The organism is Streptomyces sp. NPDC002870 (genome assembly GCF_042888505.1).
Taxonomy (GTDB): Bacteria; Actinomycetota; Actinomycetes; order Streptomycetales; family Streptomycetaceae; genus Streptomyces.
The window spans coordinates 1-57,671 of sequence record NZ_JBIAPW010000043.1; the positions used below are offsets into that span (position 1 = coordinate 1).

At 69.3% G+C, this 57,671-nt stretch carries 49 protein-coding genes and 1 pseudogene (1 of these 50 running past the window's edge); 30 read left to right on the forward strand and 20 right to left on the reverse strand.

Features of this window, described 5'->3' with window-relative positions:
• Positions 1 to 349: 349 nt before the first annotated feature.
• From ACFYWY_RS33905 to ACFYWY_RS33950, 10 genes and pseudogenes are all read left to right on the forward strand, one after another.
• Positions 350 to 679 carry a TcmI family type II polyketide cyclase gene (locus tag ACFYWY_RS33905; protein ID WP_389193943.1) on the forward strand — a complete coding sequence of 110 codons (330 nt, stop codon included), beginning with the start codon at positions 350 to 352 and terminating at the stop codon, positions 677 to 679.
• Positions 676 to 1,947 carry a beta-ketoacyl-[acyl-carrier-protein] synthase family protein gene (locus ACFYWY_RS33910; protein WP_389193946.1) on the forward strand — a complete coding sequence of 424 codons (1,272 nt, stop codon included), beginning with the start codon at positions 676 to 678 and terminating at the stop codon, positions 1,945 to 1,947. Before ACFYWY_RS33905 ends, ACFYWY_RS33910 begins: the two co-directional genes overlap by 4 nt.
• Entirely contained in the window at positions 1,944 to 3,173 is a 1,230-nt protein-coding gene (locus ACFYWY_RS33915) for a ketosynthase chain-length factor (protein WP_389193949.1), read from the forward strand. The genes ACFYWY_RS33910 and ACFYWY_RS33915 overlap by 4 nt, the downstream gene beginning before the upstream one ends.
• Before the next feature lie 122 nt (positions 3,174 to 3,295).
• Entirely contained in the window at positions 3,296 to 3,562 is a 267-nt protein-coding gene (locus ACFYWY_RS33920; protein ID WP_389193951.1) for an acyl carrier protein, read from the forward strand.
• A gap of 88 nt (positions 3,563 to 3,650) precedes the next feature.
• On the forward strand, positions 3,651 to 4,436 hold the full coding sequence (gene fabG, locus ACFYWY_RS33925) for a 3-oxoacyl-ACP reductase FabG (RefSeq protein WP_389193954.1): 786 nt from the start codon (positions 3,651 to 3,653) through the stop codon (positions 4,434 to 4,436).
• Positions 4,437 to 4,518: 82 nt separating this feature from the next.
• The gene (locus tag ACFYWY_RS33930; protein WP_389193957.1) at positions 4,519 to 5,472 is read left to right on the forward strand and encodes an aromatase/cyclase; all 954 of its coding nucleotides are present in this window, start codon (positions 4,519 to 4,521) and stop codon (positions 5,470 to 5,472) included.
• A gap of 2 nt (positions 5,473 to 5,474) precedes the next feature.
• Positions 5,475 to 6,962: an FAD-dependent monooxygenase gene (locus ACFYWY_RS33935; protein WP_389193959.1), complete on the forward strand. Its 1,488-nt coding sequence runs from the start codon at positions 5,475 to 5,477 to the stop codon at positions 6,960 to 6,962.
• 124 nt (positions 6,963 to 7,086) lie between these two features.
• Positions 7,087 to 8,583, forward strand: coding sequence for an FAD-dependent monooxygenase (locus ACFYWY_RS33940; RefSeq protein ID WP_389193962.1), 1,497 nt, complete (start codon positions 7,087 to 7,089; stop codon positions 8,581 to 8,583).
• 35 nt (positions 8,584 to 8,618) lie between these two features.
• A pseudogene (locus ACFYWY_RS33945) lies at positions 8,619 to 9,042 on the forward strand (methionine adenosyltransferase domain-containing protein); the annotation flags it as partial.
• A gap of 85 nt (positions 9,043 to 9,127) precedes the next feature.
• Positions 9,128 to 10,099, forward strand: a complete 972-nt coding sequence (locus ACFYWY_RS33950) for a carbohydrate kinase family protein (RefSeq protein WP_389194129.1) — start codon at positions 9,128 to 9,130, stop codon at positions 10,097 to 10,099.
• A gap of 89 nt (positions 10,100 to 10,188) precedes the next feature.
• Here the strand turns inward: ACFYWY_RS33950 and ACFYWY_RS33955 are convergent, their stop codons facing one another.
• Together ACFYWY_RS33955 and ACFYWY_RS33960 are read right to left on the reverse strand one after the other, a co-directional pair.
• Positions 10,189 to 10,791 carry an NADPH-dependent FMN reductase gene (locus ACFYWY_RS33955; protein WP_389193965.1) on the reverse strand — a complete coding sequence of 201 codons (603 nt, stop codon included), beginning with the start codon at positions 10,789 to 10,791 and terminating at the stop codon, positions 10,189 to 10,191.
• Between the two features lie 113 nt (positions 10,792 to 10,904).
• Positions 10,905 to 11,204 (reverse strand): hypothetical protein, encoded by a 300-nt coding sequence (locus ACFYWY_RS33960; protein WP_389193967.1) that lies wholly within the window; start codon positions 11,202 to 11,204, stop codon positions 10,905 to 10,907.
• Positions 11,205 to 11,317: 113 nt separating this feature from the next.
• Here ACFYWY_RS33960 and ACFYWY_RS33965 point away from each other — a divergent pair, with 113 nt between their 5' ends.
• The 16 genes from ACFYWY_RS33965 to ACFYWY_RS34040 all read left to right on the forward strand — a co-directional run bounded on the left by ACFYWY_RS33965 (position 11,318) and on the right by ACFYWY_RS34040 (position 27,788).
• A complete protein-coding gene (locus tag ACFYWY_RS33965; RefSeq protein ID WP_389193970.1) occupies positions 11,318 to 11,932 on the forward strand; it encodes a TetR/AcrR family transcriptional regulator in 615 nt (204 codons plus the stop codon).
• 285 nt (positions 11,933 to 12,217) lie between these two features.
• Positions 12,218 to 13,012, forward strand: a complete 795-nt coding sequence (locus tag ACFYWY_RS33970) for a maleylpyruvate isomerase N-terminal domain-containing protein (RefSeq protein WP_389193973.1) — start codon at positions 12,218 to 12,220, stop codon at positions 13,010 to 13,012.
• Between the two features lie 478 nt (positions 13,013 to 13,490).
• Entirely contained in the window at positions 13,491 to 14,561 is a 1,071-nt protein-coding gene (locus ACFYWY_RS33975; RefSeq protein ID WP_389193976.1) for a cytochrome P450, read from the forward strand.
• Between the two features lie 34 nt (positions 14,562 to 14,595).
• Positions 14,596 to 14,793: a ferredoxin gene (locus tag ACFYWY_RS33980; RefSeq protein WP_389193979.1), complete on the forward strand. Its 198-nt coding sequence runs from the start codon at positions 14,596 to 14,598 to the stop codon at positions 14,791 to 14,793.
• 4 nt (positions 14,794 to 14,797) lie between these two features.
• Positions 14,798 to 16,987, forward strand: coding sequence for an aminotransferase class III-fold pyridoxal phosphate-dependent enzyme (locus tag ACFYWY_RS33985; RefSeq protein WP_389193982.1), 2,190 nt, complete (start codon positions 14,798 to 14,800; stop codon positions 16,985 to 16,987).
• A 50-nt stretch (positions 16,988 to 17,037) separates the two neighbouring features.
• Positions 17,038 to 18,060 carry a methyltransferase gene (locus ACFYWY_RS33990; RefSeq protein WP_389193985.1) on the forward strand — a complete coding sequence of 341 codons (1,023 nt, stop codon included), beginning with the start codon at positions 17,038 to 17,040 and terminating at the stop codon, positions 18,058 to 18,060.
• A gap of 63 nt (positions 18,061 to 18,123) precedes the next feature.
• Complete coding sequence (locus tag ACFYWY_RS33995) at positions 18,124 to 18,801, forward strand: antibiotic biosynthesis monooxygenase family protein (RefSeq protein WP_389193988.1); 678 nt, start codon at positions 18,124 to 18,126, stop codon at positions 18,799 to 18,801.
• Between the two features lie 80 nt (positions 18,802 to 18,881).
• Positions 18,882 to 19,307, forward strand: a complete 426-nt coding sequence (locus tag ACFYWY_RS34000) for an ester cyclase (RefSeq protein WP_389193991.1) — start codon at positions 18,882 to 18,884, stop codon at positions 19,305 to 19,307.
• Between the two features lie 86 nt (positions 19,308 to 19,393).
• Positions 19,394 to 20,626: an NAD(P)/FAD-dependent oxidoreductase gene (locus ACFYWY_RS34005; protein WP_389193994.1), complete on the forward strand. Its 1,233-nt coding sequence runs from the start codon at positions 19,394 to 19,396 to the stop codon at positions 20,624 to 20,626.
• A gap of 153 nt (positions 20,627 to 20,779) precedes the next feature.
• On the forward strand, positions 20,780 to 22,279 hold the full coding sequence (locus tag ACFYWY_RS34010; RefSeq protein WP_389194131.1) for an MFS transporter: 1,500 nt from the start codon (positions 20,780 to 20,782) through the stop codon (positions 22,277 to 22,279).
• 60 nt (positions 22,280 to 22,339) lie between these two features.
• Entirely contained in the window at positions 22,340 to 22,837 is a 498-nt protein-coding gene (locus ACFYWY_RS34015; protein ID WP_389193996.1) for a nuclear transport factor 2 family protein, read from the forward strand.
• Between the two features lie 38 nt (positions 22,838 to 22,875).
• The gene (locus ACFYWY_RS34020; protein WP_389193999.1) at positions 22,876 to 23,793 is read left to right on the forward strand and encodes an alpha/beta hydrolase; all 918 of its coding nucleotides are present in this window, start codon (positions 22,876 to 22,878) and stop codon (positions 23,791 to 23,793) included.
• 2 nt (positions 23,794 to 23,795) lie between these two features.
• On the forward strand, positions 23,796 to 25,073 hold the full coding sequence (locus ACFYWY_RS34025; protein ID WP_389194134.1) for an MFS transporter: 1,278 nt from the start codon (positions 23,796 to 23,798) through the stop codon (positions 25,071 to 25,073).
• Between the two features lie 32 nt (positions 25,074 to 25,105).
• On the forward strand, positions 25,106 to 25,996 hold the full coding sequence (locus ACFYWY_RS34030; RefSeq protein ID WP_389194002.1) for a 4'-phosphopantetheinyl transferase family protein: 891 nt from the start codon (positions 25,106 to 25,108) through the stop codon (positions 25,994 to 25,996).
• Complete coding sequence (locus tag ACFYWY_RS34035) at positions 25,993 to 27,564, forward strand: acyl-CoA carboxylase subunit beta (protein ID WP_389194005.1); 1,572 nt, start codon at positions 25,993 to 25,995, stop codon at positions 27,562 to 27,564. The genes ACFYWY_RS34030 and ACFYWY_RS34035 overlap by 4 nt, the downstream gene beginning before the upstream one ends.
• Before the next feature lie 14 nt (positions 27,565 to 27,578).
• Positions 27,579 to 27,788 (forward strand): acyl-CoA carboxylase subunit epsilon, encoded by a 210-nt coding sequence (locus ACFYWY_RS34040; protein WP_389194008.1) that lies wholly within the window; start codon positions 27,579 to 27,581, stop codon positions 27,786 to 27,788.
• 95 nt (positions 27,789 to 27,883) lie between these two features.
• Here ACFYWY_RS34040 and ACFYWY_RS34045 read toward each other — a convergent pair whose 3' ends face one another.
• The 5 genes from ACFYWY_RS34045 to ACFYWY_RS34065 form a co-directional block, all read right to left on the reverse strand.
• Positions 27,884 to 29,425, reverse strand: a complete 1,542-nt coding sequence (locus ACFYWY_RS34045) for a SpoIIE family protein phosphatase (protein ID WP_389194011.1) — start codon at positions 29,423 to 29,425, stop codon at positions 27,884 to 27,886.
• Between the two features lie 124 nt (positions 29,426 to 29,549).
• Entirely contained in the window at positions 29,550 to 31,097 is a 1,548-nt protein-coding gene (locus tag ACFYWY_RS34050; protein ID WP_389194014.1) for an MFS transporter, read from the reverse strand.
• 109 nt (positions 31,098 to 31,206) lie between these two features.
• Positions 31,207 to 32,052, reverse strand: a complete 846-nt coding sequence (locus tag ACFYWY_RS34055; protein WP_389194017.1) for an alpha/beta fold hydrolase — start codon at positions 32,050 to 32,052, stop codon at positions 31,207 to 31,209.
• A gap of 42 nt (positions 32,053 to 32,094) precedes the next feature.
• Positions 32,095 to 32,493, reverse strand: coding sequence for a RidA family protein (locus tag ACFYWY_RS34060; RefSeq protein WP_389194020.1), 399 nt, complete (start codon positions 32,491 to 32,493; stop codon positions 32,095 to 32,097).
• The gene (locus ACFYWY_RS34065) at positions 32,490 to 33,803 is read right to left on the reverse strand and encodes an acyl-CoA dehydrogenase family protein (protein WP_389194023.1); all 1,314 of its coding nucleotides are present in this window, start codon (positions 33,801 to 33,803) and stop codon (positions 32,490 to 32,492) included. Before ACFYWY_RS34065 ends, ACFYWY_RS34060 begins: the two co-directional genes overlap by 4 nt.
• Positions 33,804 to 33,902: 99 nt before the next feature.
• Between ACFYWY_RS34065 and ACFYWY_RS34070 the strand changes: the two genes are divergently transcribed.
• Complete coding sequence (locus ACFYWY_RS34070; RefSeq protein ID WP_389194026.1) at positions 33,903 to 35,519, forward strand: AMP-binding protein; 1,617 nt, start codon at positions 33,903 to 33,905, stop codon at positions 35,517 to 35,519.
• 4 nt (positions 35,520 to 35,523) lie between these two features.
• The gene (locus ACFYWY_RS34075) at positions 35,524 to 36,339 is read left to right on the forward strand and encodes a PaaX family transcriptional regulator C-terminal domain-containing protein (protein ID WP_389194029.1); all 816 of its coding nucleotides are present in this window, start codon (positions 35,524 to 35,526) and stop codon (positions 36,337 to 36,339) included.
• Here the strand turns inward: ACFYWY_RS34075 and ACFYWY_RS34080 are convergent.
• A complete protein-coding gene (locus tag ACFYWY_RS34080; RefSeq protein WP_389194032.1) occupies positions 36,326 to 38,920 on the reverse strand; it encodes a bifunctional salicylyl-CoA 5-hydroxylase/oxidoreductase in 2,595 nt (864 codons plus the stop codon). The two genes, ACFYWY_RS34075 and ACFYWY_RS34080, sit on opposite strands and share 14 nt — an antisense overlap.
• Positions 38,921 to 38,922: 2 nt before the next feature.
• Entirely contained in the window at positions 38,923 to 39,750 is an 828-nt protein-coding gene (locus tag ACFYWY_RS34085; RefSeq protein ID WP_389194034.1) for an enoyl-CoA hydratase family protein, read from the reverse strand.
• A gap of 222 nt (positions 39,751 to 39,972) precedes the next feature.
• On the opposite strand from ACFYWY_RS34085, the gene ACFYWY_RS34090 reads away from it, so the two are divergent.
• A complete protein-coding gene (locus tag ACFYWY_RS34090; protein WP_389194037.1) occupies positions 39,973 to 40,416 on the forward strand; it encodes an ATP-binding protein in 444 nt (147 codons plus the stop codon).
• A 9-nt stretch (positions 40,417 to 40,425) separates the two neighbouring features.
• On the opposite strand, the gene argF is transcribed toward ACFYWY_RS34090, so the two are convergent.
• The 11 genes from argF to ACFYWY_RS34145 all read right to left on the reverse strand — a co-directional run bounded on the left by argF (position 40,426) and on the right by ACFYWY_RS34145 (position 57,000).
• Entirely contained in the window at positions 40,426 to 41,424 is a 999-nt protein-coding gene (argF, locus tag ACFYWY_RS34095; protein WP_389194040.1) for an ornithine carbamoyltransferase, read from the reverse strand.
• Positions 41,425 to 41,527: 103 nt separating this feature from the next.
• Entirely contained in the window at positions 41,528 to 42,760 is a 1,233-nt protein-coding gene (locus ACFYWY_RS34100; protein ID WP_389194043.1) for an arginine deiminase, read from the reverse strand.
• A gap of 67 nt (positions 42,761 to 42,827) precedes the next feature.
• A complete protein-coding gene (locus tag ACFYWY_RS34105) occupies positions 42,828 to 45,434 on the reverse strand; it encodes a polynucleotide kinase-phosphatase (protein ID WP_389194046.1) in 2,607 nt (868 codons plus the stop codon).
• The gene (locus tag ACFYWY_RS34110) at positions 45,431 to 46,924 is read right to left on the reverse strand and encodes a 3' terminal RNA ribose 2'-O-methyltransferase Hen1 (protein ID WP_389194049.1); all 1,494 of its coding nucleotides are present in this window, start codon (positions 46,922 to 46,924) and stop codon (positions 45,431 to 45,433) included. The genes ACFYWY_RS34105 and ACFYWY_RS34110 overlap by 4 nt, the downstream gene beginning before the upstream one ends.
• 158 nt (positions 46,925 to 47,082) lie before the next feature.
• On the reverse strand, positions 47,083 to 48,501 hold the full coding sequence (locus tag ACFYWY_RS34115) for a hypothetical protein (RefSeq protein WP_389194052.1): 1,419 nt from the start codon (positions 48,499 to 48,501) through the stop codon (positions 47,083 to 47,085).
• Positions 48,502 to 48,660: 159 nt separating this feature from the next.
• The gene (locus ACFYWY_RS34120) at positions 48,661 to 49,629 is read right to left on the reverse strand and encodes a hypothetical protein (protein WP_389194055.1); all 969 of its coding nucleotides are present in this window, start codon (positions 49,627 to 49,629) and stop codon (positions 48,661 to 48,663) included.
• 252 nt (positions 49,630 to 49,881) lie between these two features.
• Positions 49,882 to 50,712 carry a hypothetical protein gene (locus tag ACFYWY_RS34125; RefSeq protein ID WP_389194058.1) on the reverse strand — a complete coding sequence of 277 codons (831 nt, stop codon included), beginning with the start codon at positions 50,710 to 50,712 and terminating at the stop codon, positions 49,882 to 49,884.
• Between the two features lie 42 nt (positions 50,713 to 50,754).
• The gene (gene fxsT, locus ACFYWY_RS34130) at positions 50,755 to 54,687 is read right to left on the reverse strand and encodes an FxSxx-COOH system tetratricopeptide repeat protein (RefSeq protein ID WP_389194061.1); all 3,933 of its coding nucleotides are present in this window, start codon (positions 54,685 to 54,687) and stop codon (positions 50,755 to 50,757) included.
• Positions 54,688 to 54,710: 23 nt separating this feature from the next.
• The gene (locus ACFYWY_RS34135; RefSeq protein WP_389194064.1) at positions 54,711 to 55,439 is read right to left on the reverse strand and encodes a hypothetical protein; all 729 of its coding nucleotides are present in this window, start codon (positions 55,437 to 55,439) and stop codon (positions 54,711 to 54,713) included.
• Between the two features lie 66 nt (positions 55,440 to 55,505).
• Positions 55,506 to 56,744, reverse strand: a complete 1,239-nt coding sequence (locus ACFYWY_RS34140; protein WP_389194067.1) for an FxsB family cyclophane-forming radical SAM/SPASM peptide maturase — start codon at positions 56,742 to 56,744, stop codon at positions 55,506 to 55,508.
• 70 nt (positions 56,745 to 56,814) lie between these two features.
• A complete protein-coding gene (locus ACFYWY_RS34145) occupies positions 56,815 to 57,000 on the reverse strand; it encodes a hypothetical protein (RefSeq protein ID WP_389194070.1) in 186 nt (61 codons plus the stop codon).
• Positions 57,001 to 57,425: 425 nt separating this feature from the next.
• Between ACFYWY_RS34145 and ACFYWY_RS34150 the strand changes: the two genes are divergently transcribed.
• Positions 57,426 to 57,671, forward strand: partial view of a TIR domain-containing protein gene (locus tag ACFYWY_RS34150; protein WP_389194073.1) — the start only. 882 nt of this gene lie beyond the right edge of the window; only the first 246 of its 1,128 coding nucleotides appear in the window; it begins with the start codon at positions 57,426 to 57,428; its stop codon lies off the right edge, out of view.

Genomic DNA, 57,671 nt, shown 5'->3' on the forward strand with positions numbered 1-57,671 from the left:
TCAACGCGCACCGCTCCGGCACCATCAAGGGCCTGTCGGCCGAGGTCGGCGCGTCCATCTCGTCCGGCGCGATGATCTGCGAGATCAAGGACTGAGACTTCTTCCCGCGAAGCCCTTTTCTCACCGAGTGCGCACAGGCGCGGTCGGTTTATTCGGCCTGCACATGTGACTTCTGACCTGCACTCTTCCCTTGCACTTTCGGACGAAATCTGTCTGCAATCCTGCCTGTAATGCACCTCGCAGAGGTCTGACAGGTTCTGACAAAGCCCTGACCTAATGCGTATCGAAAAAAATGGCCGGAGCGAAGAGTCTAGTTGTCGGATTACCGGTCGTGGAGGAGTTGGATCCCATGCACAGCACGTTGATTGTGGCTCGAATGGACCGCGGTGCGAGCCTCGATGTCGCCAAACTGTTCGGTGACTTCGACGCCACTGAGATGCCTCATCTCATGGGGACGCGCCGCCGTCAGCTGTTTTTGTACCGGGGCCTGTATTTCCATCTTCAGGACTTCGAATCGGACAATGGCAGTGAGCGGATAGAGACGGCGAAAACCGACCCGCGTTTCGTCAGTATCAGCGACGACCTCAAGCCGTTCATCGAGGCGTACGACCCCAAGACGTGGCGCTCGCCGGCGGACGCGATGGCCACGCGCTTCTACAACTGGGAGGCGTCCGAGTGACCGGCCGACGCGTTGTCATCACCGGCATCGAGGTCCTGGCTCCCGGTGGGGTCGGCACCAAGGAATTCTGGAGCCTGCTGAGTGACGGAAGGACCGCCACGCGCGGCATCACCTTCTTCGATCCCTCACCCTTCCGTTCCCGGGTGGCCGCGGAGATCGACTTCTACCCCGAGATACATGGCCTGAGCCCACAGGAGGTCAGGCGGATGGACCGGGCCGCGCAGTTCGCCGTGGTCGCGGCGCGTGGGGCGGTCGCCAACAGCGGTATCGAGCTCGATGCGCTCGACCCGTACCGCCTCGGCGTCACCATCGGCAGTGCGGTGGGGGCCACGATGGGGCTCGACGAGGAGTACCGGACCGTCAGTGACGGCGGTCAGCTGACTCTGGTCGACCACACCTACGCTGTTCCGCACCTGTACGACTTCCTGGTGCCCAGCTCGTTCGCGGCCGAAGTGGCCTGGGCCGTGGGTGCCGAGGGACCGAGCACCGTGGTCTCCACAGGCTGCACCTCGGGCATCGACTCCGTGGGCCATGCCGTCGAGCTGATCCGCGAAGGTTCCGCCGACGTCATGATCGCAGGCTCCACCGACGCCCCGATCTCGCCGATCACGATGGCGTGCTTCGACGCAATCAAGGCGACCACGCCCCGCTACGACGAGCCGGAGCGCGCCTCACGGCCGTTCGACGCCACCCGCAACGGCTTCGTGCTCGGCGAGGGCTCCGCCGTCTTCGTACTGGAGGAACTGGTGAGCGCGCGGCGTCGCGGTGCGCACATCTACGCGGAGATCGCGGGCTATGCCACGCGCAGCAACGCCTACCACATGACCGGGCTGCGGCCGGACGGCCGCGAAATGGCGGAGGCGATCCGGGTCGCGCTCGACGAAGCGCGGATGAACCCCGAGGAGATTGACTACATCAACGCCCACGGCTCCGGCACCAAGCAGAACGACCGGCACGAGACGGCGGCGTTCAAGCGGAGTCTGGGACAGCACGCCTATCGCACGCCTGTGAGCTCCATCAAGTCCATGGTCGGGCACTCACTGGGGGCGATCGGCTCCATCGAGATCGCGGCCTCCGCACTTGCCATGGAACACAACGCGGTCCCTCCCACGGCCAATTTGCACAACCAGGACCCGGAGTGCGATCTCGACTATGTGCCACTGACCGCCCGCGACCAGCTCACCGATGCGGTCCTCTCGGTCGGCAGCGGCTTCGGTGGATTCCAGAGCGCGATGGTGCTGGCCCGGCCCGAGAGGATCGTGGCATGACCATGTCCGTGGTAGTGACGGGCCTGGGTATCGTCGCGCCCAACGGCCTCGGCACGGAGGAATACTGGGCGGCGACCCGCAGCGGCAAGGGCGGCATCGGCCGGATCACCCGCTTCGATCCGGCGCAGTACCCCGCCAAACTGGCCGGGCAGGTCACCGGCTTCGTGGCAGAGAGCCATCTGCCGAGCCGGCTGCTGCCGCAGACCGACCGGATGACCAGGCTCGCGCTGGTCGCCGCGGACTGGGCGCTCGCCGAGGCGGGCGTGACGCCCAAAGAGCTGCCCGAGTTCGACATGGGCGTCATCACCGCGAGTTCCTCCGGCGGATTCGAGTTCGGTCAGGGCGAGCTGGAGAAGCTGTGGAGCCAGGGCAGCCAGTTCGTCAGCGCCTATCAGTCGTTCGCCTGGTTCTACGCGGTCAACAGCGGCCAGATCTCCATCCGCAACGGCATGAAGGGGCCCAGCGGCGTGGTCGTCAGTGACCAGGCCGGCGGCCTGGACGCGGTGGCGCAGGCCCGCAGGCAGATACGCAAGGGGACACGGCTTATCGTCTCCGGCGCGGTCGACGCCTCCATATGTCCCTGGGGCTGGGTCGCTCAGCTGGCCGGCAAGCGGCTGAGCACCAGCGACGAAGTGACTCGCGCCTACCTGCCGTTCGACTCCGAGGCACGTGGGCACGTACCCGGCGAGGGCGGCGCGATTCTGATCCTGGAGGACGCATCGGCCGCGCGCAGCCGTGGTGCCAAGGTCTACGGCGAGATCTCCGGCTACGGAGCGACCTTCGACCCCAAGCCGGGCAGCGCACGTGAGCCCGGACTGCGCAAGGCGATCGAGCTGGCCCTGGCAGACGCGGATGCCGCTCCCGGCGATGTCGACGTGGTCTTCGCCGACGCCGCGGCCATCCCGGCGCTCGACCGTATCGAGGCCGAAGCCATCACCGCGGTTTTCGGGCCGAAGGGGGTACCGGTCACCGCGCCCAAGACGATGACCGGCCGGCTGTACTCGGGTGCCGCCCCGCTCGATCTCGCGGCCGCGTTCCTCGCCATGGAGGAGGGCCTCATTCCGCCCACCGTGCATGTGCAGCAGGCATCCGAGTACGACATCGACCTGGTGACGGCCCAGCCGCGTACCACCGAGGTGCGTACCGCGCTGGTCCTGGCCCGCGGCCACGGTGGCTTCAACTCCGCCATGGTCGTGCGGGCCAAGGACCCGGTCGCGTCCGGTTGATCCGGCCGGACAGGACCTGGGCGCGCCGCCCCGGATCAGAGCCCGCGGGCCGGGACCGCACATGCCCTGACCCGCCGGGCACACCACTCTCTGTACTTCATACCGATCATGAAGGAGCCCACGTGGCCAGCGACAGCTTCACCCTCGACAACCTCAAGCGGATCCTCCTCGAAGGCGCCGGCGCCGCCGACGGCGTGGACCTGGACGGCGACATCTACGACAAGGAGTTCGAGGAGCTCGGCTACGAGTCGCTCGCTCTGCTGGAGACCGGCAGCCGGATCGAGCGTGAGTACGGCATCACCCTCGACGACTCGGTCCTGACCGACGCGGTCACACCGCGCGCCCTCATCGACGCCGTCAACCAGCATCTGACCGTTTCTGCCGCCTGAGCACGCGCGTTGCGCCACCCGGCGGCAACCGCCACTCGCTCCAGGTCGCGCACATCAACAGGCCCCTACATCACCAGGAGAAGGAAGCATGCCGCAGCAGGACAAGCGGGTCGCCCTCGTCACCGGCGCCACCAGTGGAATCGGCCTCGCCATAGCCAGGCTTCTGGCCACTCAGGGCCATCAGGTGTTCATCGGCGCGCGCAACTCCGAGAACGTGGCCTCGATCGTCAAGCAGCTGCGTGAGGGGGGCCTCGACGTCGACGGCACCGCCGTCGACGTCCGCTCCAACGAAGCCGTGGCCACCTTCGTGCAGGGAGCCGTCGATCGTTTCGGTTCCGTCGACATCCTCGTCAACAACGCCGGCCGCAGCGGTGGCGGCGTCACCGCCGACATCGACGACGAGCTGTGGCACGACGTCATCGACACCAACCTCCACAGCGTCTTCCGGCTGACCCGGGAGGTCCTGAACACGGGCGGCCTGCGCAGCAAGAGCTGGGGCCGCATCATCAACATCGCCTCCACGGCGGGGAAGCAGGGTGTGGTGCTCGGCGCCCCCTACTCGGCGTCCAAGCACGGCGTGATCGGCTTCACCAAGGCGCTCGGCAATGAGCTCGCGCCGACCGGGATCACCGTCAACGCGGTCTGCCCGGGCTACGTCGAGACCCCCATGGCGCAGCGGGTGCGCGCCGGCTACGCGTCGGCGTACGACACCACCGAGGAGGCGATCCTCGACAAGTTCCAGGCGAAGATCCCGCTCGGCCGCTACTCGACGCCGGAGGAGGTCGCCGGGCTTGCCGGCTATCTCGCGTCGGACACCGCCGCCTCCATCACTGCGCAGGCCCTGAACGTCTGCGGCGGCCTGGGGAATTTCTGAGCCTGCCGGATCCGCGGCCGCTCACCGAGTACGACATACCGAGCCACACATACCGAGCGTGTACTGGAGCAGGAGGAAGAGCATGGCGCAGAACGGTTTGCGCGAGGTGGAGCACGAGATCACGGTCTCGGCCCCCGCCGGCGCCGTCTACCGGCTGATCGCCGACGTGGAGAACTGGCCGCGGATCTTTCCGCCCACCATTTACGTCGACCATGTCGAGTTGGGTGAGAACGAGGAGCGGATACGGATCTGGGCCACCGCCAACGGCGAGGCCAAGAACTGGACCTCACGCCGCGTCCTCGATCCGCAGGCCCTGCGGATCGACTTCCGCCAGGAGGTCTCGACCCCGCCCGTCGCCTCGATGGGCGGAACCTGGGTGATCGAACCGCTCTCGGACACCGAGTCGAGGATCCGGCTGCTGCACGACTACCGGGCCGTCGACGACGACCCCGAGGGCCTGGCGTGGATCGACGAGGCCGTCGACCGCAATTCACGCTCCGAGCTGGCGGCACTGAAGACGAATGTGGAGTTCGCGCACGCGTCCGAGGAGTTGACCTTCTCCTTCGAGGACACGGTGCGGATCGAGGGTTCGGCCAAGGACGTCTACGACTTTATAAACGAGGCGCACCTGTGGCGGGAGCGGTTGCCGCACGTGGCCAGCGTCCGGCTCGAAGAGGACACCCCGGGCCTGCAGACCCTGGAGATGGACACCCGCGCCAAAGACGGCTCGACGCACACGACGAAGTCGTACCGCGTGACCTTTCCGCATCACAAGATCGCCTACAAGCAGGTCACACTGCCGGCGCTGATGACGATGCACACCGGGTACTGGACCTTCGAGGAGACCGGGGACGCCGAGAACTCGGTCGCGGCCACCTCCCAGCACACCGTCGTCATCAACACCGGAAACATTGCGAGGATCCTCGGCGCCGAGGCGACCCTGGCCGACGCCAAGGAGTACGTCCAGACCGCGCTGAGCACCAACAGCCGCGCCACCTTGGGCCACTCCAAGAGCTACGCCGAGAACAAGCGCTGACCATGGCCGCGGACAGCCTGGACACCCAGGTCGTGGTCGTCGGCGCGGGGCCCGTCGGGCTGATGCTCGCGGGCGAACTGCGGCTCGGTGGCGTGAAGGTGGTCGTACTGGAGCGGCGTGGCGCCCCGACAACGGAGTCGAGGGCATCGACGCTGCACGCCCGCACCATGGAGATCCTCGACGGCCGGGGGCTGCTCGCGGCCCTCGGCACTCCGCCGAACGAGCCCCGCGGGCACTTCGGCGGCATCCCCCTCGATCTCACCCTGCCCAGCCCCTATCCAGGGCAGTGGAAGGTGCCGCAGACGCGCACCGAGGAACTGCTGGAGGGCTGGACCCGCTCACTTGGGACCGACCTGCGGCGCGATCATGAGCTGCGCGGGGTGACCATGGCCGGGGACCAGGTCCTGACCCAGGCGGCCGGCCCGGCGGGACCGGTGCGCATCCGCAGCCGGTACGTGGTGGGATGCGACGGCCAGGACAGCGCCCTGCGCCGGCTGACTGAAGCACGCTTTCCCGGCCAGGACGCACAGCGGGAACTGCTGCGGGCCGATGTCGCGGGCATCGACATCCCCGGCCGGCGCTTCGAGCGCCTCGAGCGGGGACTGGCCATCGCCGCCCGGCGCGGCGATGGAGTCACGCGGGTGATGGTGCACGCATTCGGCAGCGCGGCCCGGCCCCGCACCGCGGAGCCCGAGTTCGCCGAGGTCGCCGACGTCTGGAAGCGTGTCACCGGCGAGGACATCAGCCACGGCACACCGCTGTGGGTGAACGCGTTCGGCGATGCCAACCGCCAGCTCGCGCACTACCGAGTGGGGCGGGTGCTGTTCGCCGGGGACGCCGCGCACCAGCAGATGCCCATCGGCGGCCAGGCGCTGAACCTCGGGCTGCAGGACGCGGTCAACCTCGGCTGGAAGCTAGCGGCCGAGGTGGCGGGCACAGCCCCGGCGAGCCTGCTCGACAGCTACCACAGCGAACGGCACGAAGTGGGAAACAGGGTGCTCGCCAACATCAGCACCCAGGCGACACTGCTGCTCGGCGGAGCGGAAGTGGAGCCGGTACGCGGAGTGCTCGCGGAGCTCATCGCCCGTAGCCAGGTCCGCGAACACCTGGCCGGGATGATTTCCGGGCTCGACATCCGGTACGACGTCGGCGGCGGCAGCCACCCCCTACTGGGCGTCCGGCTGCCGCACGCGAACCTGGCAGTCGGCCAACGGCAGTGCACCACGACGTCGCTCTTGCGCGCCGGCCGCGGGGTGCTGCTCGGTCTCATCGGCTCCGCCGGCGGTGCCCGGCTGCGCACCATTGCCGGGCCGTGGCCGGGGCGGGTCGACACGGTGGTCGCGGAGCCCGTCCTTGGGGGGCCTTTGCACGGGGTCGACGCCATTCTCGTACGCCCGGACGGGCATATCGTGTGCGCCGGTTCCGGGGAGGGGGAGCTCCGGGACGCGCTGCGCCGCTGGTTCGGCGCACCCTCCACACAGACGCCGTAGGAGTGCGACCCAGGATCCGCGAAGAGCTGGGCTATGAGTCCCCCGCGGTGCCGGGGCCGCACAGGGCACCCGGGCAGCCGCTCGAACTGGACAGAACTCACGTCGGAACAGAATGAGGACAGTCATGGAGACGGATATGTTCGACGCGGACGTCATCATCGTGGGCGCCGGCCCGACTGGGCTGATGCTCGCCGGTGAGCTGCGCCTCGGTGGGGCGCAGGTGATCGTGACAGAGCGCCTTGCCCAGCCCACCGGGCAGTCGCGCGGCCTCGGCTTCACCGCACGGGCCATGGAGGTGTTCGACCAGCGGGGCCTCGTGCCGGCGTTCGGCGGTCTCGAGACCAGTCCGATGGGCCACTTCGGCGGCATCCAGTTCGACTACACGGTCCTGAAGGGGGCCCACTTCGGGGCCCGCGGCATACCGCAGTCCCAGACGGAGGCCGTGCTCGAACGGTGGGCGCTCTCGCTCGGCGCCGAGATCCGGCGCGGGTGGGAGTTCCTGGAGGCCGGCCACGACCAGGAGAGCGTGACGATCACCGTCGATACGCCGGAGGGCGTACGGCAGTTGAGGGCGCCGTACCTCGTCGGCTGCGACGGAGGCCACAGCCCGGTACGCAAGGCCGCCGGCTTCGACTTCCCCGGCACGGACGCGACGCGTGGGATGTACCTCGCCGACGTCGTCGGCTGCGACCTGAAGCCGAGGTTCCTCGGGGAGCAGCTACCCGGGGGCATGGTGATGGCCGCCCCGCTGGCCGAGGGAGTTGACCGCGTCATCGTGTGCGAGCACGGCACCCCGCCGCCCGGCCGCAGCGAGACACCGAGCTTCAGTGAGGTCGCCGACGCCTGGCAGCGGCTGACCGGTGAGGACATCCACGGCGGCAGCGCGGACTGGGTCAGCTCGTTCACCGACGCTACCCGTCAGGTCACCGAGTACCGCCGGGGCCGGGTCCTGCTCGCCGGCGACGCAGCTCACATCCACCTGCCGGCTGGCGGGCAGGGCCTGAGCACCGGCGTGCAGGACGCGGTCAACCTGGGCTGGAAGCTGGCCGCCGTGGTGCAGGGCTGGGCGCCGGCCAGCCTCCTGGACACCTACCACACCGAGCGCCACCCGGTGGGTGCGCGGCTGCTGATGAACACCCGGGCTCAGGGCATGGTGTTCCTCGGCGGCCCCGAGGCGGACCCGCTGCGCGCGCTGTTCGCCGAACTCATCGCCTACGACGACGTCAAGCGGCATCTCGCGGGCGCCGTGAGCCACATCGACATCCGCTACGAGGTCGGTGACGGCAGCCATGCGCTGCTCGGCCGGCGGATCGGTCACCACGTACTGCGCGGCGTGGCCGCTGCGACCAGCACGACGGAGCTGCTGCACGCCGCGCAGGGAGTGCTGCTCGACCTGGCCGATGACGCCGCCCTGCGGGACGCGGCGGCGGGCTGGAAGGACCGGGTGGCGACGGTGACCGCCACGCCGGAGTCCGACGCCGCCTTCGCCGGGGCGGGCGCCGTCCTCGTACGGCCCGACGGCCATGTTGTGTGGACTTCGCTGGGCACCGAGCAGCTGCCGGACACGCTGCGCCGGTGGTTCGGTACGCCCGCGAACATCGGTACGCCCGTGAAGAGCTGACGACCACGTGGCCGCAGGTGCTGGCCGAGCCGGCCGAGGACGGCATCAAGCTGGAGACCGAGGGCTACCGCCCGCTGGTCAACCCGACTGGGCAGTTCGAGATCGGCGGTCCGATGGGCGACGCGGGCCTGACCGGCCGCGAGATCATCATCGATACGTACGGCGGGATGGCCCGCCACGGCAGCGGCTCGCTTTCTCCGGCAAGGACCCGTCCAAGGTCGAAGGCTCGGCGGCGTACGCGATGCGCTGGGTCGCGAAGAACGTCGTCGCGGCCGGTCTCGCCTCGCGCTGCGAGGTCCAAGTCGCGTACGCGATCGGCTGCCCGAGCCGACGGGCCTGTTCATCGAGACCTTCGGCACCGCCGTGGTGCCGACCACAGCCATCGAGAAGGCCGTCACCGAGGTCTTCGACCTGCGCCCGGCCGCGATCATTCGCGACCTCGATCTGCTGCGCCCGATCTCGCCCGTCATTCCCGCCGCATCCGAAGGAGAACGCCGACGTGCCGAGCATCGTGGTGACCGGCTCCATCGCCACGGACCATCTCATGGTCTTTCCTGGGAAGTTCACCGACCAGCTGATCGCCGACCGGCTCGACCGGGTCTCCCTGTCGTTCCTGGTCGACACCCTGCACGTCAGGCGCGGGGGCGTGGCCGCAAACATTGCCTTCGGCCTGGCCGCGCTCGGGCTCACCCCCGTCCTCGCCGGTGCGGCCGGCAAGGACTTCGCCGATTACGGCGTCTGGCTGCGCGGGCACGGCGTCGACACGGACTCGGTGCGGATCAGTGAGAGCCGGCACACCGCCCGTTTCGTGTGCACGACCGACGCCGAGCAGAACCAGATCGCCACGTTCTACGCCGGGGCGATGGCCGAGGCCAGGGAGATCTCACTGGCCCCGGTGGCCGAACGATGCGGCACGCCGGGGCTGGTCGTCGTGGCGCACAATGATCCCGAGGCAATGCTGCGCCACACCGACGAGTGCCGCCGCGGCGGCATCCCGTTCGCGGCCGACCCCTCGCAGCAGCTCGCGCGGCTCAGCCGGGAGGAGACCCGCCGGCTCGTGGACGGTGCCCAGTACCTGTTCACCAACGAGTACGAGGCTGCCCTGCTCCAGGAGCGCGGTGGGTGGGCGCAGGACGAGGTGCTGCGCCACACCGCCACCTGGATCACCACCCGGGGGTCCGCCGGCGTGGAGATCGCACAGGCGGGGCGGGAGCCGCTGCACATCAGCGCCGTGCCCGTCGACACGGCGGTCGACCCCACCGGCGTCGGTGACGCCTTCCGGGCCGGATTCCTCGCCGGTACGTCATGGCACTGGCCCTTCTCCCGGGCCGCCCGCCTCGGTTGCGCGCTGGCCACGGTGGTCCTGGAGTCCGTCGGCACACAGGAGTACGCGATCACCGCCGATGCTCTGCTGCAGCACATCGGCAGGGCATACGGCCCGGCTGCGGCCGACGAGATCGCCCCGGGGATCAGGGCCGCGGTACGGGCCCGGGACATCGCGGGCGCCGTGGCCTGAGCCGACCCCGGCCCCCGGGGGCGAGGGGCGTGGCCCGTGGCACCCAGGGGAGACGCCTGGTGGTGGGTGTCACGGGCCACGCGTCGGGGCTACGCCCCCTGAGCCGCCTCGGACGGAACCTTCGCTGCCGAGACCCGCGCCTGGGCAAGCACCGCGTCGAGCATCGCAAGGACGTCCTTTGCCTTGAACTCCCTCGGCGCGAAGTCCGCGAAGTTCTGGAAGTCCTCGGGCAGGGTGAGCTCAACGGCGGGCTGTACGCCGGTGACCTTCAGGTCGTCGAGGATCACGCGCAGGTGCCCCACCGCGCGCACACCGCCCTCCATGCCGTAACCGACGAACCCGGCGGCTTTGTCATGCCACTCGGCGCAGAGGTAGTCGATCGCGTTCTTGAGCACGCCCGGGATCGAGGCGTTGTACTCCGGGGTCACGAAGACAAGGGCACCGAACGAGCCGATCTTCTCCGCCCACGCGAGCGTGTGCGGCTTGGAGTACTCGCCGGTCAGGGCCGGCATGGGCTCATCAAGGTGGGGCAGGTCGTAGTCGGCAATGTCCACGATCTCGAAGGTCGCTCCCTCGCGCTCCGCGGCGATGCCGTGGACCCATCCGGCCACGCTGTCGGCTTTGCGGCCCGGACGGGTGGCGCCGACGATGATCGCGACCTTGAGCGGGGTCTGGTCGGTCGATGAAGTCATGGTGATCCTGTCTCTCCGGAGTTGATGCTTCTTGCGGGCACATGCTTGTTACGGGACCAAGAACACGGAGCAGAGAGAGCCCGGCGCGAGAGCCTGCGGGCCCCGCCGACTCGTCATTCGGCGGTGTACTCGCCGACGCTGTGGAGCACAGTGACGGCTGGAGTCTCCTCGCACATCGCATCGAGGGCTGCCCGGTAGCGCTGGAAGGCCTGAAGGCCGCCAAGCATGGCCGGGCCTTCGTCCATCTCCACGAACGACACGAAGGTGACCTTGTCGTCGAGTTGGTAGGTGTCGTACCGCAGGCCCTTCGGCCTCACCGATCCCAGCTCCTCGTAGACGGTCTGGAGCATCTCCAGATTCCGCTCCACCTCACCGGGGTTGAGCTTCCACCGGATCATCACCTGCACGGCCACGCTTCATCCCTCCTCAACCAGCCAGGGCGCTGTCACCGAGGCACAGCCGCCCCCGTTTCATAAAACACTGTGCCTTTTGAAAAACATGGTGTCAAGTGAACTAGGATGGGGCCATGGCTATCCGGAAGTACGAGCAGCGCTTGCGCGCAGAGACGGCACAGGCAACCCGGCGTCGCATCCTCGATGCGGTCCATGAGCAGCTGCGTCAGGCGCCGACGAAGCCGGTCAGCATCGACCGCATCGCCCAGACGGCGCGGGTGGCGCGCCCCACCGTCTACCTGGTCTTCGGCTCCCGCGCAGGCTTGTTCGACGCGGTCGGCGCCGACCTCCTGCAGCGCGGCGGATTCGAGTCCATGATCGAGGTGGCGGACCATCCCGACGCCCGCGAGGGGCTGCGCGGCTGCCTCCGGGGGGTGGTCGAGATGTACGCCGCCCACCGGGACGTACTGCGTGTGCTGTTCTCGATGGCGCTACTGGACGCCGCCGCTGTCGGCGGGGCGATCCAAAGGCTCGAACAGGGCAGGGCAGCCGGAATGGCCCACCTCGCGCAGCGCCTGGCAGAGCAGGGGGCGCTGCGCCCGGACACCACCGCCGACCAAGCCAGCGACATTCTCTGGCTGATAACGAGCTTCGACAGCTTCGACTTGCTGTACACCGGCCGGAGCGCGTCGATCGACCAGGTCGCCGGGACACTGGTGGCGACCGCCGAGCGCAGTTTGTGCACCTGAGGCTCCCCGGAATTCAGTCGAACGCGAATCGGCGGGTCGATGAACGACCGGCGACAAATCCTGCGTGACGTCGGCCATTCACCTGCAAACCGGCAGCCCGCCCCGGGAATGGGATAGGCGCCGCAAGGAAGTCTCTTCGCCGGAACACTGGATTTCAATGGCCATTCGGTCAGGTCATTGTCAAGTTCCGTCAGAGCACTGTGACAGCGCACCGCGTCCGTCTTGCCCAACCGCAAGGGCAGGTGACAACGTGCGACCGCATGACCCACCGATGGAGGTAAACAGATGGCCACCCGAGCCGATGGACCGATCGCGGCGCTTCGCGCCGGCCATGAGGAGCTCACGTCCTTCGCGGCGCAGTTATCCCCCCACGAGCTGGAGCGTCTCTCCGCTGCCGACGAGTGGACGGTCGCGCAGGTACTGAGTCACCTGGGAAGCAGCGCGGAGATCGGTCTTGCCACGCTGGACGCGGCACTGGCCGGCTTCGCGGCGCCGGGGGCCGGGTTCAACGAGCAGGTGTGGGACCGCTGGAACCACATGACCGCCCAGGAACAGGCCGAGTCCTTCTCGAGGGCAAACGAGGCACTGGTCAGTCGCTACGAGGGACTCGACGAGGCCACGCGGAACGAACTCACCATCGATCTGGGGTTCTTGCCCGATCCGCTCGACGTCGCCGCCTCGGCGGCGCTGCGGCTCGGTGAGTTCACGTATCACACCTGGGACGTCCAGGTGGTGTTCGATCCCTCCGCGGCGCTGGCTCCCGGAGCCGTGGAGTACCTCTTCCGGCCACTGAGCATACTCATCGGCTTCCTGGGCAACACGGAAGTACTCAACGGCAAGCGGGCCTCCCTCGCCGTGCTCACCGATCGCCACGAGCTTTCCCTCGGGCTCCAGTTGGAGGACGCCGTCGCGCTCACCGACGCTCCGGCAAACCATGACGGCGTACTGCAGATCCCGGCCGAGGCCATGCTCCGCCTGACGGTCGGCCGACTCTCCCCGGAGCACACCCCGGCCGGCACCCGGCTGAGCAGCGACATCGTCTCGCTCGATGAGCTGAGGAAGGTCTTCCCGGGTTTCTGACACCGCGGGGCCCCACGATTACCTCCAGCCGGGCAGGCCCCAGCAGGTCTGCCCGGCCGCACGACGCCGGACAAACGGGTTCCGAGCACGCCGTTCCGGATTCCGTCCGCCCGTCCCGCCGCTGAATTGACGCCGGCACCACATAAGTTTGCGAAGACCTGTAAGAGAACTTCTTGACCATCTCGTCCACAGCGACCAAGAATGGCAGGGCATTTCCAGTCCATTGCCGCCACTGAAGCTTCATAAGCCCTAGCACAGATGGCCCAGATGCAATTCGCACATCTCCTTGTGCTCGGGCAGCCGGGAATAACTCCGCATCTCATGCGTGCCGTGGAAGCCCCATCAAAGAAGACGAGAAAGGCTGCCTGACGTGACGGTGACGACCCCCGCGACCGAAATAGACCTGTATACCGATGAGTCCGTGCTGGCACCGTACGAGAACTATCGGAAGTTGCGGAGCACAGGACCAGCTGTCTGGATGGAGAGGTACGGAGCGTGGGCGGTTCCGCGCTACCGCGAGGTGTACGAAGCCCTGCACGACCACGATTCGTTCTCCTCCGCGTCGGGCGTCGGGCTGAGTGAGGAACTCAACCGCGTCATGGCCGGCGGCACGATCGCCAGCGACCCGCCCGAGCACGACCGGATCCGTCGGGTGCTCGGTCGCCAGCTGACACCGAAGGCGCTGCGCCACCACCAGGAGTACGTCCGGGAGCGGGCCGCCGCACTCGTGGACGAACTCGTCGAGCGCCGTCGGTTCGACTCCGTCACCGACTTCGCGCAGGCGTTTCCCGTGTCGATGGTTCCCGATCTGCTCGGCTGGCCGGAGACGGAACGGGCGAACCTCCTGGAATGGGCCGCGGCCGGCTTCAATGCTCTCGGCCCCATGAACGAGCGGACACTGGCCGGGATGCCGGTGCTGAAGGGACTGTGGGAGTTCCTGGGGCAGCTGGCGTCCTCGCGCGATCTGCGCCCGGACAGCTGGGGAGCCAACCTGGTGGCGGCCGTCGACGCCGGAGAGGTACCGAAGGAACTGCTGCCGACTCTGCTCGGCGACTTCCTCGTGCCGTCACTGGACACCACGGTGAGCGCTCTGTCCTCCGCCATCTGGCTGCTCGGTACGCATCCCGAGCAGTGGAAGCAGATCCGCGAGGACCACTCGCTCATTCCCAACGCCTTCAATGAGATCGTCCGCATCGAGACGCCCGCACGAGGCTTCTGCCGCCTGGTGACCAGGGATCGCGAACTCGACGGTCTGATGCTCCCGGCCGGTTCACGGGTGTTTCTGCTCTACGCGTCCGCGAACCGGGACGAACGTCACTGGGAGGACCCGGACGCCTTCGACATCCGCCGCCCCAACGTCGCAGCCCATCTGGCCTTCGGCCATGGACTGCACGGTTGCGTGGGCCAGGGGCTGGCACGCATGGAAGCGCACGCCCTGCTCGAGGAACTCGCGAAGCGAGTGGAACGGATCGAGGTCGGCGAGCCGACGTGGAAACGCCACAACACCATTCGCGGCCTGGAAGCCCTGCCGACCACGCTGCACGTCTGACGACCTTCCCTACGACACTGAGAGGGGGCCCACGATGAGGGTGACCATTGACCGGGAGCGGTGCGAGGGACACGGGGTGTGCGAGGCAGTCGCCCCCGCTCTCTTCCAGCTCGACGACCAAGGCGATCTGGTCATGCTGCTCGAGGACCACGATATTCCGGCGGAACAGCACGACCCCGCGGTCCAGTCGGTTCTCACATGTCCCGTGGCCGCTTTGCGGATGGAGAACTGAGCTGATGGAGAGTACGACTCGGTCCGTGTTCCGGCCGGTCTCGCCGCGCACTCTGGAGCTGATCACCGCGCACAACCAGGACCAGCGGTGCAACTTCCTCATGGCAAGCAACTACGTGAACCCGGCGGCGGCCGGTCTCGGCTACCTGCTGAGCAACCTCGTTCCCGTCGGTCCGCAGGGACCGCGTGTCAGCTATCTCCTGAGCTCCGGCCTCGAGGCCCTGTCGGGCGCGATCAAGCTGGCCCGGCACTCGGCTGTCCGAGAGGGCCGCGACGAGGGCGGCTGGGTCCTGCTCATCGACGAGCTCGGCACGTACCAGGAGTTCATGGACCCCGTGGAGTCGGGCACCGAAGAGGCGCTGATCCCCCACGTGGTCACCGCGGCGTCGGCCGAAGACGCGGTGGAACGCCACGGCGCCGTTGCCTGGGAGGCAGTGGTCGTCATCCGTGAGGACCACACCGACCTGCGGAACGAGGCGCTGCTCAGCCTCGTGCGGGAGTGCCGCCTGCGGGGCAGCCTGGTGGTGCTGTGCAACACCGAACTGGAACTGTCGGCCGCCGGTATGTTCGCCAACCCCATCGACGCCGATGTGATGGTCTTCGGTGAGAGCCTGGCGGAACGCCAGGTACCGCTCGGCTTACTGACCATGTCCCCCGCCGCCCACAAGGTGTGGCACAACCGGGTGGACTGCTTCGCCCACACCTCGACCTACGGCGGCAACGTCATCTGCGCCTCCCTGGTGCGCGACGCGCTGGAGCGGGCGGGCCACGTCACCGAGGCGCATCGCAAGGTGCTGCGCGCCATCGACTCCGACCCGAAGACGGCACTCGAGTACTGGGGCCGGCACATCAACCCCGACATCGCCGGGATGGCACAGGTCTTCAACCTCAACGTCGATGTCGTACGCGCTGCCGGCGGAAGGTTCACCACCCGGCGTGGCCGCGAAGTCATCGACTGTGCCGGCGGGTTCGGCAGCAACCTGCGCGGCCACAACCCGCCCGATCTGGTGCCCGGCGTCTTACGCGAACACGACCCCGGCCACGACTACTTCGCCGACCTCGAACGCAAGCTCGCCGGGCTCACCGATCTGCCGCATGCCTTCCCCTCGGTGAGCGGCGCGGTCGCCAACCACATGGCCGTGACCCTTGCGGCGCTCGCCACACCGAAGCGGCGGACCGTCGTCACCTTCTCGGGCAACTACGGCGGCAAGACGCTGTTCTCGCTCAACCTGAGCAAGCAGGGTCCGCAGAAGACCGAGTCCGACGTGGACGCGTTCCGTCCCTACTACACCAACCTGGCCTATATCGACCCCTTCGCTCCGGACGCGGTGGACAAGCTCCTCGCGCTGCTGCGCACCAAGGATGTCGCCCTCGTCTGGTTCGAGCTGGTGCAGGGGGCGGCGTGCCGGCCGCTGCCGGAGGAACTGGTCCGGGCGATCGACCGGCACCGCGACGAGTACGGCTACCTGGTCGGCGTGGACGAGGTACTGACCGGCGGCTGGCGCACCGGTGAGCACTACCTCGCCCACAAGGACGTGATGCGCCGTGCCGATATCGTCACGCTCGGCAAGACCATCAGCGACATGACGATGCCGGCTGCCGTGGTCATGGTGTCCGAGGAAGTCCGTGCCAGGGCCGAGAAAACAGCACCGACGCATGTGGCCAGGCTGCGCACCGAGTTCCGGCACAACCTCGGGGCGCACATCTCGGTCCACGCCCTCGAAGCCGTGGATGACGCCACGACGCGTGCGGAACAGCTCGCGGCCTACGCCGAACTCCGGCAGTCCCTCGACCGCCTCTGCCGCACCTCGAAGGTCCTGGGTGGCGTGTCCGGGTCGAGGGCCCATCTGAAGCTCACGATGGGACACAGGCTGTTGTCGTTCCCGCACGGGTCCACTCCGGGCACCTTGCTGACCCTTGCCCTCTCGGACCTGATACATCAGCGCTGCCAGGTCTACATGCCACTGCTGGCCATCAGACATCGTGTCGCGGCCGACCGCGAGGACCTGCGCGAGCTGGCCGCCCGCCTTGAAGCGGGGACCAAGGGCATCACGCCGGTGATGATCTACCGCTACGCGATCGGGCGCATTCTCAGCGCCAAGTTGCCGCTCCTGAGCCGACTTCTCATCGGCGGGGCGGACCGCCCGCGAGTGAGCACCGAGGGCAGCCCCACCCCGCAGCCGGTCCACTCCTGAACGCATCCCCCGCGTTCCATTGGCCACCACACACGAAGGAAGTGCCGACCATGCCTGCTCAGACCAGCGACGTGCCGCCCCAATTCCGGATACTCGAGCTCGCCACCGCCAGTTGGATGTCCGCGGCCGTGAGCGCTGCGGCCGATCTGGGTGTCGCCGACCATCTCGCTTCCGGCCCGCGCCCCGTGGCCGACCTCGCCGAGGCGGTTGGCGCCGACGCACCGACGCTTTACCGCCTGCTGCGCGCCTGCGCCGACTTTGGTCTCTTCCGCGAATCGGCCGGTCAGGTCTTCGAATCGACCGAACTGGGCGACGCGCTGCGCAGCGACTCGCCGAACTCGATGCGCAACTTCGCCCGCTGGGTCGGTACGCCGGCCGACCGCTGGACCTGGTCGGGCCTGGCGGACACGATGCGGACCGGGGAGCCCGCCTTCGCAAAGGTGCACGGCATGGAGATCTGGGACCACTTCAACAACAACCCGAAAACGGCCACGGTGTTCGACGATGCCATGACCGAGCTGTCGCGCCAGGTGATCGCTCAGGCCGTCGATGCCTACGACTTCACCCCCTTCGGAAAGGTCGTCGACGTGGGCGGCGGCCACGGGACTCTCCTCTCGGAGATCCTGAAAGCCGTCCCGGGCACCCGGGGGGTGCTCTTCGACCGTCCCGAGGTCATCGGCGGCGCGGGCAGCGTCTTCGAGACAGCCGGAGTGAGCGACCGTGTGCAGCTGGAGAGTGGGGACTTCTTCGCCTCCGTGCCGGCCGGCGCCGACGCCTATGTACTGTCGAACATCATTCACGACTGGGACGACGCACCGTCGGTACAGATCCTGGCGAACTGCCGGCGCGCGATGGCACCGAGCGGCCGGGTGCTCCTGATCGAGGCAACGCTCCCCGACGGCACCGAGCCCGCGCCACTCGTCAAGCTCATCGACCTGGACATGCTGGTCCTCAGCGGTGGCCACCAGCGCTCCGCGGCACAGTTCGACGCGCTCTTCCAGCAGGCCGGGCTCAAGCTCTCCCGGGTCGTCAGCGGGGGCCTGTGCAGCGTCGTGGAAGCCGTCAGCGCCTAGTACGTATCCGGCAAACACTGGCCGCGGCCGACCGCGTCGGCAGCAGTGAAAACAAGGAGACCCATGCCACTCATCAAGGCCCACGACGGGTACCTGACGGTGTTCAACATGTTCGAGACGGACAGCGAGGAGCACCAGCAACGCCTTCTGGAGGAAATGCAGAAGATCATCGACACCGGCAACTTCACCGGCTGGGTGTCGTCGACGCTGCACGGCGGCCAGGACAAGCTGGGCACCGCCAACTACATCCAGTGGCGCAGCCTCCACGACCTCGAGAACCGGTACGCGGGTCAGAAGTACAAGAACGAAACGGTGCCACTGTTCAAGGAGATCTCGACCTCCGTCAACCTACTCAAGACCGAGGTGGTCTTCTCCCAGCACCATCCGGACCTGGACAAGATCGAGATCTCACCGGAACGCGATGACTGGACGGTCATCATCATCATGGACGTCGAGCCGGAGAACCAGCAGGAGCTGGTGGATCTCCTCGGCCGGCCGGACGACTGGCTGGTGACGGTGCCCGGCTACCGCTCGCACAGCATCTGCCGCGGGACCGACGGGACGTTCATCATCCTCTACGCCCAGTGGGCGAACAAGGAAGCCTACGACGCGTTCCACCACATGCCCGAGTCGGAGCGGCCGGCCGACGTACAGGAGATCCGGGCCGCGGTGGACAGGCTGGTGACGGCCCGGCGGGCGAACACCTACCGCGTCGTGCACAGCCGCGCCGCCAAGAACTAGAAGACCGCCAAGAACCAGAAGAACTCGAAGAACTCGAGGAACACGGACGGCCGAGCGGCCGGGAAACAAGGGGAGAGCGCATGTCGCGCGAGGGCAATCTCGCTGTTCTGAGGCGAGCAGTGGAACTCATCAACTCCGGTGACGTAGGCAACGGCGTGCGCACACTGTTCGCCGAGACGGCCGTCGACCACGACCTCGCTCCTGGCCAGGGCCCCGGCCGGGAGGGGCTCCTGGAATTCTTCGGCGCGCTGGCCGCAGGGTTCCCCGATCTGCGCCTTGTACCGCGGCACCTTTCCGCGGATGAGGAGCACGTGTCCATGGCGTTCACCGTGTCGGGCACCCACCGTGGCAAGTTCAACGGTGTCGCTCCTACCGGACGCCGATTCGAGGTCAGCGGGGTAGAGATCTTCCGGTTCGCCGATGGGCAGGCTGTCGAACGCTGGGGGCTGATCGACGACTTCGGCATTCTGACCCAGCTGGACCTGCTCCCGCTCACGCACCACTGAGCCCACCACGTCCCGGGGGTTCACCGGTACGAGCCGTACACCGCCCCGGTGGGCGGTCGTCCGCAGCAACGGGAAGGACTACACCAGTGCACAGCCGCACCGATCACGACGGCCGCCTCGTGGTCGTCGGGGCCTCTGTCGCGGGCCTGCGTGCCGTCGAGGCGGTGCGACAGGCCGGATTCGACGGCACCGTCACCCTCATCGGCGCCGAGCCGCATCTGCCCTACAACCGGCCACCGCTGTCGAAGGAGTTCCTGCGCGCGGACGTCGACGCGAAGGCACCGTACTTCCACAGTGAGGACTCATTGCGCTCCGGCCTGGGCGTGGACCTGCGCCTCGGCATGCCGGCGACCGCGTTGTGCGTGAACTCCCGGACCATCACGGTCGGCGAAGAGGAGATCCCCTATACGGCGACGGTGCTCGCCACCGGAGCGAGTGCGCGTACTCTGCCGGGCTCCTCACAACTGCGCGGGGTGCATACGCTGCGGACCCTCGACGACGCGCGGGACATCCGTGCCGCGCTCGTTCCCGGCGTCCGGCTCGTAGTGGTCGGTGCCGGCTTCGTCGGCGCGGAAGTCGCATTCACCGCGAGGGCCATGGGGGCCGACGTCACCGTCCTCGAGGTCGCGCAGACGCCTCTGGTGCGCGCGGTCGGCGAGGAGATGGGCGCAGCGCTCGGCGGACTGCTCAGCCGCTCCGGTATCACCCTGCGCTGCGGAACCGCCGTTGAGACGATCGAGGGCATCGGCCGGGTCGAATCGGTCCGCCTCGCCGACGGCAGCATCCTGCCCGCCGACCTCGTCGTCGTAGGGATCGGAGCGGCCCCGGCCACCGGCTGGCTCACGGCATCGGGCCTGGAGCTCGACGACGGTGTGGTCTGCGACCGCTATCTGCGTACCGGCGCACCCGGCGTGTACGCGGCAGGAGACCTGGCCCGCTGGTTCAATCCCGTCCTCGACCGTACGGTCCGCCTGGAGCACTGGACGACGGCGGCCGAGCAGGGTGCGCTGGCCGCGCGCAACGCTGTCGATCCCGCGGCGGCCAAGCAGTGCTCGACCGTTCCGTACTTCTGGTCGGACTGGGGGGAGCACCGGATTCAGTTCGTCGGGCTGCCGCACGCCGACGAGGTCTCGGTCGTCGTAGGAGATGCCGACTCCGAGGGCTTCCTCGCCCTCTACCGGCGTGACGAGCGAGTGATCGGCGCGCTCGGCCTGAACCAGCGCCGCGCCATCATGCGGCTGCGTACCGCGATCGCCGGGCGGGCCACCTGGGCCGAGGCCTGTGCCGACGTGAGGGAACCCGTCCGCGCCCGGCGCTGACCTGCCCGCCGCACCCGGTCCTCGTGGACCGCAGACGTCCTCGGGGGACTACCTGATCCGAGGGATCCGCAAGGCCGAAGGAGACACCAAGTGCCCACGCATCAGTCAGCCGACAGGCCTCTCGCCGGGCGGCGGGAATGGGCCGGTCTTGCGATGCTCACCCTCCCCGCCATGCTCGTGTCGATGGACCTGACGGTGCTGCACCTGGCGGTCCCCGCGATCAGCATGGACCTGGGGCCGAGCAGCTCCCAACTGCTGTGGATCGTCGATATCTACGGATTCGTGATCGCGGGATTCCTCATCACGATGGGAACGCTCGGCGACCGGATCGGCCGTCGCCGGTTGCTGCTGATCGGTGCGGCCGGGTTCGGTGCCGCGTCGGTACTCGCCGCATTCTCCGTCAGCGCGGAGATGCTCATCGCGGCCCGTGCCCTGCTGGGTGTATCCGGGGCCACGCTCGCGCCGTCGACCGTCGCACTGATCCGCAACATGTTCCACGACCCGCGGCAGCGGACGAGAGCCATCTCCATCTGGTTCATGAGCTTCATGACCGGCTCGGCGATCGGCCCGCTCGTCGGTGGCGTGCTGCTCGAGTTCTTCTGGTGGGGCGCGGCGTTCCTGATCGGCGTACCGGTGATGTTGCTCCTGCTCCTGGTGGGGCCGTCGGTGCTGCCCGAGTACCGTGACACGGCCCCCAGCCGGCTTGACCTGCCGAGCACCATGATCGCGCTGGCGGCGGTGTTCAGCGGGATGTACGGCCTCAAGAAGGCGGCGGAGAGCGGCCTGTCGACGTGGTCCGTCCTGGCGATGGCCGTCGGTGTGCTCGGTTGCGTGCTCTTCGTACGGCGCCAGCGCACGGCTGCGAACCCCCTGATCGACATCAGTCTGTTCCGTCGGCGAACCGTCGGCATCTCGCTCCTCGCGCTCACCATCGGCGCCATCGCCATCGGCGGAGTGGGGTACCTGACATCGCAGTATCTCCAACTCGTCCTCGACCTGACGCCGTTCGAGGCCGGCCTGTGGACGGTGCCACCGCTCCTGGCCGGGATTGTGACGACAATGGTCGCCCCGGCACTCATGAAACGGGTGCGTCAGGCCTCGGTGATCGCGGGCGGAATGGTGCTGGCCGCGCTCGGCCTTGCCGTGCTGGCCCTGCTCGAGGACAGCGGCGAGGAGCTCGTGATCGTGATCGGCGCCCTCGTGTTCCTCTTCGGCGGCCTGATGCCCGTGCTGGCGTTGGGCGTCGACATCGTGGTCGGGGCCGCACCGCCCGAACGGACGGGCGCGGCGTCCGCGATCTCCGAGACCACACAGGAACTCGGCATCGCCCTCGGAATCGCGCTCCTCGGCAGCTGCGCGACCTTCGTGTACCGGCGCGGAATGGACGATGTGCTCCTGCACTCCGGCGAGCGGCCCGAGGTGGTGGAAGCCGCCCGGTCCACGCTCGGCGGCGCCAAGGGAGTGGCCGGTGAACTGCCCGCCGATGTCCTGGCGGCAGCCGGGCAGGCGTTCGCGGATGGGGTGCGGGTAGCGGCGGCGCTGAGCTCAGTGATGCTGGTGATCGGTGCCGCGGTGGCTGCGGTCGCGCTGCGCCGGACGCCGGCGGAGCCCGCGGCCGAGGAGAACCGGGTGGAAAGCCCAGCCAAGCACTGACCGAAGAGACGGATGCCGCTCGTTCACTGAGCCCGCGATGCGCGGGAGTTGGAGCAGATCATGCCTTTTCCCGAGACGCAGCCCGCGACATCGCCCCCGGACGAACTCGTCCAGCGTATGGAGATCGGCGCACTCCTCGACCGGTATCTCATCGGCCTCGATGAGAAGGAAATCGACGACACCTGGGCCACATCCCTCTTCACGTCCGACGCTTGCGTCGAATTTCCCGTGGGCAAGCACGAAGGGATCGACGGACTCGTGGCGTTCCATCGCACGGCGATGGAGAAGTTCGTAAGAACCCAGCATCTGAACTCCGGTGCGGTCGTGGACATCGAGGGCGGCCACGCCACCGTGCGCGCCAACCTGATCTCCACCCAGGTGAACCGCACCCGTCCGGACACGGCTGTCACCGGCCCGGTGTCGCCCCCGGGGTCGCTGTTCACCACGGGTACGTACGTCCGCGGCGAGGCCCGGCACGGGGCGCACGGCTGGCGGTTCCAGCGTCTGTCCTTCCAGCTGGTGTGGGCCACCGGAGAGCCGCCGACGCTGCGCAATTGACCGGTTGGTCCCCGCGCGTATCCTCACCCAGGAGACCCATGTCCCGCACCACGCACCCCTCCTTTCCCGTTGGCGCCGAGCGGGGCCTGTCCGGCGGAGTACGCCGCGTCACCCTGGATGCCGCCGGTGCCACACTGTCCGGTCTGCTCGCCGAGCCGGACGGTGCCGCACCCCGCGCGGTGGTGATCGCGCTGCACGGCGGCGGGATGACGGCCGGATACTTCGACGGCCAGGCCCACACCGGCCTGTCACTGCTGACCCTCGGGGCGAGCCTGGGCCTGACTGTCCTCGCCCTCGACCGCCCCGGCTACGGAGACTCCGCCCACGCGTTCCCCGACGGGCAGACGCTCGTGGAACAGTCCACGAGCCTGCACGCGGCGCTCGACGACTTCACCAGCCGGTACGAGACGGGTGGCGGCCTGTTCCTCCTCGCCCACTCCTACGGCGGCAAGCTTGCCCTGACCGCCGCGGCCGACGACATCCGGGGCCGGCTGCTCGGCCTGGACATCTCAGGCTGCGGACACCGGTACGCCGTCACCACGGAAGAACTCCTGGGCGCCGACGGACATGTCCACTGGAAGCGGAACTGGGGTCCCCTGCGCCTCTATCCGCCCAATACCTTCCGCTTCAGCCAGGACCTCGTGACCCCCATGCCCCAGCGCGAACTACAGGAACTGATCTGCTGGCCGCAGCTCTTCCCCGAAGTCGCGGCCCGCGTCCGCGTCCCGGTCCGGCTGACCTTCTCCGAGCACGAGCAGCTGTGGCAGCACGACGACGAGGCCGTCGCCGAGCTCCGAGCGCTGCTGGCTGAAGCGCCCGAGGTCGTCGTCGACCGGCAGAGCGGAGCCGGGCACAACATCAGCCTCGGCTGGGCGGCCCGCGCCTACCACCTGCGGGCGCTGGCCTTCCTGGAGGAGTGCCTCGTGGGGCACGCGGCGACGGCCGCGCCCCGCTGACCATGGACAAGAAGCTCACCGGTATGTTCCGCTCCCTGTCCGTACGCAACTTCCGGCTCTTCGCGACCGGACAGGTCGTGTCCGTGGCCGGCACCTGGATGATGGTCATGGCCCAGGACTGGCTCGTCCTGTCGCTGACCGGCGACTCGGGGACCGCGCTCGGCACTGTCACCGCGCTGCAGTTCGCCCCGTTCCTGCTTCTGACGCTCCACGGCGGCCGACTTGCCGACCGCTACGACAAACGCCGGCTGCTCATCGCCGCCGGTCTGGTCTCCGGCACCCTGGCCGGCGCACTCACCGGGCTGGTGCTGTCCGGCGCAGTCGAGCTGTGGCACGTCTATCTGTTCGCCCTGGGGCTCGGCACCGTGAACGCCGTCGAGGTCCCTACCCGGATGGCTTTCGTCGGTGAACTGGTAGGGGCCGAGCTCCTGACCAACGCGTCGGCGCTGAGCGCGGCGTACTTCAACATCGCCAGGGTCATCGGCCCCGGCGTCGCCGGACTGCTCGTCAGCGTGGCCGGCACCGGCCCTGTCATGCTGCTCAACGCGGTCAGCTATGTGGCCACCGTGCTGGCACTGAGGATGATGCGGCCGGCCGAACTCCAGCTGTCGGCGAAGCCGTCGGACAGGCCCCGGACCGTCGACGGGCTGCGCCACGTGACGGGCCGTCCCGATCTGCTCCTGCCGATGGCGCTCGTCGCCGTGATCGGCCTCTTCGGATTCAACTTCCAGCTGACCCTGCCGCTCGTGGCCAAGACCGTGTTCCACACGGACGCCACCGGCTTCGGGCTGCTGACGACCGCCTTCGCCGCGGGCTCACTGCTCGCCGCGCTGGCGACCACCGCACGCCGCGGCCGGCCCTCCAGCCGTACGGTGATCACCGCGGCATTCGCGTTCGGGCTGCTCACCACCGTGGCCGGGTGGGCACCCGGGTTTCTCACCGCCGCGCTGCTGCTCGCCCTCACGGGCTTTGCCGCCATCTATTTCGCCCAGGCGGCGAACCACCGCATACAACTCGGCAGCGATCCGCGCTACCGCGGCCGGGTCATGGCTCTCTACACGCTGGTGTTCCAGGGCAGCACACCGCTGGGTGCCCTCTTTGTCGGCCGGCTCTCGCAGGAGTTCGGCGCCCGGTCCGGTCTGTACGTCGGAGGAATCGTCTCGCTCGCCGCTGCGACGGCCGCATATGGCGTGCAGCGTACCCGGCGCAGGCGCCCCCGATCCGAGCGGCCGACCCCGTCCCACCAGCCGTCGAGATCCGAGGGGGCGTACCGCCGATGACTCCCGTACTCCTGATGAGAGGCACGGTTCCCGTGGCAGCTGAGTCTCCACCCGGCCGCCCCGAGCCACATCCCGCTCTGCCCGGAGCGACGCTCACCGTCAGGCCCGGGGAGCTGCAGTTGTGGACGCTGAGCAGGCTCTGGACGGGTGAGGAGCTGCCGCCCATGGCGATCGGCGAACTCGACGAGGGCGAAAGGGAACGAGCCGCCTCCTTCGTACAGCCGAGGGACCGCCTTCTGTACGTGTCGGCGCATATCGCGCTGCGCCGTGTCCTTGCTCCGCACCTGGGGATCGAGCCTGCTCGGGTCGGGTTCGGCAGGGCCTCGTGCCCCTGCTGCGGCGGACCGCACGGCAGGCCAGTGCTGCTGGACGCCCCGGCGGACCTGCATTTCTCCCTCTCGCACAGTCATGGGCTAGCGGTCATCGCGGTGGCCCGGGCGCCGGTGGGAGCGGATGTACAGCGCATTCCGTCGCCGGGAACCACCGAACTGTGCCTGCCCGGCATGCATCCATGGGAGCAGAAGGAGATCGCCGAACTGCCATTGAAGGAACGTCCCCCGGCGTTCGCCGAGTTGTGGACCCGCAAAGAGGCCTATCTCAAGGGCATCGGCAGCGGACTCGGCCGCGTGCTCACCGCGGACTATCTGGGCGGTGACCTCCTCGCCAGGCCCCCGGGATGGATCGTCGCCAACGTGCCCGGTGGCCCGGGACATGCTGCCGCGGTGGCCTTGCTGACCGACGCCGACCACTGGGTCACCGCGCGGACGCTGCCCACCGAATGTCTGTACGTCGACGACGCGACCGATCTGATCGCCGCCCAGCCTGTGGAGCGTATGGCGCTGCCGACCACGGGTCGTACGGCGACCGCCACGGGCGACGGAGCGGGCTTCAACGGAAACGAAAGGGAACGAGTGACGCCATGACCACGACATCTTCTTCCGCCGGGGTCCAGGACCGCCTGGAGGAACTGCACCGGCTCAAGCAGCTGGCCCATGAGGGGCCGGAGCCCAAGGCGACCGAGCGACAGCATGCGAAGGGCAAGCTGACCGCCCTCGAGAGGATCGAGCTCCTCCTGGACAAGGGCAGCTTCGCCGAGGTGGAACCGCTGCGACGACACCGCGCGAGCGGCTTCGGCATGGAGGCCAGGCGGCCGTACGCCGATGGTGTCGTCACCGGCTGGGGCACCGTTGAGGGCCGAACGGTCTTCATCTACGCCCATGACTTCCGGGTCTTCGGCGGAGCGCTAGGCGAGGCGCACGCGCAGAAGATCCACAAGATCATGGACATGGCCATAGCTGCGGGCGCCCCGATCGTCTCCCTCAACGACGGGGCCGGGGCGCGCATCCAGGAAGGCGTCTCGGCCCTCGCCGGCTATGGCGGTATCTTCCGGCGCAACACCAGGGCATCGGGAGTGGTCCCGCAGATCAGCGTCATGCTCGGCCCGTGCGCCGGTGGCGCGGCCTACTCGCCCGCGCTCACCGACTTCGTCTTCGCCGTCCGCGGCATATCCCAGATGTTCATCACGGGCCCCGACGTCGTGCAGGCCGTGACCGGCGAAAAGGTCTCGCAGGACGGTCTCGGCGGCGCGGATGTGCACGCGGGAGTCTCCGGAGTCGCCCACTTCGTGTACGACGACGAGGAGACCTGCCTCGCCGAGGTGCGGTATCTGCTGTCCCTGCTGCCGGCCAACAACCGTGAACTGCCGCCGCGAATCCACAGCGAGGACACCGCCGACCGACCCGGCGAGGCGCTGCTCGAACTGGTCCCGGCCGGCGGCAACCACTCGTACGACATCCGTGCGGTGATCGAGGAACTCGTCGATGGCGGGGACCACATGGAGGTCCATGCCGTCTGGGCGCCCAACCTCGTGTGCACACTGACCCGGCTCGACGGGCAGGTCGTGGGCATCGTGGCGAACCAGCCCGCGACCATGGCCGGGGTGCTGGACATCAAAGCCAGCGAGAAGGGGGCGCGGTTCGTGCAGTTCTGCGACGCCTTCAACATTCCGCTCATCACTCTGGTCGATGTGCCGGGCTTCCTGCCGGGCGTGGACCAGGAGCACGAAGGCATCATCCGGCGCGGGGCCAAGCTGCTCTACGCGTACTGCAATGCGACCGTACCGAGGATCTCGGTGGTCCTGCGTAAGGCGTACGGCGGTGCCTATATCGTGATGGACTCACGCTCCATCGGCGCGGACATCGCCCTTGCCTGGCCCACCAATGAGATCGCGGTGATGGGCGCGGAGGGCGCGGCCAATGTGGTCTTCCGCCGGCAGATCGCAGCGGCCGACGATCCCGAGGCGATGCGCGCGCAGAAGATCGACGAGTACAAGCGCGAGCTGGTGCACCCGTACTACGCGGCCGAGCGCGGGCTCGTCGACGACGTCATCGACCCACGTGACACTCGCTCCATCCTGATCCGTGCGCTGTCGATGCTGGCTGCCAAGGACGTCGACCTGCCGCGCCGCAAGCACGGAAATCCGCCCCAGTGACAGGAGACACGGATATGCGGGACACGTCCCTGCTGAGCGTGGAGAAGGGCAACCCGAGCGCGGAGGAGCTGGCCGCGGTCACCGCGGTGCTCCTGGTCCGCTCTGCCGCCGCCGGAGCCGAGCCGGACGATGTGTCCCGTCGCGAACGGGCAGTGGCCAGCTGGCGCCGCCCGGAGCGTGCGACTGGTTTCCCCGACCCCAGAGCCTGGCGCAACAACGCTTGAGCCCCGCGGCCGGGCCCGGTCGTACAACTCCGCGACCTCATCGAACGTGTCACGCGGTACGACCACTCATCCTCCGCCCCCGGTCGGCCGTGCCGTCAGTGGTGGTCCATCACCGGCCTGCGTCGGATGCGGGCCGCCATCACCGCCACGTCGTCCTCTGCGTGCTCGGCGTCCAGTTCGTCGAGTACGACGTCGACCAGTTCGTCGACGGTGCATCCGGGGGCGGCGTGTACGTCCGCGAGACGGGCGAGCGAGGCGTCGATGTCCTCTCCGCGCCGTTCGACCAGGCCGTCGGTGAACAGCATCAGGGTGTCACCGGGTTCGAGGCTGCGCGAGATGATTTCGTATCCGCCCAGGCCGGTGCCGAGAGGCGGTCCGACGGGTACGCCGATCAGCTCCGCCGTGCCTTCCCGGCTGAATACGGCGGGCGGCAGATGGCCCGCGCTGGAGAAGGAGCCCATGCCGCGCGCCGGGTCCACGCGTACGAGCAGACAGGTGGCGGGCCGCCGGGTGACGGCCTCGGAGATGGCGTTGTCGAGCTGCCGCAGCACCCGGTGCGGTGGCAGGTCGTTGGCCGCTACCTCGCGCAGCGTGGAGCGGTAGCTGTTCATGTCGACAGCGGCTTCCACGCCGTGCCCCATCACGTCGCCCATCACGAGCAGCGTCCGGCCGAAGTGCAGGCGCACGGTCTCGAACCAGTCCCCGCCCACCAGGCTGCCCGATCCGGAGGGCAGGTACCGGGTGGCGACCTCGAGATTGGGGTGTGGGAGGCCGGGGTCGGTCAGCAGGGCTCGCTGCAGCTTGAAGGCGGTCCGCTGGGCCTGCTCGTACAGACGGGCGTGTTCGATGGCGATGGCTGCCCGCGCGGACACCGCCTGGACGCTCCGTACGTCGTCCTGACTGAATCTGCCGTGGGTGCGGGCGACCAGTACGGCGCCGATGGCCCCGTCGTCGGCGATGAGCGGCATGGCCAGTCTTCCCTCTTCGAGGACGGGGCGGCCGGCCCGCATCGCACGGACCGAGATCGGGACGGCGTCCGCAAAGGAGTCCGCGGAGGAGTGGACGAGCAACTCGTCCCGGCCCGACACGGCAGCGCGGTACACCCCGCGCAGCTCCTCCTTGCCCAGGTCACCGGTGGTGAGGGGAGAAATGGGCAGCAGGTCGACCGCCGCCGCGTCGGCAAGACCGGGACTGAGGTAGTTGACCACCTCCAGGCACGTGGTCTCCGCGTCGAGAGTCGTCCCGATGCCCTCGCCGGTCTCCGCCAGCGAGAGGTAGGACGGGGCTGCCTGCAGGCCGCCGGCCGACGGGGGCGCGATCTCTACGATGACGCCCAGGAGCCCGACGACTCCTCCGTGGATCGTCAGACGGTGCCATGTGCAGCGGCTGAGTGCGGTCACCTGCGTGCGGGACGCCCCGTCGGTGAGGACCTTGGTCATGAGCAGCGTGGAGCCGACCCGCGGCCGGGCTCCCCAGCTGACGGGGCTGCCCGCCAGCCCTTCGGGCTCCTCCCCCGCGATCCGGCAGTAGGCCGGGTCCGCGAAGACGTACCTCGTATCGGTGTCGAGGACGGCGAGACCCACGGAATCGGCCTGCGAGTAGGCGCCCTGATAGCCGCCGAGGGAGTCGGCACTCACGTGATCGCCTCCTCCGGGTCCGGCCTTTCTCTCCAGTCCCATGCGACTCACGTCTACCCCTATCGACACACTTCAGCCAGGTCGCGGGCCGGATTGTGGCGAGGTGGGGGGGCCGGGGCGAGCCTCAGGGCCCCGGGCTGATGCCCCCCTGCAGGCGTTCCAGGTCCGCGGGACGGACCTGGATGGCCAGAAGGGCGATCACCGCGGCGATCACCGTGAAGACGGCGGCCATGACGAAGGCGGCGGAGACCCCGGAGGTGAGCACTTCGTCGCCCCAGGGGGGTGGGAGTTGGCCGGTGCGTTCGAAGAACAGCCGCTCCCTCGGTCCGGCCTGGGCCATGAAGCGCGGGACCTGCTCCTGGGCCTCGTTGCGGCTGGCCGTGCCGAACACCGTGACCAGGATGGACAGGCCGAGAGAGCCGCCGACCTGCTGGGTGGCGTTGAGCATGCCGGATGCCGCACCCGACTCGTGCCTGGCCACTCCGGAGACGGCCATCAGCGTCAGCGAGACGAAGTTCATGCCCATGCCGAGGCCGAACAGCAGCATCGGACCCAGGATGCTGCCCAGATACGTGGAGTGGATGTCGGTCAGGGTCAGCCAGGACAGGCCCGCCGCGGCGAGGATCGCGCCGGTCACCATGAAGGGCTTCGGGCCGTATCTGGGCAGGAGTTGGGAGGCGATACCCGCGCCCACGGCGATGACCGCGCTCACCGGGAGGAAGGCGAGTCCGGCTCTCAGCGGGCTGAAGTCCAGCACGTTCTGCACGAAGAGCGTGAGGAAGAAGAACATGCCGAAGATCGCGGCGGCGAGGCTGAGCATGATTCCGTACGTGCCCGCGCGGTTACGGTCGGCGAACATGTGCAGCGGGGTGATCGGCTGTTTCGAGCGGCGTTCGACCAGGATGAACGTGGCCAGGAGCAGCAGCGCGGCGCCGAACGACGCGAGCGTGACGCTGTCGCGCCAGCCGTCCTGTGCGGCCCGGATGAAGCCGTAGACCAGCGCGACCATGCCGAGCGTGGAGGTTAGCGCGCCGGTCAGGTCGAAGTGGCCGGGATGGCGCTCGGACTCCTTGATGTGGCGGGGGGTCGCCAGAACGATGAGCAGGGCGATCGGCACATTGACGAAGAACACCCAACGCCAGTCGAGCCATTCGACGAGGATGCCGCCCGCCAGCAGACCGATCGCGCCGCCGCCCGCGGAGACCGCGGCGAAAACGCCGAACGCCCGGTTGCGGGCGGGGCCTTCGGTGAACGTCGTGGTGATCAGCGCGAGTGCGGTCGGTGAGGCGATGGCGCCCCCGGCGCCCTGAAGGGCGCGAGCGGCCAGGAGCTGGCCGGAGTCCTGGGACAGCCCGCCGAGCAGGGATGCGAGCGCGAACAGCAGAACGCCGAAGACGAAGACCCTGCGGCGGCCGAGGATGTCCCCGGCGCGGCCGCCGAGGAGCAGCAGACCGCCGAACGTGAGCGTATAGGCGCTGACCACCCACGACAGGCTCGTGGTTGAGAAGTCCAGCGAACTCTGGATGTGCGGGAGAGCGATGTTCACGATGGTGACGTCGAGAACCACCATCAACTGGCAGGAGGCGATGACGAGAAGCGCGATCCCATTAACGCCGCCTCTCTTCTTCGAGGCGGTGCTCTTGGAGGCGGGTGTCGGCTGCGCGGGCGTCATGGCGGATCGCGTCCCTCTTACGAGGGTCGGACGAGGGTCGGACGAGAGTCAGTAGACGAATCCGTCTACTAGTCGACGGTAAACCCGGCGCGGGGCCGCCACCAGTCGATCACGACCCGCCGTCGGCCGGCTCCGCGACGAAGGTACGCAGGGCCGTGGACAAAGCCTCCGGCTGGTCCTCGGCGATGAGCGTGCAGCTGTCCTCGATCTCCAACAGCCGCCCCTGCGGCAGCAGTTCGGCCAGCCGCCTGCCGTGTTCGCGCGGCATCATCCGGTCCTCGGCCGCCCATACGACCAGCGCGGGCCGGTCGAACTTCCGCAGCCCTTCGGCCGCTTCGAGGAGTTCGGTCTTGCGTACGCCTGCGTTGTAGCGCTTGAAGTCGGCCCTGATGGCCTTGTCGGTGAGCAGGGGCCGCAGCCAGCCGTCGGCGATCTCCCGCGGTACGGGGCGCTTGGTGAGCGCGCCGAGCCCGACCGGCAGGCGGCGCAGCGGCTTCAGCGCCAGGATCCGGGCCATCAGCGCGATGCCGCCCGGCACCTTGCAGACGAGGGAGATCATCTTGCCGGGTGCGCCCGGCGGGTAGTTGTCGAAGGCCTCGCAGGAGATGAGCACGAGCCGGGCGAGCCGCTCGGGATGGCGTCCTGCGACGGTCTGGGCGCGTCCGCAGTCGTTCTCGACGAGGGTCACATCGCGCAGGTCCAGGCGGTCCAGGAATTCCGCGATCAGCTCGTTGACGGAGTCGGGGGTGAGCGGGACGTCCGGGCGCATGGGGGTGCGGTGCGAGCCGTACGGCAGGGTCGGGGCGATACAGCGGTGGTCCCGCCCCAGGTCGGCGACCACCTTGCGCCAGACGGTCGCGTCGTGGACCAGCCCGTGCAGCAGAACCACGACCGGGCCCGGACCTCCGTTGTCCTCATATGCGATCGTCCCCGCGCCGAGCTCGATCTCCGGCATGGCGTCTCCCCTCCTACCGGTTCGGGCATAACGATGTTTCCGTCAGGGGAGCACGGCCATCCCCTCCAGCTCCACCAGCGCTACGTCGTCCCAGAGGCGGACCACCCCGATCACCGCCATCGCGGGGTAGTCGCGACCCGCCAACCGCCGCCAGATCCGGCCCAGTTCGTGCGCGTGCGCGCGGTAGTCGGCCACATCGGTGGCGTAGACGGTGACACGGGCAAGGTCCTGCGGGGCGCCGTCGGCGGCCGCGAGGGTGGTGAGGAGATTGGCCAGCGCGGTCTCGAACTGCTCCGGCAGCGTCTCGCCGACGATCTTGCCCTCGGTGTCGAGGGCGGTCTGCCCGGCCAGGAACACGATCCGCGTGCCGGTGGCGGTGACGGCGTGGGAGAAGCCGGTGGGCGGCGAGAGCTCGGCCGGATTGTGGCGGTGCAGGCTCATGCGTACGGCTCCTTCGTGCCCGTTGCGAACGGTCCCTCGGCGTGCGGCTCGCGGGCCTGCGGCTCCTCGGCGTGCAGCTCCTCCGCGTGCGCATCGTGAGCGTGCGCCTCGTGGGCGTGCAGCTCTTCGGCGTAGAGCTCCTTGGCGATGATCGCGCGCTGGACCTCGGTGGCACCCTCGTAGATCCGGGGCGCACGGACCTCACGGTACAGATGTTCCAGCAGATGGCCGCGCTGGAGGGCGCGCGCCCCGTGCAGCTGGACTGCGGCGTCCACGACGTACTGCGCGGTCTCCGTGGCGAGCAGCTTCGCCATCGCCGAGCGTTTCGGCACATCGGCGGCGCCTTCGTCGTACGCGGCGGCCGCAGCGTAGACGAGAAGCCGTGCGGCCTCGGTGCGGGTGGCCATCTCCGCGACCTGGTGGGCGACCGCCTGGAGGTCCTTGAGGCGGCCGCCGAAGGCGGTGCGGCGTGCGGTGTGGCCGAGCGCCGCATCCAGGGCGGCCTGGGCCATGCCGACGGCGAACGCTCCCACGCTGGGGCGGAAGAGGTTCAGGGTGTTCATCGCGACACGGAAGCCCCGGTCCTCGTCGCCGAGCACATCGTCCCTGGTCACCGGGACATCGGTGAAGGTCAGCGCGCCGATGGGGTGCGGCGAGAGCATCTCCAGCGCGGTCCCGGCAAGACCCGGCCGGTCGGCGGGGACGAGGAAGGCGGTCACACCCCGGGCGGCCGCGCCCTCGGTCGTACGGGCGAAGACGGTGTAGTAATCGGCCTCGGGAGCGTTGGAGATCCAGCGCTTCTCCCCGCTCAGCCGCCAACCCCCTTGGTCCGGAACGGCTTTGAGGGCGAGAGCGGCCGCGTCCGAGCCGGCGTCGGGCTCGCTGAGCGCGAAGGCGGCGACGGCGCGGCCCGCGATCACCTCGGGAAGCCAGCGCTCCCGCTGCGCGGCCGTACCCGCCTGGACGATGGGGTAGCTGCCCAGTCCCTGGAGGGCGAGGGCGGTCTCGGCCTCCGTGCATCCGTAGGCGAGGGACTCGCGCAGCAGGCACAGCTCGAGCGCTCTCGCTCCGGCTCGGGCTCGGGCTCCGGCTCCGGCTCCGGTTAGGGCTTCCCCCGCTGCGGCCCGGGAGCCCCCCGCCCCTCCGAACAGCCGCTCAAGCAGCCCCAGTTCACCGAGAGCGGCCACCAGGGGCCGGTTGACGCGGCCCGGCTCCGCTTTCTCCGCGAGCGGTCGCAGCTTCTCGGCGGCCAGCGTACGCAATTGCGCACACCAGGCGGTCTGTACCGGATCGAGCGAGAATACGGGCATTCGTGCCCCCACTTCTGACGCATCTATCGCGGACCGTTGACTGTCGTCACCTTCACGATACGCTCGATTCGCGACCCCACCACGAGAAGGGGGCGAACCATGGAGCTGTCACCCTCGGCCCACCGCGACACCTTTGCGCGCGACCATCTCCCGCCCGACGGGCAGTGGCCGGAACTCCTCTTCGAGCTGCCCTCCCTGCGCTATCCGCAGCGGCTCAACTGCGGGGCCGAGCTGCTGAACCGTACGATCGACCGTTTCGGCGCCCACCGGCCCGTCTTCCGCACCGGGGGCGGCGAGATCTGGACGTACGCAGAGCTGCGCGACCAGGTCGACCGGATCGCCCATGTCCTCACCTCCGGCCTGGGAGTCGTCCCGGGAAACCGCGTCCTGCTGCGCGGCCCCACCACGCCCTGGCTCGCGGCCTGCTGGCTGGCGGTGATGAAGGCCGGCGCGGTGGCGGTCACCGTCCTCGCCCAGCAGCGCGCCAAGGAGCTGGCCACGGTGTGCGAGATCGCCGCCGTCAGCCACGCCCTGTGCGACATCCGCTCGCTCGACGATCTGGCGAAGGCCGAGGTGCCGGGGCTGCGCATCACGGGCTACGGCGGCGACTCCCCCGACGATCTGCTGCGGCTCGCCGCCGCCGGGAGCGGTGAGCCGTACGAGGCGGTGGCGACCGCGGCCGATGATGTCGCGCTGATCGCCTTCACCTCGGGCACGACCGGCCGCCCCAAGGGGTGCATGCACTTCCACCGGGATGTGCTGGCCGTCGCGGACACCTTCTCCGCACAGGTGCTGCAGCCACAGCCCGACGACGTCTTCGCGGGCAGTCCGCCGCTGGGATTCACCTTCGGGCTCGGCGGTCTGGTGATCTTCCCGATGCGGGCAGGCGCGTCCGCACTGCTGCTCGAACAGGCGGGCCCGACACAGCTGTTGCCCGCGATCGCCGCGCACCGGGTGTCGGTCCTGTTCACCGCGCCCACCGCGTACCGCGCGATGCTGGCCGGCCTTGACGGGCACGACACCTCCTCGCTGCGGCGGTGTGTGTCGGCCGGCGAGAATCTGCCCGCCGCCACGTGGCAGGCCTGGCAGGAGCGGACCGGGCTGCGAATCATCAACGGCATCGGCGCGACCGAGCTGCTGCACATCTTCATCTCGGCGGCGGACGGGGCGATCCGACCGGGCACCACCGGGATTCCGGTTCCCGGCTGGCAGGCGCGCGTGGTGGACCGTTCCGGCCGGCCGGTAGCCGACGGGGAGCCGGGCCTGCTGGCCGTGCGCGGCCCGGTGGGCTGCCGCTATCTGACCGACCCACGGCAGCTGGAGTACGTGCACGACGGCTGGAATCTCACCGGTGACACGTATGTGCGTGAACCCGACGGCTACTTCCGCTACGTCGCCCGCGCCGACGACATGATCATTTCGGCGGGCTACAACGTCGCGGGGCCCGAGGTGGAGGACGCGCTGCTGCACCACCCGGACGTGGCGGAGGCCGCAGTGGTCGGCCGCCCCGATGACATGCGAGGACAGATCGTGGTGGCGTACGTCGTGCTGCGTGCGGGGGTCCCGGCCGACGAGGACACCGTCACCGCCCTCACCGACTCGGTGAAGCAGCGCCTGACGCCGTACAAATGCCCGCGCGAGATCGTCTTCCTCGACGCACTTCCGCGCACCCCCACCGGCAAGCTGCAGCGCTTCCGCCTACGGGCTCTAGAGTGATCACGTGGCCGAGCAGCACACCCCCCGTTCCCTGATCGTCACCCTCTACGGCGCCTACGGACGCGAACGGCAGGGGCCCATTCCCGTGGCCGAGCTCATTCGTCTGCTGGGGGTTCTCGGCGTGGACGCGCCGTCCGTGCGCTCCTCGGTCTCCCGGCTCAAACGCCGCGGCCTGCTCGTCCCCGGACGCACGCCGGACGGGGCGGCCGGTTATGCCCTGTCGCCCGCCGCCCGTCAGCTGCTCGACGACGGCGACCGGCGGATCTACGCCCGCAAGGCCCCGCTGCTGTCCGACGGCTGGGTGCTCGCCGTCTTCTCGGTGCCCGAGGCGGAGCGCCACAAGCGCCATCTGCTGCGCTCGCGGCTGGGGCGGCTCGGCTTCGGGTCGGCTGCGCCCGGGGTTTGGATCGCCCCCGCGTGGCTGTACGAAGAGACCCAGCACACACTGCGCCGCCTTCAGCTCGACCCGTACGTCGAACTGTTCCGCGGCGAGCATCTCGGCTTCGCGGCGACGGCGGAGGCAGTGGCGCGCTGGTGGGATCTGGGCGCGATCGCCAAGCAGCACGAGGAGTTTCTGGACGTGCACGAGCCGGTGCTGCGGGCGTGGGAGGCGCGCGGCGAGGCGCCGACGCGGGACGCCTACCGGGACTACCTGCCGGCGCTGGACTCCTGGCGGCAGCTGCCGTACATCGATCCGGGGCTGCCCGCCGAGCTGCTGCCACAGGGCTGGCCCGGCGGACGGTCGGCGGAGGTCTTCGCCCGGCTGCACGAGCTGCTGCGGGACGCGGGCGCGGAGTTCGTACGGCTCAGCTCAGAGTGAGCCGCGGTTTCGGGGCGTCGGTGCGGCCGGTCGGGGGTTTGCGGCTGCCCGCCCGGTAGGGATCCGGCCACGGCGCCGCCGCTCCCGCGTAGTCCTGCTCCGCCGCCGCGTGCAGGGTCCAGTGGGGGTCGTACAGATGCGGCCTGGCCAGCGCGCAGAGGTCTGCGCGGCCCGCCAGCAGGAGCGAGTTGACGTCGTCCCAGGAGGAGATCGCGCCGACCGCGATGACGGGGACGCCGAGGGCGTTGCGGATCCGGTCGGCGTACGGGGTCTGGTACGAGCGGCCGTACTCCGGCCGTTCCTCGGGGACGACCTGTCCCGTCGAGACGTCGATCGCGTCCGCGCCATGGGCGACGAAGGCGCGGGCGATCTCTACCGCGTCCTCGGCTGTGGTGCCGCCGCGTGCCCAGTCGGTGGCGGAGATACGGACGGTCATGGGCCGGTCGTCGGGCCAGACGCCGCGCATCGCGTCGAAGACTTCGAGCGGGAAGCGGAGACGGTTTTCCAGCGAGCCGCCATAGGCGTCCGTCCGCCGGTTGGTGAGCGGGGAGAGGAAGCCTGAGAGGAGGTAGCCGTGGGCGCAGTGGAGTTCGAGCAGGTCGAACCCGCAGTCGGCGGCGCGCCCGGTCGCGGCGGCGAACTGCTCGCGGATGCCGGTGAGTCCGGCGCGGTCCAGGGCGTGCGGGACCTGGTTGACGCCGGGGCGGTACGGCAGCGGTGAGGCGGCGGCGAGAGGCCAGTTCCCCTCGTCCAGCGGCTGGTCGATGCCGTCCCACATCAGCTTGGTGGAGCCCTTGCGGCCGGAGTGGCCGAGCTGGACGCCGATCGCCGTGCCGGGTGAGTGGTGGTGCACGAAGTCGGTGACGCGCCGCCAGGCGGCGGCCTGTTCGGGGGTGTAGAGGCCGGTGCACCCCGGGGTGATGCGGCCCTCGGCGCTTACACAGACCATCTCGGTCATCACCAGGCCGGCTCCGCCGAGGGCCCGTGAACCGAGGTGTACGAGGTGGAAGTCGCCGGGGACGCCGTCCACGGCGGAGTACATGTCCATGGGCGAGACGACGACCCGGTTGCGGAGGGTCAGTCCGCGCAGTCTGAAGGGGGTGAACATCGGCGGGGTGCCGGGCGGGCAGCCGAAGTCGCGCTCGACGGCGTCGGTGAAGGCCGCGTCGCGCAGTCGCAGATTGTCGTGAGTGACGCGGCGGCTGCGGGTGAGGAGATTGAAGGCGAACTGCCGCGGCGGCTGGTCGAGATACCCGGCGAGCTCCTCGAACCAGCGGAGGCTGGCGGCCGCCGCGCGCTGCGTGGACTCGACGACCGGGCGGCGCTCGGTCTCGTACGCGGCGAGTGCGGCGGGCAGGTCGGGCTGTTCCTCGACGCACGCGGCGAGCGCGAGGGCGTCCTCGACGGCGAGCTTGGTGCCGGAGCCGATGGAGAAGTGGGCGGTGTGGGCGGCGTCGCCAAGAAGCACCGTGTTGCCGTGGGACCAGCGGTCGTTGACGACGGTGCGGAAGGCGATCCAGGAGGAGCTGTTGGAGCGGAGGCCGCGGCCGCCGAGGGCCTCGGCGAAGATCTTGGCGCAGAGGTCGGTGGACTCCTGCTCATCGGCCGTGTCGAAGCCGGCGGCCCGCCACACCTCTTCGCGCATCTCGACGATGACGGTGCTGGCATCGGGGGCGTACGGGTAGCCGTGCAGCTGCATCACGCCGTGCTCTGTCTCGGCGATCTCGAAGCGGAAGGCGTCGAAGGCGAAGTCGGCAGCGAGCCAGATGTAGCGGCAGCGGTGGGTGGTGACACGCGGCGCGAATGTGTCCGCGTGCGCCTCGCGGGTGGAGCTGTGCACCCCGTCCGCGGCGATGACCAGGTCGTACGCGGCGGCGAGCTCGGCGGCGGGCGGCGCGGGGGTGCGGAAGCGGAGGCGTACGCCGAGGGATTCGCAGCGGCCGTGCAGTATCTCCAGCAGCCTGCGCCGCCCGAGGGCGGCGAAGCCGTGCCCGCCGGAGGTGAGGGTGCGGCCGCGGTGGACGATGTCGATGTCGTCCCACCGTACGAACTCGTCCTGGAGCGCGCGGTAGATGACAGGGTCGGCGTGCTCGATCCCGCCGAGGGTCTCGTCGGAGAGGACGACGCCGAAGCCGAAGGTGTCGTCGGGGGCGTTGCGCTCCCAGACGGTGACGTCGCGCTGGGGCCCGAGCCGCTTGAGCAGCGCGGCGGCATACAGCCCACCGGGCCCACCGCCGACAACGGCAACGCGAAGGCCACGACCGGGACGGGGGGCGGACGCGGACTGCGGCGCGGCGGGGGCCGGGGCCCGCTCGTCGTCCGCGGAGGCGGAGGGGGCGGCGGGTGGGACGGGCGCGTCTGCGAGCGCGGGCGGCGTCGCGGCGAAGCCCGCGACGGGGGTCTGGGGGACACGCCCCCCAGTTTCGGGAAGGGGCGGGGTGGGGGAAGGAACCCCGGCCGGAGCCGCAACCTCGGCAGCCCGGGCAGCGGCCGCACCCGCGGGTGGCGTCGCCGCCAAGCCTGCGGCGGGGGCCTGGGAGGCTTGCCCCGAAAGGGCCGGGGCCGCGGCAGTCGGCGGCATCCTCAGCGCCCCCGCCACTTCGGCGGGCGCTTCTCCGTGAAAGCCGCGTGGAACTCCGCGTAGTCCTCGCCGTTCATCAGCAGCGCCTGCGTCGCCGCGTCGAGTTCGACCGACGCCGCGAGCGGCATGTCGAGCTCGGCCGTGAGCAGCGCCTTCGTCTGCGCGTACGCCAGCGCCGGTCCCTGTGCGAGGTGGCGGGCCAGCTCCGCCGCCCGCTCGTCCGACCGGCCCTCGTCCGTCAACTCGCTGATCAGGCCGATCCGTTCCGCCTCGGGTGCGCGGACCGGTTCGCCGAGCATCAGCAGCCGGGTGGCGTGGCCGAGGCCGACCACCCTCGGCAGCAGATACGCCGCGCCCATGTCGCCGCCCGAGAGCCCCACCTTGGTGAAGAGGAACGCGAAACGGGCCGACGGGTCCGCGACACGGAAATCCGCGGCCAGCGCCAGCACCGCGCCGGCCCCCGCCGCGACGCCGTGCACCGCCGCGATCACCGGGAAGGGGCATTCGCGCAGCGCCCGTACGACCTGCCCGGTCATCCGGTTGAAGTCGAGGAGCTGGGCGGTGTCCATGGAGAGCGTCGCGCCGATGATCTCGTCGACGTCACCGCCGGAGCAGAACCCGCGCCCTTCCCCGCCCAGCACCAGTGCTCGTACGGACCGCTCCCGCGCCAGCTCGGCCAGCAGATCACGCAGGTCGGCGTAGGCGCCGAAGGTGAGGGCGTTGAGCTTCTCTGGACGGGCGAGGGTGACGGTCGCGACCCCGTCGTCCGTCGTGAGCCGCAGATGGCGCCACCGTTCGGTGCGCTGCGCGGAGCTGGAAAAGGGGCTCATGGAGTGTGGCCTCCTTCAGCGGGCGGGCTGCTGCCTGCCCCTTGAAGCTATCACCCCTACGTGACTCCCGTCACGAGTACGCGATACGCGATTGTACCGATGCAAGGGTCCCGTCCCAGTTGTGGCACAGGTCGCATCCAGGAAGGGCCTCAGCCCCTTGTCCCGCGTCTTGCGCTTCATAGGGTTGAAAACGCGACGCCGAACCCCGAATGGACCCCCGCCTTGCCAGAACGATCCGGCCTGCCCGTCACCGCCTCGTGGCGCATCACGCTGCCGCACACCGCGGCCGCCGTGCCCATCGCCCGCGCCCTGATCCGTACGGCGCTGGCGGACGTCGAGGTGTCGGCGGACAGCGACACGGCAGAGCTGCTCACGGCGGAGCTCGTCGCCAACGCGGTGGAGCACACCGTTGGCGAGGCCCCCATCGAGCTGGTGGTGGAACTCCTGCCGGCGGGCTGTCAGGTGGAGGTCCATGACGGCGACCCGGCCCCGCCGGGCGATTGGTACGGGCCGGAGCCCGGCCCGGCGCCGGACGCCTGGCAGGAGCACGGCCGGGGGCTGCTGCTGATCCGCGCGCTGAGCTCGGCCTGCGGGCACCGCCTCACCGACGGGGGCAAGGCGGTCTGGTTCACGCTCCCGTCGAGGAGTCGGCCCTCCGCCGCATGACTGTCCGGCTCAGGCCAGTGTGGCGACCATGACCGCCTTGATCGTGTGCATACGGTTCTCCGCTTCGTCGAAGACGACGGAGTGCTCCGACTCGAAGACCTCGTCGGTGACTTCCAGCTCGGTCAGGCCGTGGCTCTCATGGATCTCGCGAGCGACTTTGGTACCCAGGTCGTGGAAGGCGGGGAGGCAGTGCAGGAACTTCACGTCCGCGTTGCCGGTGACGCGCAGCACGTCCATGGTCACGGCATACGGACCGAGCAGCTTGATGCGCTCGTCCCAGATCTCCTTGGGCTCACCCATCGACACCCACACGTCGGTGGCGACGAAGTCCACACCCTGAACGCCCTCGGCGATGTCCTCGGTGAGGGTGATCCGGGCGCCGCTGGTCTCGGCGGCCGCACGGGCACGGGTCACGATCTCCTCGGCCGGCCAGTACGACCTGGGCGCGACGATCCGTACGTCCATGCCCAGCAGCGCACCGGTGACCAGGTAGGAGTTGCCCATGTTGAAGCGGGCGTCCCCGAGGTAGGCGAAGGAGATCCGCTCGAGCGGCTTGTCACTGTGCTCGGTCATGGTGAGCACATCGGCAAGCATCTGGGTGGGGTGCCAGTCGTCGGTGAGGCCGTTGTAGACCGGCACCCCGGCGTACGCGGCGAGCTCCTCGACGGTGGCCTGGCCGTCACCGCGGAATTCGATGGCGTCGAACATGCGGCCGAGCACCCGCGCGGTGTCCTTGGCGGACTCCTTGCTGCCGATGTGCGAACCGGCCGGGTCGATGTATGTCGTCGAAGCGCCCTGGTCGGCGGCCGCCACCTCGAACGAGCAGCGCGTCCGGGTCGATGACTTCTCGAAGATCAGCGCGATGTTCTTGCCGCGCAGCCGCTGGACCTCGGTCCCCGCTCGCTTGGCGGCCTTGAGCTCGGCGGCCAGATCGATCAGGCCGCGGAACTCCTCGGCCGTGAAGTCCAGCTCCTTGAGGAAGTGGCGGCCTTCGAGATGTATCGCCATGGTGGCTGCTCCTGGGTCGCGAATGCGTGACCGTGGAAGTATATACGAGCCCTTGCATTGCTATACGGCTATCTCGCCCGGCTGCCGGGCCCGGGGTACGGCACTACACGGCATCACGTTCGAACGGACAGCTCATACAGCGAGGGCCGCCGCGGCCCCTGCCCAGTTCACTGCCGGGGATCTCGATCACTTCGATGCCCTGTTTGCGCAGATGGGTGTTTGTGGTGACATTACGCTCGTACGCCACGACGACACCCGGCTCGACGGCGAGCACATTGCAGCCGTCGTCCCACTGCTCGCGCTCCGCCGAGTGCACGTCCTGCGTCGCCGTCAGCACCCGGATCTCCTTCAGCCCCAGCGCGGCGGCGATCGCGCTGTGCATGTGCTCGGGCGGATGGTCGGAGACCTTGAGTGCCTGAGGTCCGACGGCCGGTTCGATGGTGTACGAGCGGAGCATGCCGAGCCCCGCGTACTGGGTGAAGGTGTCACGATCGACCATCGTCATCACGGTGTCGAGATGCATCAGGGCCCGTCGCTTGGGCATGTCCAGCGCCACGATGGTCCGGGCGGAGCCGGCCGCGAACAGCCCGCGCGCCAGCATCTCCACGGCCTGCGGAGTGGTGCGCTCACTCATCCCGATCAGCACAGCGCCGTTGCCGATGACCAGGACGTCGCCGCCCTCGATGGTGGAGGGGAAGTCGTCCTGCCCCTCCGACCAGTGGTGGAACTCCCCCGCCCGCGGGCTGGTGAACAGCGGGTGGTGCTTGTAGATCGCTTCGAAGTGGACGGTCTCGCGCTGCCGGGCCGGCCAGCGCATGGCGTTGATGGAGACGCCGTCGTAGATCCAGGCGGAGGTGTCCCGGGTGAAGAGGTGGTTGGGCAGCGGACGGAGGAGGAAGTCGTCCAGGTCCATCACATGGAAGCGGACGGAGGTCGGCTCGGGATGACCGGCGAGGAACTCCCGCTTGGTCATCCCGCCGACGAGCGCCTCGACCAGGTCGGCCGTGGGCAGCTCGTCGAAGACGGCTCTGAGGTGATCGGTGGCGAGCGGCCCGTACTCCTTCTCGGCGAAGACCCGGTCCAGGACGAGCTTTCTGGCTTCCGGGATCTCCAGCGACTCGCGCAGCAGATCCCCGAAGAGGTGCACCTCCACCCCACGGTCACGCAGGACGTCCGCAAATCCGTCATGCTCATGACGAGCGCGGCGCACCCACAGCACATCGTCGAAGAGCAGAGCGTCCTTGTTACTGGGGGTGAGGCGCTTCAGCTCCAGATCTGGCCGGTGCAGTATGACCTGGCGCAGCCGCCCGGTCTCGGAGTCGACGTGGAATCCCATGTCCCCATCCTCACCGCGCGGAGCGCCCTTCACCCGGCGAACGGTCCACCAGATCCACCCGAACAGTTCACAGCCGCGGGTCGACCGGCTCCGACTCCAGTGCCAGCACGGCGAAGACCGCCTCGTGGACCCGCCACAGCGGCTCCCCGTCGGCCAGCCGGTCCAGGGCCTCGAGGCCCAGCGCGTACTCCCGCAGCGCCAGCGAGCGCTTGTGGTTCAGGAACCGGTTGCGCAGCCGCTCCAGGTTCTCCGGGCGGGTGTACTCGGGACCGTAGATGATCCGCAGGTACTCGCGGCCGCGAACCTTGATGCCCGGCTGCACGAGCCGGCCCTTCCCGTCCCTGGCGAGTGCCTGGAGCGGCTTGACGACCATGCCTTCGCCGCCCCTTCCGGTCATCTCCAGCCACCAGTCGACACCGGCGCCGACCGAGGCCGCCTCGCCGGTCTCCACAACCAGCCGCCGGGTGACCTGGAGCAGGCCCGTGGGGTCGTGCTCCACCAGCCTGTCCAGCCACGCCAGTTGCTCGTCGTGCGGCACGGACGCCAGCGAACGCCCCTGCACGGCGAGGATCTGGAACGGAGCGAGCCGCACTCCGTCAAGCCCCTCGGTCGTCCAGCAGTAGCGCCGGTACGCCTCGGTGAACGCGGCGGCGTCACCGGCGCGGCCGCGCTGCTCGGCCAGCAGTCCCTCCACCTCGACTCCGCGCGCGACCGCCGCTTCGAGGGCCGCCGTGGCGCCGGGGAAGACAGCACCGGAAGCGGCGCCGACCGCCGCGTACTGCGAGCGCAGCAGCCCGGACGCCTTGAGCGACCAAGGCATCAGCTCGGCATCCAGCAACAGCCAGTCGGTGTCGAGCTCCTGCCAGAGACCGGCGGCGGTGACAGCCGTGCGCAGCCGGTCCAGGATCTCCTCTGTGACGGCCTCGTCATCGAAGAACGGCCGTCCGGTACGGGTGTGCAGCGCGCCGGTCGGTCCTCCCCCGTAGCCTCCGGCCCGGGTGGGGGTGCCCCCGGCGCAGCCAGGGGGAATACCCCCAACCCCGAAGCGCTCCCGTGCGGCCGCCGCGTCACGGCAGACGAGCGCCACCGCCCGCGAGCCCATGTGCTTCTCCTCGCACACGACCTTCGCGACGCCGTCTGCCCGGTACTGCGCGAAGGCCTCGGCCGGGTGCTCCAAATAGCCTGCTTCCCTCGAGGTCGCGGTCGGCGACATCGTCGGCGGCAGATAGGCGAGCAGCCGCGGGTCGACCGCGAAACGGCTCATGACTTCGAGCGCCGCCGCGGCGTTCTCCTCGCGTACGCCGATGCGCGCCATGTGCCGGGTCTCCACGACCCGCCGCCCCTGCACATCGGCGAGGTCCAGCGGACGGCCCTCGCGGCCGCCCGGTGCCTCGGTGGCGAGCGGCCGCACCGGCTCGTACCAGACCTTCTCGGCCGGTACGTCGACGAGCTCGCGCTCCGGCCAGCGCAGCGCGGTCATCCTGCCGCCGAAGACCGCTCCGGTGTCCAGACAGATGGTGTTGTTGATCCACGATGTGCTGGGCACGGGTGTGTGGCCGTAGACCACGGCGGCGCGTCCCCGGTAGTCCTCCGCCCACGCGTAGCGCACGGGCAGGCCGAACTCGTCGGTCTCGCCGGTCGTGTCGCCGTACAGCGCGTGCGAGCGGACCCGGCCGGAGGTGCGCCCGTGGTACTTCTCGGGCAGACCGGCGTGGCAGACGACCAGCTTGCCCTCGTCCAGGACGTAGTGGCTGACCAGGCCGTCGATGAATTCCCGCACCTGCTCGCGGAAGGAGTCGTCCTCCTTCTCCAACTGCTCGATGGTCTCGGCCAGTCCGTGCGTGTGCTGGACGTTCCTGCCCTTCAGGTAGCGGCCGAGCTTGTTCTCATGGTTCCCGGGCACACACAGGGCATTGCCCGACACGACCATGCTCATCACCCGGCGCAGCACACCGGGGCTGTCCGGTCCCCGGTCGACGAGGTCGCCGACGAAGACGGCCGTACGCCCTGCGGGGTGTGCGCCGTCCACATAACCGAGCTTGGCGAGCAGGGTCTCCAGCTCGGAGCTGCAGCCGTGGATGTCACCGATGATGTCGAAGGGGCCCGTGAGGTGCCTGAGGTCGTTGTAGCGACGCTCCAGGATGACCTCGGCGGCCTCGACCTCCTCCACGCTGCGCAGGATGTGCACCTTGCGGAAGCCTTCGCGCTCCAGTCCGCGCAGCGAACGGCGCAGTTCACGGCGGTGACGCTGGATAACATGGCGCGGCATCCCGGCCCGGTCGGGGCGTACCGCATTGCGCTCGGCGCACACCTCTTCCGGCAGGTCGAGGACGATCGCGATCGGCAGCACGTCGTACTGGCGCGCCAGCTGCACCAGCTGCCTGCGGCTCTCGGACTGCACGCTGGTGGCGTCGACGACGGTCAGCCGCCCGGCCGCGAGCCGCTTGCCCGCTATGTAGTGCAGTACGTCGAAGGCGTCGCCGCTCGCGCTCTGGTCGTTCTCGTCGTCGGCGACGAGGCCGCGGCAGAAGTCGGAGGAGATGACCTCGGTGGGCTTGAAGTGCTTGCGGGCGAAGGTGGACTTGCCGGATCCGGTGGCGCCGATGAGGACGACGAGGGACAGGTCGGTCACCGGGAGTCTGCGCCTCGCCGGCGCGGCGGTCGTGGTGGTCATGCGGCCTTCGCCTCCTTCTCGGTCTGCGTGTCGCTGTGGGTCTCGGCCTTGTCGGTCCTGTTGAAGACGGCCATCTGGGTCGGCGGCCCGACCTCGGGGTCGTCCGGCCCCACGGGTACGAACTCGACGACGTAGCCGTCCCGTTCTGCGATGGCCTCCGCCCAGGTGCGGAACTCGTCCCTCGTCCACTCGAAGCGGTGGTCCCCGTGGCGCACATGCCCGGCGGGCAGGGTCTCCCAGCGGACGTTGTACTCGACGTTCGGCGTCGTCACGATCACGGTGTGCGGCCGGGCGGATCCGAACACCGCGTACTCCAGCGCGGGCAGCCGCGGCAGATCGAGGTGCTCGATGACCTCGCTGAGCACGGCCGCGTCATAGCCGGTCAGCCTCTTGTCGGTGTAGGTGAGCGAGCCCTGCATCAGCTTGACCCGCGCGGCCTGCCGCTCGCCCATCCGGTCCAGCTTGAGCCTGCGGCCGGCGATGGTAAGCGCACGCACCGACACATCCACTCCCACTATCTCGGTGAAGCGCACGTCCTTGAGCAGCGCCTGCACCAACTGGCCCTGTCCGCAGCCCAGGTCGAGCACCCGGCTCGCCCCGGCCCCGCGCAGCGCCTCAAGAATCGCGTCCCGCCGCTGCTCGGCGAGCGGAACCGGCTTCTCTTCGGTGTCCGTCGTCTCGTCCACGGCGTTGTCCACGTCCTCGACTTCGAGGTCGTCGGTCTCGGCCAGCCGTACCAGCTCAAGACGTTCCATCGCCTGCCTGGTGAGCCCCCAGCGGCGGGACAGATAGCGGCTGGTGATCAGCTTCTGCTCGGGGTGCTCGGCCAGCCAGCCCTCGCCGGCCCGCAGCAGCTTGTCCACCTCGTCGGGCGCGACCCAGTAGTGCTTCGCGTCGTCGAGCACTGGCAGCAGCACGTACAGCTGCCGCAGCGCGTCGGCGAGCCGCAGCTCCCCCTCCAGCGTCAGCTGGACGTAGCGCGAGTCGCCCCACTCCGGGAACTGCTGGTCCAGCGCGACCGGCTCTGCCTCGACCGATGTCCAGCCCAGCGGCCCAAACAGCTTCCGAACCAGTTCCGCACCACCACGCGCGGGCAGCGCGGGCACCGCGACGCGCAGCGGCATGGGGGCCTCGGCTCGTCCGGGCAGCGCGGCGCACACACCGCGCAGCGCGCTCTTGAAGACCGTGCTCAGCGCGACGGCCAGCAGTGAGGAGGCGGCGTACGGGCGGTCGTTGACGTACTGCGCGAGCGCCGAATCGGGCGCCCCGCCACGGCCTTTGCCCTTGCCGCGCCGCACCAGCGCCACCGGATCCACCTCCAGCAGCAGCGCGGCCGTGCAGCGCTCGGCGGACGCCTCGGGGTAGAAGACGTGCGCCGTGCCGTGCGAGGTGGAGAACTTCTGAGCCTTGTCGGGATGCTTGTGCAACAGAAAGCCGAGGTCGCTTGCGGGACGTTCTGGGGTACCGGTCGTACTGATCGTCAGGAACATCCGACGCACCTCTTTGGCTTCTGCTTACACGGGTCGAAATGGCTGTGACCTGCTAGGACACGGGTTTCAGAGGCTATAGGAGACAGCCGGAGCCAACCACTGGGTTTCGAACCCCGATTCGACCCGGCCCGCACGGCGCATCGTCCTCCCGCGCACGCTCAGCCGTTCCGCGTCGCCCCGAAGACGCGTCGCTGACGGGACCCGTCGAATGCAGCGCCGCCCGCGCGCTCCGGTCTCCCCGCCTTCTCCGGCACACAGCCGCCCCGCTCGCGCACGGCGCCGTCCACCGCCCCGTACTCCGCCAGGCGCGCCACAGCGGCGACAAGGTCCGCCTCCCCCGCCGCGATGTCCTGGCGCGCAGCCCCCTCCGAGCCCTTCCAGGGGCCAGAGGCCTCGCCCTTCCAGTGTGGTACCGAGACCGGAACCGGCAGGTCCGGCGGGAAAGGGCCGGTCGGCGGAAGCGGAGCCGGTGGGATCGGGTGTCGATGGTTCCACACCGCGTTCGCCGCGAAGTGCAAGCAGTTCACCGTCAGAATCGCCGGGGCCACGATCGCCACCGCCTCCGGGAACATCGGCTGCAGCGACAGCGCCAGGATGATCGCCGTCACCCCGTTCTGCTGACCCAGCGCGAGCGCGACCCGGTCGGTACGGTCCAGCTTCCGGGCGAGCACCGAGCCCACCACGATCTGGGCGCCATAGGCGGCGACTCCCAGGACCATGCCCTGGACCAGGTCGATGCCATTGATCAGCAGCAGGCCCAGCGTGAACGCCGCGACGACATACGCACCCTGGGTGATCTTGCCGATGTGCCGCTGGAGCACCCGGGGGCGGAAGAAGAGGCCGATGACCGCGACACCGAGCATCAGCGCGAAACCGGCAGCAGTCGCAACCAGTGCCAGCAGAAGCAGTACGGCGACGGTCTGGGCCGTACGGGACCAGCGGAACGGGTCCGCTCCTCCCGTGCGCCGCAGCATCAGCCACGCCACCGCCGCCACGGCCACCAGCGCGGCGTTGCCCCCCAACTGGGCGGCGTAGTCCAGGAGATCGGCTCCCGTCGTGATCCCCATGCCGCCCGTGGCGGCGGAGCCGTCCAGCGCCCGGAGGGCAATGGGAGCGGTGTACGCGGTCAGCAGTACCGTCACGGGGTCGTCGAAGGAGGCCCAGACGGACAGGACCGCCTTGCCCCGCGGGGACATCCGGGAGGTGTCACGTAACGCAGCGACCGACAGCGGGTCGATCTGGGCGACGGCGACAGCGAGAATGAGGTACGCCGGTTCGCTCAGCGCGGACCAGAAGACCAGGGCGATCAGCGCGGCCTTGGCGATGACGCCGACCGTGACCGCGAGCAGCAGCAGGCGCAGGTCGTTGCGCGCCTCGCTCAGCGAGATGTCGGATGTGCTGCCGTACAGGCCGACCGCCAGCAGGAGCGTGGTGAGGAAGAGATACGCCGGGGAATCGCTGAGGCTGCCCGTTCCGGCTCCCGCCCCTGTCGCCCAGCCGGCTCCCACGATCCCGAACATGATCCACAGATGCCTGGTCGCACCGAGGAAACCGCCAGGGGATCCCCCGCGGGTCATATTTCTGAGCATGGAGGCCGCCTCCCCGTCCGGCGCTCGTATCACCGGAGCACCGATGACCTTAGGGTTTCCCGCCCGCCGATACCTGAGAACCGGGGAGGTGCGCCGACAAGGGAGCGATAAACCACTCAATATGGTCCAACACCGACCGCCACAGCGTCAATTGATGTTTTCGCCATTCTCTTTGACGATTCGTTGAACGGAATGCGTCAACACGGTCATGCGGCGGTCGGCGTATGCAACACGGTCCTGATGCAGCGTGACACCGAGCAGGAATGCGCCATTCCCGACTGCGCAATAGTAGAGAGCGCCTTCGTCCACATCGAGCACTGTCCGCGTCAGCCGCCCCGGCAGTACCGCCTTCAGAGAATGATCCAGACGGGCCACGACGAAGTGCAGCCGACGTGCCAGTTCCTGGTAGCGGTCCCGACGCTCCTGCCGGGTGATGCTGGCGAAGTAAGCGGTGAGAGAATCGTCCTCCAGCAGGTCCGCCGACAGGAATTCCGAGGCCGGATCGACGTACGCCACATAGTGAAGATCCTCGGCGAACAGCGACGAGGCGCACAGCACGCGAATCTGCTCAGTGCTCGGCCCAGGGTCGCCGACCTCTTCCGTGTGGAGCGCTTCCTTGTGCGAGGCAGGTCCCGGGATGGCGAAGGCGGGAGAGATCCCCTCCGCCCGTTCCTCAGCGTGCGCCTGTTCCTCGGCGTGCGTCGGCTCCTTCGCGTGCGCCGACTCCCCCGCCCCCAGCTCCGCCCCCTGCGCTTCTTCGACAGCCTCGATATCGATGAAGCCGCCGTAGTCGATCCGCAGTTGACGCAACTGGTTCCGGAATTGCGTCGCAAGCCGCGTCATCGCCCGGTCACCGGCTTCGGCGGCGTCCCGGCCCAGCGAGACGCCCGTCAGATACTCACCGGGCCGTACGTAGTAGTGGAAGACGGACGCCTCTTCCAGGCGCAGTACGGTACGGATCAGCCGACCGCTCTCCACCGGGCGCAGCGACCGGTCCATGCGCCCCAGCAGGAAGTTCAGCTGGCGTCCCACCCGGACGTACAGCTCCCGGCTGGTCCGGGGGTCCTTGTCGCCGGAGAAGAAGCCGGACAGCGCGGTACTGTCCAGGATGTCCACGGAGTAGTTGAAGACTCCCCGGTGGTACGCGGCCACATGGTGCAGGCTCTCCGGTTTCAGCACGCCGGAGCACAGCGCGATGAAGGCCTCGCTGTCGGAGGTGACATGGCCGGCCCGGCGTGGTTCCGGAGCCACCCGACTCGGCATCGAACCCGGATACGTCACCGCACCCGCCCTCGGGCCGGTCGGCGAAGAGCCTCGATCGGCCGCGTCCGAGCGTTCGGGGTCGGCATTGTCCACCACACGCCCTCCTCAGTAGATGTCGAAGCCCGAGCGGAACAGGACCGGTTCGAGTGCCTCCATACCCTGTCTGAGGACAGCCCCGAAGGGGGCCTCCGCATCAGGCAGCTGTCCGTCCCGGACTGCCGCGGCGACGTGGGGATCGTACGGCAGATCAACGAACGTTCTCAGCGGAAATGTGCCATTGTCCGGTTCGGCGTCGGCGTCGGGATGCGGGCCCCGATCGGGAAGATTCCGGACGTACCCAATGGTCTTGCGCAGTAATCCGTGTTCCTTCAGGTGGTCCAGCAGCCGCAGGGTCTCGTCACCCGCACGGTCCTTCGGTCCCCCGATCAGGGCAATGAACTCGACGGCGTTGCAGACCTCAAGCGTCTGAGCTCCCCAGCCCGCACCGCAGTCCACCAGCAGACAGCCCGCCAGTTCCCTCAGCAGCTCCACCGATCTGCCCATGATCTGCGGCAGGTCGGGCAGGCGCGCCAGATCAGGATTGCCCGGGGTGGAAAGTCCGAGCAGGCACATGTCGCCGACTCGCCCGTCGGGCGACCGGAGTTCTTGAAGCCGCCCCTGGACGGAACGCTCGTGGAAGCTGCCCGTATCCAGGGCGAAGCCGGCCAGTCCGTCCACGCACCCACCCCCCGCGGTCCAGCCGCGCAGCAGAGCGGTCAGCCCTCCCGTACGCAGATCGGCGTCCATCAGGATCACGTTCTGCCCCACGGGACCGACCGCGGCGTCGACGAGCGCCCCGGAGGCTGCCGTGATCAGGGTCGCGCCCACGCCCGGACGCCCGGAGAGAACTGCCACCGACCAGGGCCCGCCCAGCCTCTTCCGCGTCGCTTGGTCCACCGACCATCCTCCTTGCCGTGCATGACACGCTCGCGTTCCGTCTCAGATGTAGGGCATGTCGAGGTCGATCTCGTTGCGTTCCACCCCTGTCAGAGTCCCGATGCCCTGCACGCGGGCCTCGCTGTCCTGCAGATTCGTCGCCGCGCACAGCGTCAGCGGGTGCTCGTCCGTGAGGCGGTCCTTCAGCCGCATGTACGTGTCCCGGTCCCGCTCCAGGGCCGCCTCCGACTCCCCTGCGAACACCAGGGCGTTCGCGTGGTCGAGTGCCGCGACGAGGGTGATCGGATGGTCGGAGCCGAGCGTCGCGACAAGGCCCTGCCAGCCCTCGTCGCTGAGTTCCGTGCTGTCGACGAGGTTCGCCGAGCGCTCGCACAGGGCGAGGTTCACCTGGCAGATCCGCTGGAACGGATGGCCGCTCTCCCATGTCGCGTACTGCTCCAGGCACTCCCGCGCGAGGCCGCGCGCCTTGTCGTGGTCGCCCATGCGCCGCAGGTCCGCGGCGAGCGCCAGCTTCGTGGCAAGAGTCTCGTGGTGACCCGGGCCGCCGTACGCCAGACAGCCCGCCACCGTGTCCGAGTCGAGCTTGCGAGCCGCGCTGATCTCCTCCGGGCTGCCGAGGCGGCGCAGCGTCGCGGCGAGACCGCGGGCCGCGCCAAGTGTCGTCGGATCAGACTCACCGAACCGGGCGACGGCCTCGTTGTAGACGTACTGCAGCCGCCGCAGCGAGGTGCCGTACTCGCCCGACTCCCGGTAGCGGTTGCCGAGTTGAGCCGCCGCGCGCCAGGTCAGGGGATTGTCGACGCCGAGCACCCGCTTACGGCGTCCGTACGTCTCCCGGGTCAGATCCAGGGCCTCGGCCGTCATGCCGACCATGGCCAGCGACAGCGCGAGATTGCCCTCCGCCATCATGGTGAACGGGTTGTCGGGGCCGAACGTCTCGGCGAGGATCTCGTGGGTGGACTGGTCCTCTGCGAAGGCCTCCTGGACCTGGCCGAGGGCGCGCAGCTCCGCGCCGCGCCCCAGTGCGCTGCGCAGCGTGTACGGGTGGTTCAGTCCCAGGGTGGCGCGCAGCCGCTCCAGCGCCTGCACGTTCACCCTCTCCGCCTCCCGGAACCGGCTCGCGTCGCGGTGGATGTTGGCGAGCTCCACACTCAACCGCAGCAGCAGCACATCGTCGGGGTCGTACTGCGGGTCCCAGTGTTCGCGCAGCCGGGTGGCGAGTTCGAGAGCCCAGTCGAGACGCCGCGCCTGCCGCCGCGAGCGGACCTGGTTGACCAGCCACCGCCGTACTTCGGGGTCGTCGCTCCGCTCGGCGCCCGACGGACCGACATGCTGGTCGAGTTCCGCGAAGACGGGCACGTGGCGCGGCTCGTCGACCTCAGGATCGCTCGGTGAGAAGGCTGCCAGTATCCGGTGGACCGCCGCACGGGATTCCGAGGCCTCCTCCTGCGTCATTGTGTCCCGCAGGAACGCCAGCCCCATCGCGTCGCCCACCACCCGCTCCGACGCATAGTTGACCTGGGCCAGCACCAGGTCGGCCAGCGCGCGGAACGCTGCCCCGGCCGTCACCGGAGTGGGCGGCTCATTGGGTGACAGGCTCAGCCACTCCAGCGCGACGGGGGAGCGCAGCAGGTCCATGGACACACCGCTCGGGGACAAATGGGCCAGCAGCCGGAGCACCCGCTCCGCGACGGGCTCCTGCTCCCGCAGCGCCTCGAGCGACAGCACCCAGGTACGCCGGGCCTCCGCCGGATATCCGGCGGCCGAGAGCGTTCCGGAGCCGTCGGTCATCTGCCGGCGGTAGCGGGTGACCGCTTCCCTGGGCGGCAGTCCGGTGCCCTTGATGAGGGCGGCTGCTTGTTCGACGGTCTGCGGCAGGCGGCCGGACACGTCGAGGATGTCGGTCGCCAGTGCCGCGGGGAGTCCGGGGAAATGGACTCCGAGCAGTTGCCGTGCCTCGGCCTCGGTGGGCATGACGACGTCGAGCTGCCGCCCCACACTGCTCCAGTCGTCGGTGTCCGACGTGATCAGGACATGGGTGCTGCCGCCGCTCGGCAGCAGGCCGGCCAGATCGGAGGGACGGCGCGCGTTGTCGTACACGGCCAGGAACCGGCGGTGCTGCTGGGTACCGTCGGCCAGCACGTCCAGCGCGTCCTGCACTGCGGCGGGCGAGGTGCGCGTGGTGACTTCCAGCCTGTCGACGAGGCCCGCCAGCTCCTCGCGTACGCACTCGACGCTGTCGGCGGTGATCCACCACACGACGTCGTAGTCCGCCGCGAAGCGGTACGCGAACTCGAGGGCGATCTGGCTCTTGCCGACGCCCAGCTGGCCGGTGAGGACGACCGGCATGGCCTGCCGGCCGGGAACGAGCGCATCGCGGAGCTGTTCGATGTACTGCTCGCGGCCCTGGAAGGTGAAGTTGCGCTGCGGGCTCTTCCACGGCTTGGGCATGCGCCCCGGGAAACGTGCCCCGCCGTCTGCGGGCTGACGCGGCGCGGAGACCTCTTTGGAGTCATGTTCGCCCGGGCCGAACCAGCCGAGCAGCAGGCCGCGCGCGGCCTGCTCGTCCTGGCCCTGCAGGTCGGGGCCCTGCAGTGAGGCGACGGGTTCCCCCACTCGCGCGTCCTCGACCCTGACCGCCACGATCGACGGGGTGCGATGCCCCGCTCCGAGCCGCCGGGAGGTCTTCAGATACTGGTCGCTGAGGGTTCCGTATTCGGGCGCGGAAGGCAGCGCGGGTGAGACCACGACGACTGTGAACGTCGGTTCCCCACTGGGCCGTTCGGGCCCGGCGCCGCTGCCGTTGACCATCTCGCAGTTGATGCCGATGCGGGCCAGCTCGGCGCGGATCCAGTCGGCCCACTGGCGGTCCCGCGGCGCGTGGACGATCTTGGCCGTACGCTGCCCGGACGGCCTCACCTCCTCGAACCGGCGCTGGAATTCCTGCCGCGGCGTCTCCGGCACCGGCCGGACCGCGGCCACCTTGCCACGGCTGATCTCCTGGGCGATCCGCAGATATGCCTGGAGCTGGAGGGACGGCTCACCGGGGTCCAGGGTGAACGGAAGCAGCACCTCCTCGTACGCGACGCCGGCGGAGTGCGGCACCTCCACCTGGCGCCAGTAGCCCTCGGCGGCTCCGGCGAGCAGCGGGCCGACGATCCCCGCGAACTGCCGTTCCATATAGGTCCGCCGCCGGGCCGCCTTGCCGCGGTCGACGGCCTCCACCCTCATGGGCACCGGCAGGATGCGGATGTCCCTGCCGGTCCTCCTGGAGTCCTCGTGCACCTGGCGGGCGACCGCGGCGGTGCCCTCTATCGACTGGTTGCTGAGATTGAAGCCGGCGACGACGACGTCCGGCAGCCACAGCGTGCACACCCCGGCGTTGTCCGAGTGGCCAGTGCGGCTGTCGATGAGGACGTAGTCGTAGTCGTCGCCGCGCAGCCGGTCGCGCAGGGTCTGGATAAACCGCTTGCCCGCCTGCTGCTCGTAGAAGCGGGCCCAGTCGAACAGGGCCACCCTGCCGCTGTACGAGCCGTCCTGCAGGCCCGGTCCGAGGAAGTCGATACTGCCGCGCTCGACCGGGAAGTGGCTCCATCGCACGGTGTCAGAGTGTCGCCCGACGTCGGTGTGGACGTCGAGCAGGGCGAGCAACCGCTGCTCGTACTCCGCCTCCTCCAGCCCCATGGCGGCCAGTTGTTCGACGGCTTCGCCGTAGTCGCGCACCATTTCGACCACGCCGGTGAGCCGCGCCAGTTCGGGGTCGCTCAGGAAGGGCCGCAGGAAGCGGTGCAGCCCCGGTGACTCCAGGTCCCAGTCGACGACGAGTACTTTGCAGCCCTCACCGGCCAGGAGCCAGGCGACATTGGCGAGGGCCATGGTGCGGCCCACTCCGCCCTTGTATGAGTAGAAAGTGACAATGGTCGCCGGTTCATGGGCGGCCCCGGCGCCGGGTGCGACCGGCTCCACGCTGCTCATTGATGCTGCTCCACGTGTTCACATCAGCTGTGCGGCCCCCGGAGGATGGGACGCTCACCTTCCTCCGGGGAGGAGAACCACGATCTTGTACGGGGAAGCGACTCCTGTCGTACGAGAGGGGCGGGGTCCTGTCCGGACCCGGCACGCTTGGTGTGCCACGCTACCGGCACGGGCGCAACGTTCATATCCCACGAGAAGACCGGCGTACTGGAAATAGCGGGGAATTGGGTGAGGTAGTCGACATCGTGGGAGGTCATCACCGGCGGTGGATGGCCGGCTGCGCCCACCACCCGCTCCGCGACGCTGCGCAGCACTTTGACATATCCGCCACGGGCGGCGGAGTCCCGTATGAACCGGCCGACGCCGCGCCGGGCGTAGTCGCTGCCCACCGCGCCGGCCTGTTGTCCTGCCTCCTCGGCCAGCCGCTCGGGTAACCCTGACGCATTCCACACCACGCCCACCGGGGTGACCGAGGCATCGCCCGTGCGGTGCAGCCGCCACCCCATGCGTTCCTTGAACACCGACAGGTCGTATGCGCACCGGGCGCTGCGGAAGAACTCCTCGGAGTACAGCACGACCAGGGACCGGCACGACATCGCCGGAGTGCTCCGCGGCGGACCGGCGCGGGCGCCCTCCTTGCGGTGGTCGGCGAGCGTCCCCTCGAACCGGGACTCGTGCCCCAGCCAGCCGTACAACTCCGACTGGAGATCGGCATGGAACTGCTCGACGTACTGTCTGCCGCTGCCGCTCACGGCATGGCTAATGAAGAAGTACGGGACCATCCGCCCCCCGTTCCCGCCCCTGGACCAATCTTCTGATCACCGCAACGGTTTCTTATCGAGAGGCATCCCCAAGCCAGGGAAGAATCCACCTTCTGTGACCTCCTCGTGACGAGAACGTGCAAGAGAGTGCAGACTGCGGGTGATTCGTGCGCGCACATGCTCGATGAGGGCGCGCAGATCCGCGCAGTAGCACGAAGGGTTGTCGAACCCGTTCTCCGGCCGGTAGCGGTGGACGCGCAGACCGCCGCCGCAGATGCCGACCACCGGGCAGGCCCGGCACTGCGCGCACAGTCCCGCCGGCCCCGCCCGCTCGGCGGCGAAGCCGGGATGGGCCGCGGCTTCGTCGAAATCGTGCGAGTCGATGTGGCAGCCGGTGTGGGCAGCGTTGTCGTGGACCGCCTTGAGGATGTCGTTCTGCTCGATGCTCCCGTCCGGCTGCACGACAACGACGTCGGAACCGACCGGCCCCCACACCTCACTGGTGCTTGCGCCCCCCAGATGCAGTTCGACGAGCGAGTCGAACAGCCGCACGGGGACCTCGCGCACCGGAGCGTCGAACCAGCGGTCGAAGGCGGCGACGAGCCAGCGTGCGTACGGCAGTTCACGGGCCTGCGGGCGACCGCTCCCCGAGCGGGGACCCGGCGTCAGCCCGGGCGGCGGGAACTCCCACGTGCCGTGCGGTATCAGCAGATCCAGTGCCGGCGGCTCGTGCGCAAGCAGCGCCTCATAGGTGTCCACCGGATCATCCGCGAGATTCACCGTGCACAGCAGACCCGCGTACAGATGGCGGTAGCGGGGCGTACGCAGCAGATCGAGCGCTCGTACGACGTCATCGTGGCTGCTCCGCCCGGATCGGTAGCGGCGGCGCCGGTCGTGGGACTCGCGGGTCCCGTCCAGGCTCACCCCCACCCGGATGCCCAACTGCCGGAAGACGTCGAGGTACCGCCGGTCTATGAGCGCCCCATTGGTCTGTACGACCAGATCGAGCGCGGTGTCCAGACCTGTCCAGGCGGTACGCAGCGCTTCGGCCAGCCCTCGGATGCGTTCCGGCCCGGCGAGCAGCGGTTCGCCACCGTGGAGCATCACGCGTGCCTCGCGCGGCCTATGGCGGCGTATGTGCTCCGCTATCCGCCGCGCGGCGCGGTCCATCACAGCGCGCGGCATCACCCGGGGCTGGGCGGACCAGCTGCTGTCCCGCAACTCGTAGATGTAGCAGTCGGGGCAGGCGAAGTTGCACCTGCTGTGCAGCTTGACCACGAACTGGGTGAATCCCACGGGAGGTTCGGAGCCGCCGGGTCGTGCTCCGCCCGGACCCGGGCGGAGCCTTACCGGATGCGGGCGCCCCTCACAGGGCACTGTCCCACCTCGGACAGCTGGGACCGAACGCCTCACCGGCCGCTTCGCTGCTCCGCATCCGCAGCAGGGCCTCTACGACGGCGGAGCGCGGCAGCCGCTCCAGCCGATCGGCCGGGACCCGCCCTGCCAGGGCGCATAACTCCCGTACGCCCCCCGAGTCCCGTAAGTCCGCCAACTCCCGCACCTCGCGGGGCTCATGGGGAGCACCGCTCCCGGTCCCACTCCTCATGGCACTCAGGCCCCCACTCCCCACACTCCCCCGCTCGCCCGACTCCCCGTCCACGGAGCGCTTGCCGCGACCGGACACGCGCCGGTGGCAGCCGAACACCCCTCCCGGTCCTGGTGTAAGGTCCGGAAGTCGTGAACTGCCGACGAATATCCGCCCCATACGCCTGACGTGCTGCCCGCACGCCTGACGTGTGCACCCGTCAGGTACTTCTCACTGTACCCAGGGCGGTCAAGGGAGCCTATCCTCAGCATCGGGGAGGGTTCACCGGATCGACTGGAGCGGAGTTGCCGCTGACCTCATGTCCATGCCAGTGAGAGTTTCGCCCTGCCGGGCTCCCGGCGGCAGTCTGCGAGGGGCGCGTGGATCAACGCGTGGATCAAGCATCCGTCTTCTACTTTTTCACCAGCTGCACGCGGAGCGACGGCTGGCCCACCATCACCCGCTTCCACGCGGATCTTGAGTACCGGCTGAGAGTCCAGGAAGGACTCTGGGTGAGCGGCTCCCTCGGTGCGCAGACGGACACCGACTCCTTACTCCAGTGCGGTGTCACCGAGGTCGGAGTGATGATCGCGCTCTACTCGCCGCTGTACTTCCAGAACCCCGTGTGCGGGCTTGAG

Coding starts and splice junctions, on each gene's coding strand:
- ACFYWY_RS33990 (WP_389193985.1), top strand. CDS start 17,038: ATGCCTGCTCAGACCAGCGACGTGCCGCCCCAATTCCGGATACTCGAG.
- ACFYWY_RS33975 (WP_389193976.1), top strand. CDS start 13,491: ATGGAGAGGTACGGAGCGTGGGCGGTTCCGCGCTACCGCGAGGTGTAC.
- ACFYWY_RS33905 (WP_389193943.1), top strand. CDS start 350: ATGCACAGCACGTTGATTGTGGCTCGAATGGACCGCGGTGCGAGCCTC.
- ACFYWY_RS34035 (WP_389194005.1), top strand. CDS start 25,993: ATGACCACGACATCTTCTTCCGCCGGGGTCCAGGACCGCCTGGAGGAA.
- ACFYWY_RS34070 (WP_389194026.1), top strand. CDS start 33,903: ATGGAGCTGTCACCCTCGGCCCACCGCGACACCTTTGCGCGCGACCAT.
- ACFYWY_RS34000 (WP_389193991.1), top strand. CDS start 18,882: ATGTCGCGCGAGGGCAATCTCGCTGTTCTGAGGCGAGCAGTGGAACTC.
- ACFYWY_RS33950 (WP_389194129.1), top strand. CDS start 9,128: ATGGTCTTTCCTGGGAAGTTCACCGACCAGCTGATCGCCGACCGGCTC.
- ACFYWY_RS34015 (WP_389193996.1), top strand. CDS start 22,340: ATGCCTTTTCCCGAGACGCAGCCCGCGACATCGCCCCCGGACGAACTC.
- ACFYWY_RS34010 (WP_389194131.1), top strand. CDS start 20,780: ATGCTCACCCTCCCCGCCATGCTCGTGTCGATGGACCTGACGGTGCTG.
- fabG (WP_389193954.1), top strand. CDS start 3,651: ATGCCGCAGCAGGACAAGCGGGTCGCCCTCGTCACCGGCGCCACCAGT.
- fxsT (WP_389194061.1), bottom strand. CDS start 54,687: ATGAGCAGCGTGGAGCCGGTCGCACCCGGCGCCGGGGCCGCCCATGAA.
- argF (WP_389194040.1), bottom strand. CDS start 41,424: ATGGCGATACATCTCGAAGGCCGCCACTTCCTCAAGGAGCTGGACTTC.
- ACFYWY_RS33965 (WP_389193970.1), top strand. CDS start 11,318: ATGGCTATCCGGAAGTACGAGCAGCGCTTGCGCGCAGAGACGGCACAG.
- ACFYWY_RS33995 (WP_389193988.1), top strand. CDS start 18,124: ATGCCACTCATCAAGGCCCACGACGGGTACCTGACGGTGTTCAACATG.
- ACFYWY_RS33985 (WP_389193982.1), top strand. CDS start 14,798: ATGGAGAGTACGACTCGGTCCGTGTTCCGGCCGGTCTCGCCGCGCACT.
- ACFYWY_RS34115 (WP_389194052.1), bottom strand. CDS start 48,501: ATGACCCGCGGGGGATCCCCTGGCGGTTTCCTCGGTGCGACCAGGCAT.
- ACFYWY_RS34020 (WP_389193999.1), top strand. CDS start 22,876: ATGTCCCGCACCACGCACCCCTCCTTTCCCGTTGGCGCCGAGCGGGGC.
- ACFYWY_RS34050 (WP_389194014.1), bottom strand. CDS start 31,097: ATGACGCCCGCGCAGCCGACACCCGCCTCCAAGAGCACCGCCTCGAAG.
- ACFYWY_RS33955 (WP_389193965.1), bottom strand. CDS start 10,791: ATGACTTCATCGACCGACCAGACCCCGCTCAAGGTCGCGATCATCGTC.
- ACFYWY_RS33940 (WP_389193962.1), top strand. CDS start 7,087: ATGGAGACGGATATGTTCGACGCGGACGTCATCATCGTGGGCGCCGGC.
- ACFYWY_RS33935 (WP_389193959.1), top strand. CDS start 5,475: ATGGCCGCGGACAGCCTGGACACCCAGGTCGTGGTCGTCGGCGCGGGG.
- ACFYWY_RS34080 (WP_389194032.1), bottom strand. CDS start 38,920: ATGCCGCCGACTGCCGCGGCCCCGGCCCTTTCGGGGCAAGCCTCCCAG.
- ACFYWY_RS33915 (WP_389193949.1), top strand. CDS start 1,944: ATGACCATGTCCGTGGTAGTGACGGGCCTGGGTATCGTCGCGCCCAAC.
- ACFYWY_RS34040 (WP_389194008.1), top strand. CDS start 27,579: ATGCGGGACACGTCCCTGCTGAGCGTGGAGAAGGGCAACCCGAGCGCG.
- ACFYWY_RS33970 (WP_389193973.1), top strand. CDS start 12,218: ATGGCCACCCGAGCCGATGGACCGATCGCGGCGCTTCGCGCCGGCCAT.
- ACFYWY_RS33980 (WP_389193979.1), top strand. CDS start 14,596: ATGAGGGTGACCATTGACCGGGAGCGGTGCGAGGGACACGGGGTGTGC.
- ACFYWY_RS34085 (WP_389194034.1), bottom strand. CDS start 39,750: ATGAGCCCCTTTTCCAGCTCCGCGCAGCGCACCGAACGGTGGCGCCAT.
- ACFYWY_RS34100 (WP_389194043.1), bottom strand. CDS start 42,760: ATGGGATTCCACGTCGACTCCGAGACCGGGCGGCTGCGCCAGGTCATA.
- ACFYWY_RS34105 (WP_389194046.1), bottom strand. CDS start 45,434: ATGACCACCACGACCGCCGCGCCGGCGAGGCGCAGACTCCCGGTGACC.
- ACFYWY_RS34055 (WP_389194017.1), bottom strand. CDS start 32,052: ATGCCGGAGATCGAGCTCGGCGCGGGGACGATCGCATATGAGGACAAC.
- ACFYWY_RS34110 (WP_389194049.1), bottom strand. CDS start 46,924: ATGTTCCTGACGATCAGTACGACCGGTACCCCAGAACGTCCCGCAAGC.
- ACFYWY_RS34065 (WP_389194023.1), bottom strand. CDS start 33,803: ATGCCCGTATTCTCGCTCGATCCGGTACAGACCGCCTGGTGTGCGCAA.
- ACFYWY_RS34025 (WP_389194134.1), top strand. CDS start 23,796: ATGGACAAGAAGCTCACCGGTATGTTCCGCTCCCTGTCCGTACGCAAC.
- ACFYWY_RS33930 (WP_389193957.1), top strand. CDS start 4,519: ATGGCGCAGAACGGTTTGCGCGAGGTGGAGCACGAGATCACGGTCTCG.
- ACFYWY_RS34060 (WP_389194020.1), bottom strand. CDS start 32,493: ATGAGCCTGCACCGCCACAATCCGGCCGAGCTCTCGCCGCCCACCGGC.